Source organism: Bdellovibrio sp. HCB2-146 (assembly GCF_047345725.1).
In the GTDB taxonomy this organism is placed as follows: Bacteria; Bdellovibrionota; Bdellovibrionia; order Bdellovibrionales; family Bdellovibrionaceae; genus Bdellovibrio.
In genome coordinates this window covers 1370652-1427019 of the sequence record NZ_JBLEQP010000002.1, presented here as the reverse complement: position 1 = coordinate 1427019, position 56368 = coordinate 1370652, and the positions used below count along the sequence as shown (strand labels likewise).

54 protein-coding genes (1 of these 54 running past the window's edge) are annotated in these 56368 nt (G+C 44.8%); 30 read left to right on the top strand and 24 right to left on the bottom strand.

From position 1 onward, the window contains the following. Positions 1-19 precede the first annotated feature (19 nt). Entirely contained in the window at positions 20-517 is a 498-nt protein-coding gene (locus ACLWOR_RS17815) for a hypothetical protein (RefSeq protein WP_413942169.1), read from the bottom strand. A gap of 261 nt (positions 518-778) precedes the next feature. On the opposite strand from ACLWOR_RS17815, the gene ACLWOR_RS17810 reads away from it, so the two are divergent. The 5 genes from ACLWOR_RS17810 to ACLWOR_RS17790 all read left to right on the top strand — a co-directional run bounded on the left by ACLWOR_RS17810 (position 779) and on the right by ACLWOR_RS17790 (position 5720). Then, positions 779-1909, top strand: coding sequence for a hypothetical protein (locus ACLWOR_RS17810; protein ID WP_413942168.1), 1131 nt, complete (start codon positions 779-781; stop codon positions 1907-1909). A 282-nt stretch (positions 1910-2191) separates the two neighbouring features. After that, on the top strand, positions 2192-2896 hold the full coding sequence (locus ACLWOR_RS17805; RefSeq protein WP_413942167.1) for a FliG C-terminal domain-containing protein: 705 nt from the start codon (positions 2192-2194) through the stop codon (positions 2894-2896). A 37-nt stretch (positions 2897-2933) separates the two neighbouring features. Further along, positions 2934-3185 carry a hypothetical protein gene (locus ACLWOR_RS17800; protein WP_413942166.1) on the top strand — a complete coding sequence of 84 codons (252 nt, stop codon included), beginning with the start codon at positions 2934-2936 and terminating at the stop codon, positions 3183-3185. Between the two features lie 206 nt (positions 3186-3391). Then, positions 3392-5098: a hypothetical protein gene (locus ACLWOR_RS17795; protein ID WP_413942165.1), complete on the top strand. Its 1707-nt coding sequence runs from the start codon at positions 3392-3394 to the stop codon at positions 5096-5098. Beyond that, the gene (locus ACLWOR_RS17790) at positions 5091-5720 is read left to right on the top strand and encodes a pyroglutamyl-peptidase I (protein WP_413942164.1); all 630 of its coding nucleotides are present in this window, start codon (positions 5091-5093) and stop codon (positions 5718-5720) included. The genes ACLWOR_RS17795 and ACLWOR_RS17790 overlap by 8 nt, the downstream gene beginning before the upstream one ends. A gap of 16 nt (positions 5721-5736) precedes the next feature. Here the strand turns inward: ACLWOR_RS17790 and ACLWOR_RS17785 are convergent, their stop codons facing one another. Then, complete coding sequence (locus ACLWOR_RS17785) at positions 5737-6933, bottom strand: exo-beta-N-acetylmuramidase NamZ domain-containing protein (protein ID WP_413942163.1); 1197 nt, start codon at positions 6931-6933, stop codon at positions 5737-5739. A 192-nt stretch (positions 6934-7125) separates the two neighbouring features. Here ACLWOR_RS17785 and ACLWOR_RS17780 point away from each other — a divergent pair, with 192 nt between their 5' ends. Both ACLWOR_RS17780 and ACLWOR_RS17775 read left to right on the top strand, forming a co-directional pair. Further along, positions 7126-9165, top strand: coding sequence for a hypothetical protein (locus ACLWOR_RS17780; protein WP_413942162.1), 2040 nt, complete (start codon positions 7126-7128; stop codon positions 9163-9165). Positions 9166-9182: 17 nt separating this feature from the next. Further along, the gene (locus ACLWOR_RS17775; RefSeq protein WP_413942161.1) at positions 9183-9746 is read left to right on the top strand and encodes an outer membrane beta-barrel protein; all 564 of its coding nucleotides are present in this window, start codon (positions 9183-9185) and stop codon (positions 9744-9746) included. A 68-nt stretch (positions 9747-9814) separates the two neighbouring features. Here ACLWOR_RS17775 and ACLWOR_RS17770 read toward each other — a convergent pair whose 3' ends face one another. Then, positions 9815-10306, bottom strand: coding sequence for a hypothetical protein (locus tag ACLWOR_RS17770; RefSeq protein WP_413942160.1), 492 nt, complete (start codon positions 10304-10306; stop codon positions 9815-9817). A gap of 203 nt (positions 10307-10509) precedes the next feature. Here ACLWOR_RS17770 and ACLWOR_RS17765 point away from each other — a divergent pair, with 203 nt between their 5' ends. From ACLWOR_RS17765 to ACLWOR_RS17750, 4 genes are all read left to right on the top strand, one after another. Then, positions 10510-11274 carry a TIGR02147 family protein gene (locus ACLWOR_RS17765; RefSeq protein ID WP_413942159.1) on the top strand — a complete coding sequence of 255 codons (765 nt, stop codon included), beginning with the start codon at positions 10510-10512 and terminating at the stop codon, positions 11272-11274. Next, positions 11275-12294 carry a hypothetical protein gene (locus tag ACLWOR_RS17760; protein ID WP_413942158.1) on the top strand — a complete coding sequence of 340 codons (1020 nt, stop codon included), beginning with the start codon at positions 11275-11277 and terminating at the stop codon, positions 12292-12294. It begins immediately after the preceding gene. A gap of 109 nt (positions 12295-12403) precedes the next feature. After that, on the top strand, positions 12404-12931 hold the full coding sequence (locus ACLWOR_RS17755; protein WP_413942157.1) for a peroxiredoxin: 528 nt from the start codon (positions 12404-12406) through the stop codon (positions 12929-12931). A 59-nt stretch (positions 12932-12990) separates the two neighbouring features. Next, positions 12991-13470: a GreA/GreB family elongation factor gene (locus ACLWOR_RS17750; RefSeq protein ID WP_413942156.1), complete on the top strand. Its 480-nt coding sequence runs from the start codon at positions 12991-12993 to the stop codon at positions 13468-13470. On the opposite strand, the gene ACLWOR_RS17745 is transcribed toward ACLWOR_RS17750, so the two are convergent. The 5 genes from ACLWOR_RS17745 to ACLWOR_RS17725 all read right to left on the bottom strand — a co-directional run bounded on the left by ACLWOR_RS17745 (position 13467) and on the right by ACLWOR_RS17725 (position 17310). Next, positions 13467-14036, bottom strand: coding sequence for a TMEM165/GDT1 family protein (locus tag ACLWOR_RS17745; RefSeq protein WP_413942155.1), 570 nt, complete (start codon positions 14034-14036; stop codon positions 13467-13469). The two genes, ACLWOR_RS17750 and ACLWOR_RS17745, sit on opposite strands and share 4 nt — an antisense overlap. A gap of 222 nt (positions 14037-14258) precedes the next feature. Then, positions 14259-14543 (bottom strand): hypothetical protein, encoded by a 285-nt coding sequence (locus ACLWOR_RS17740; RefSeq protein ID WP_413942154.1) that lies wholly within the window; start codon positions 14541-14543, stop codon positions 14259-14261. Positions 14544-14634: 91 nt separating this feature from the next. Continuing rightward, entirely contained in the window at positions 14635-15696 is a 1062-nt protein-coding gene (locus tag ACLWOR_RS17735) for an NAD(P)H-dependent flavin oxidoreductase (protein WP_413942153.1), read from the bottom strand. Positions 15697-15791: 95 nt separating this feature from the next. Beyond that, complete coding sequence (locus tag ACLWOR_RS17730; RefSeq protein WP_413942152.1) at positions 15792-16001, bottom strand: hypothetical protein; 210 nt, start codon at positions 15999-16001, stop codon at positions 15792-15794. Between the two features lie 70 nt (positions 16002-16071). Then, positions 16072-17310, bottom strand: coding sequence for a multidrug effflux MFS transporter (locus tag ACLWOR_RS17725; protein WP_413942151.1), 1239 nt, complete (start codon positions 17308-17310; stop codon positions 16072-16074). Positions 17311-17445: 135 nt separating this feature from the next. On the opposite strand from ACLWOR_RS17725, the gene ACLWOR_RS17720 reads away from it, so the two are divergent. Then, positions 17446-18378: a glycerophosphodiester phosphodiesterase gene (locus ACLWOR_RS17720; protein ID WP_413942150.1), complete on the top strand. Its 933-nt coding sequence runs from the start codon at positions 17446-17448 to the stop codon at positions 18376-18378. Here ACLWOR_RS17720 and ACLWOR_RS17715 read toward each other — a convergent pair. After that, positions 18371-19015, bottom strand: coding sequence for a carbonic anhydrase (locus ACLWOR_RS17715; protein ID WP_413942149.1), 645 nt, complete (start codon positions 19013-19015; stop codon positions 18371-18373). The two genes, ACLWOR_RS17720 and ACLWOR_RS17715, sit on opposite strands and share 8 nt — an antisense overlap. A 532-nt stretch (positions 19016-19547) precedes the next feature. On the opposite strand from ACLWOR_RS17715, the gene ACLWOR_RS17710 reads away from it, so the two are divergent. The 5 genes from ACLWOR_RS17710 to ACLWOR_RS17690 all read left to right on the top strand — a co-directional run bounded on the left by ACLWOR_RS17710 (position 19548) and on the right by ACLWOR_RS17690 (position 24307). After that, complete coding sequence (locus ACLWOR_RS17710) at positions 19548-20684, top strand: hypothetical protein (RefSeq protein ID WP_413942148.1); 1137 nt, start codon at positions 19548-19550, stop codon at positions 20682-20684. Between the two features lie 35 nt (positions 20685-20719). Continuing rightward, positions 20720-22021, top strand: a complete 1302-nt coding sequence (locus tag ACLWOR_RS17705) for a hypothetical protein (protein WP_413942147.1) — start codon at positions 20720-20722, stop codon at positions 22019-22021. 104 nt (positions 22022-22125) lie between these two features. Continuing rightward, complete coding sequence (locus ACLWOR_RS17700; protein ID WP_413942146.1) at positions 22126-22521, top strand: BlaI/MecI/CopY family transcriptional regulator; 396 nt, start codon at positions 22126-22128, stop codon at positions 22519-22521. Continuing rightward, entirely contained in the window at positions 22518-23519 is a 1002-nt protein-coding gene (locus ACLWOR_RS17695) for a M56 family metallopeptidase (RefSeq protein ID WP_413942145.1), read from the top strand. Before ACLWOR_RS17700 ends, ACLWOR_RS17695 begins: the two co-directional genes overlap by 4 nt. Before the next feature lie 26 nt (positions 23520-23545). Beyond that, positions 23546-24307, top strand: coding sequence for a DsbA family protein (locus ACLWOR_RS17690; RefSeq protein WP_413942144.1), 762 nt, complete (start codon positions 23546-23548; stop codon positions 24305-24307). 35 nt (positions 24308-24342) lie between these two features. Here ACLWOR_RS17690 and ACLWOR_RS17685 read toward each other — a convergent pair whose 3' ends face one another. Further along, complete coding sequence (locus ACLWOR_RS17685) at positions 24343-25146, bottom strand: hypothetical protein (protein ID WP_413942143.1); 804 nt, start codon at positions 25144-25146, stop codon at positions 24343-24345. 8 nt (positions 25147-25154) lie between these two features. Further along, positions 25155-27161 carry an alkyl/aryl-sulfatase gene (locus ACLWOR_RS17680; protein ID WP_413942142.1) on the bottom strand — a complete coding sequence of 669 codons (2007 nt, stop codon included), beginning with the start codon at positions 27159-27161 and terminating at the stop codon, positions 25155-25157. A 236-nt stretch (positions 27162-27397) separates the two neighbouring features. Here ACLWOR_RS17680 and ACLWOR_RS17675 point away from each other — a divergent pair, with 236 nt between their 5' ends. Next, complete coding sequence (locus ACLWOR_RS17675; protein WP_413942141.1) at positions 27398-28267, top strand: S1 family peptidase; 870 nt, start codon at positions 27398-27400, stop codon at positions 28265-28267. On the opposite strand, the gene ACLWOR_RS17670 is transcribed toward ACLWOR_RS17675, so the two are convergent. Next, positions 28268-28798 carry a DUF4142 domain-containing protein gene (locus tag ACLWOR_RS17670; RefSeq protein ID WP_413942140.1) on the bottom strand — a complete coding sequence of 177 codons (531 nt, stop codon included), beginning with the start codon at positions 28796-28798 and terminating at the stop codon, positions 28268-28270. It abuts the gene before it with no gap. A gap of 241 nt (positions 28799-29039) precedes the next feature. On the opposite strand from ACLWOR_RS17670, the gene ACLWOR_RS17665 reads away from it, so the two are divergent. Then, positions 29040-29999, top strand: coding sequence for an SDR family oxidoreductase (locus tag ACLWOR_RS17665; RefSeq protein ID WP_413942139.1), 960 nt, complete (start codon positions 29040-29042; stop codon positions 29997-29999). A 3-nt stretch (positions 30000-30002) separates the two neighbouring features. Here the strand turns inward: ACLWOR_RS17665 and ACLWOR_RS17660 are convergent, their stop codons facing one another. Next, positions 30003-31034 (bottom strand): SDR family NAD(P)-dependent oxidoreductase, encoded by a 1032-nt coding sequence (locus tag ACLWOR_RS17660; protein ID WP_413942138.1) that lies wholly within the window; start codon positions 31032-31034, stop codon positions 30003-30005. A 188-nt stretch (positions 31035-31222) separates the two neighbouring features. Between ACLWOR_RS17660 and ACLWOR_RS17655 the strand changes: the two genes are divergently transcribed. After that, complete coding sequence (locus ACLWOR_RS17655; RefSeq protein ID WP_413942137.1) at positions 31223-31786, top strand: SRPBCC family protein; 564 nt, start codon at positions 31223-31225, stop codon at positions 31784-31786. 6 nt (positions 31787-31792) lie between these two features. Here ACLWOR_RS17655 and galE read toward each other — a convergent pair whose 3' ends face one another. From galE to ACLWOR_RS17625, 6 genes are all read right to left on the bottom strand, one after another. Beyond that, the gene (gene galE / locus ACLWOR_RS17650; RefSeq protein ID WP_413942136.1) at positions 31793-32812 is read right to left on the bottom strand and encodes a UDP-glucose 4-epimerase GalE; all 1020 of its coding nucleotides are present in this window, start codon (positions 32810-32812) and stop codon (positions 31793-31795) included. Further along, entirely contained in the window at positions 32809-33972 is a 1164-nt protein-coding gene (gene glf, locus ACLWOR_RS17645; protein WP_413942135.1) for a UDP-galactopyranose mutase, read from the bottom strand. The genes galE and glf overlap by 4 nt, the downstream gene beginning before the upstream one ends. 12 nt (positions 33973-33984) lie before the next feature. Next, complete coding sequence (locus tag ACLWOR_RS17640; RefSeq protein ID WP_413942134.1) at positions 33985-36147, bottom strand: family 1 glycosylhydrolase; 2163 nt, start codon at positions 36145-36147, stop codon at positions 33985-33987. Beyond that, entirely contained in the window at positions 36138-37283 is a 1146-nt protein-coding gene (locus ACLWOR_RS17635; RefSeq protein ID WP_413942133.1) for a glycosyltransferase family 1 protein, read from the bottom strand. Before ACLWOR_RS17635 ends, ACLWOR_RS17640 begins: the two co-directional genes overlap by 10 nt. A 249-nt stretch (positions 37284-37532) precedes the next feature. Continuing rightward, the gene (locus ACLWOR_RS17630; RefSeq protein ID WP_413942132.1) at positions 37533-37862 is read right to left on the bottom strand and encodes a hypothetical protein; all 330 of its coding nucleotides are present in this window, start codon (positions 37860-37862) and stop codon (positions 37533-37535) included. Between the two features lie 215 nt (positions 37863-38077). Next, positions 38078-38755 carry a KGG domain-containing protein gene (locus tag ACLWOR_RS17625; RefSeq protein ID WP_413942131.1) on the bottom strand — a complete coding sequence of 226 codons (678 nt, stop codon included), beginning with the start codon at positions 38753-38755 and terminating at the stop codon, positions 38078-38080. Positions 38756-38989: 234 nt separating this feature from the next. On the opposite strand from ACLWOR_RS17625, the gene ACLWOR_RS17620 reads away from it, so the two are divergent. Beyond that, positions 38990-40819, top strand: a complete 1830-nt coding sequence (locus tag ACLWOR_RS17620; RefSeq protein WP_413942130.1) for a glycoside hydrolase family 2 protein — start codon at positions 38990-38992, stop codon at positions 40817-40819. A gap of 163 nt (positions 40820-40982) precedes the next feature. After that, positions 40983-42152 (top strand): zinc-dependent alcohol dehydrogenase, encoded by a 1170-nt coding sequence (locus ACLWOR_RS17615; protein ID WP_413942129.1) that lies wholly within the window; start codon positions 40983-40985, stop codon positions 42150-42152. 159 nt (positions 42153-42311) lie between these two features. On the opposite strand, the gene ACLWOR_RS17610 is transcribed toward ACLWOR_RS17615, so the two are convergent. The 3 genes from ACLWOR_RS17610 to ACLWOR_RS17600 all read right to left on the bottom strand — a co-directional run bounded on the left by ACLWOR_RS17610 (position 42312) and on the right by ACLWOR_RS17600 (position 44531). Continuing rightward, positions 42312-42512 (bottom strand): hypothetical protein, encoded by a 201-nt coding sequence (locus ACLWOR_RS17610; RefSeq protein ID WP_413942128.1) that lies wholly within the window; start codon positions 42510-42512, stop codon positions 42312-42314. A gap of 14 nt (positions 42513-42526) precedes the next feature. Continuing rightward, positions 42527-43636 (bottom strand): Gfo/Idh/MocA family protein, encoded by a 1110-nt coding sequence (locus ACLWOR_RS17605; protein ID WP_413942127.1) that lies wholly within the window; start codon positions 43634-43636, stop codon positions 42527-42529. 136 nt (positions 43637-43772) lie between these two features. Next, a complete protein-coding gene (locus ACLWOR_RS17600; protein WP_413942126.1) occupies positions 43773-44531 on the bottom strand; it encodes a hypothetical protein in 759 nt (252 codons plus the stop codon). A gap of 309 nt (positions 44532-44840) precedes the next feature. On the opposite strand from ACLWOR_RS17600, the gene ACLWOR_RS17595 reads away from it, so the two are divergent. The 3 genes from ACLWOR_RS17595 to ACLWOR_RS17585 are packed head-to-tail and all read left to right on the top strand — an operon-like array spanning position 44841 to position 47312. Beyond that, positions 44841-45374, top strand: a complete 534-nt coding sequence (locus ACLWOR_RS17595; protein WP_413942124.1) for a hemerythrin domain-containing protein — start codon at positions 44841-44843, stop codon at positions 45372-45374. 11 nt (positions 45375-45385) lie between these two features. Next, a complete protein-coding gene (locus ACLWOR_RS17590; protein WP_413942123.1) occupies positions 45386-46240 on the top strand; it encodes a YihY/virulence factor BrkB family protein in 855 nt (284 codons plus the stop codon). Continuing rightward, positions 46224-47312: a DUF748 domain-containing protein gene (locus ACLWOR_RS17585; RefSeq protein ID WP_413942122.1), complete on the top strand. Its 1089-nt coding sequence runs from the start codon at positions 46224-46226 to the stop codon at positions 47310-47312. The genes ACLWOR_RS17590 and ACLWOR_RS17585 overlap by 17 nt, the downstream gene beginning before the upstream one ends. Here ACLWOR_RS17585 and ACLWOR_RS17580 read toward each other — a convergent pair whose 3' ends face one another. Next, the gene (locus tag ACLWOR_RS17580; RefSeq protein WP_413942121.1) at positions 47313-48383 is read right to left on the bottom strand and encodes a PA0069 family radical SAM protein; all 1071 of its coding nucleotides are present in this window, start codon (positions 48381-48383) and stop codon (positions 47313-47315) included. It lies immediately after the preceding gene. A gap of 158 nt (positions 48384-48541) precedes the next feature. Here ACLWOR_RS17580 and ACLWOR_RS17575 point away from each other — a divergent pair, with 158 nt between their 5' ends. Together ACLWOR_RS17575 and ACLWOR_RS17570 are read left to right on the top strand one after the other, a co-directional pair. After that, a complete protein-coding gene (locus tag ACLWOR_RS17575; protein ID WP_413942120.1) occupies positions 48542-49786 on the top strand; it encodes a hypothetical protein in 1245 nt (414 codons plus the stop codon). Between the two features lie 79 nt (positions 49787-49865). Further along, on the top strand, positions 49866-51050 hold the full coding sequence (locus ACLWOR_RS17570; protein WP_413942119.1) for an RtcB family protein: 1185 nt from the start codon (positions 49866-49868) through the stop codon (positions 51048-51050). On the opposite strand, the gene ACLWOR_RS17565 is transcribed toward ACLWOR_RS17570, so the two are convergent. Then, positions 51047-52441 (bottom strand): S8/S53 family peptidase, encoded by a 1395-nt coding sequence (locus ACLWOR_RS17565; RefSeq protein WP_413942118.1) that lies wholly within the window; start codon positions 52439-52441, stop codon positions 51047-51049. The two genes, ACLWOR_RS17570 and ACLWOR_RS17565, sit on opposite strands and share 4 nt — an antisense overlap. A gap of 223 nt (positions 52442-52664) precedes the next feature. On the opposite strand from ACLWOR_RS17565, the gene ACLWOR_RS17560 reads away from it, so the two are divergent. The 3 genes from ACLWOR_RS17560 to ACLWOR_RS17550 form a co-directional block, all read left to right on the top strand. Then, positions 52665-54401, top strand: coding sequence for a peptidoglycan DD-metalloendopeptidase family protein (locus tag ACLWOR_RS17560; protein WP_413942117.1), 1737 nt, complete (start codon positions 52665-52667; stop codon positions 54399-54401). A gap of 200 nt (positions 54402-54601) precedes the next feature. Beyond that, positions 54602-55399: a TIGR02147 family protein gene (locus ACLWOR_RS17555; protein WP_413942116.1), complete on the top strand. Its 798-nt coding sequence runs from the start codon at positions 54602-54604 to the stop codon at positions 55397-55399. Continuing rightward, a protein-coding gene (locus ACLWOR_RS17550; RefSeq protein ID WP_413942115.1) for a hypothetical protein crosses the window boundary here: on the top strand, positions 55396-56368 show its 5' portion. 89 nt of this gene lie beyond the right edge of the window; the window shows 973 of its 1062 coding nt (coding positions 1-973); the start codon lies at positions 55396-55398; its stop codon lies off the right edge, out of view. The genes ACLWOR_RS17555 and ACLWOR_RS17550 overlap by 4 nt, the downstream gene beginning before the upstream one ends.

The following is a 56368-nucleotide window of genomic DNA, read 5'->3' as shown; positions in this document are numbered from 1 at the left end:
CAGTTAGAGACTGAAGTCGTTATCTATTTTTTGGATTTTTTTCGATTTGGTTTTCTTCGTTGAGGTCGCTCATTAAATAAGTGCGACCGATTTCAAAGATTTTGTTTTTGGATTTAATGTCGAACAAGCTTGCTTGGATGATGATACCTGGATTGCTTTCGTCAGGTAGATCCATGATTTCCATTTCTAGAAATGCTGTTCCTTCTTGAATTCTCTGAACTTGTGGACGACGTTTTCCTAAAATAGCGCGTGCGAGGTCAGAGCCCATTTTATATTCGACCGTCGCAATTGAGTTCCACTGTTTGGGTAATTGATGTTCGCGATCCAGTTGATTAAAGTCTTCGTTGATCATCTCAATCAATTGTTCTGCTGGAGTCTGTTTCTTGGATTGATTGGAGCAAAAGTCCATCGTGGATGGATTCATGCCGAGCGTGAGGTAAGCAACAGTGCCTGCGATTGCCATAAATACCAGTCCGAAAATTTTGTACATCATGTGCTGAACCTCTATATGAATCATATCGGTATATTAAGTTATTTACTTATAAGTTCTTTTTAGAATGGACCATTTTTGCGCCTATCTTTTGGGAAGCAAGATTTGATAAACCTTTGGAATTTCAAAGGAAAAAGAGCCCAGAAGGGGCCTCTGGCTAAAATATATACAGCATTGAGAGATCCTGACCGTCTGGCAATAATTAAAAAAATGACGAAATATCAATAACTTAGAAATTTCGTAAAAACTGGCACTGAGCTTGGAAGTAAAGTTTTGAGAGAGGTGTCTATGACTACACTCACAAGACTAACTGTTATGTCGTTTGCGATCGGATTTTACGTGGGTTGTTCGCCTGTGAACTTCGGTTTAGACACAAGCAAATGTAACGACATGGACACAACGTGTGTTGTGGAAAACGGCAAATTCAAAATTACTGAGACTATTACTGCAGGTAGCGGGAAGGTCGACATTTTGATTGTGAATGACAACTCTGCCTCAATGTCTTTTGAACAAAGAAGATTGGCTCCACGTTTTCAAAACTTCATCAATAATTTAGATGCGAAGAAAATCGACTATCGTATTGCGATGACTACGACAGATATCACATCTCAAGGTGGAAAATTGATTCCATTTGGAAGCAATCCTTATTTAACTCCGAAAGTTGCGGATCGTTTGGCTTTATTCCAAACGACTATTCAACGTCCTGAAACTCGTCAGTGTGAAAACTTTATTGCGAACTGGATTGCTTCAAAAGGAATCGGTTCTATTAATACGACGGCTTATCAACAACAATATGCTGCAAACTGCCCGAGTGGTGATGAACGTGGTGTTTATGCCGCTAATACAGTGATTAAAACAAATCCTTCAAGCTTCCTTCGTCCAGAAGCGCATTTTGCAATTATCTTTCTTTCAGACGAAGATGAGCGCAGTGGTTTGTACTCAAGTGGCGGAAGTGCTCTTGAATCAATGGATCAACCAGCAACTTTGTTGAGTAACGTGAAATCTATTCTTGGTAATGAGAAATATAATTCACTGAGCGTGCATGCGATTGTTGTGCGCGATTCAACTTGCTTGGCTCAACAGAACAATCAAGTTTTGGGTGATACGCCTGTTGAAGCAACTCGTGGGTTGGTTCAAGGAAGTATTGGAACAGTTTACTTGGCATTTACAAAGACATCGCCAGCATGGGGTGTTTCAGCTGATATTTGCTCTGAAAACTACACAGGTCAGTTGGGTGAAATTCAAGCGAGAATTGAAAATCGTTTGAAAGACGTGATTTTAAGATGTGATGGAGCAGAAGGTCTGACAGTTTCTGGAAGCTCGGTTGCATATCATCTTGAAGGTAAGACTTTGAAGTTTGATCAATACTTGGCTCCAGGCACTTCGATCACGCTGAACTATACTTGTACGAATCTTTAATTTTAGCGATTAAAACTTAAAACCATCGACCCCGGCTTTGCGAGAAGTCGGGGTTTTTTTGATTCATTGATTGATTGATTGATTGATTGATTGATTGATTGATTGATTGGGTGGTCTCGAAGTGAGACGTTTTTATTGTGAGTGGGGAAATGTTGGGGAAAATGGAGAACTTTTGGGCGGGGTTTAAAATGAGAAAATTTTCTGGAGACACAAACTTTTTTAATCGCTTTGTTTTCTCAAAGTGTGACTTAAGTACGGGGGCTGAGTTCCGATAATGACAGCATGGGAATGTTAGATCGTTACAAGAAAAAAGGTGGCTTTTATCAACTTCTTCAACTTTTGGAGACATCACCGATTGCTAAGCGCGATCAGTTTTTGGCTCTGATTGCAGGCGAGAGTCCTGCGTGGGAAGAAGCGCTTCGTTGTCGTATATTGACGATCAACCGTATTTACGGTTGGGATCCGCAGTATTTGGCAGAGATTTTCTCTCGTGTTCCGACGCAAACTTCTGGCTATGCATTGCATGGAAGTCCGCAAGAGCATATCGATAAAGTATTGAGTGGTTTGCCTTCAATCAGTAAGCGCAAAATCACAGATGTGATTGCAGAAGTAAATCCAACTCCGGCTGAGAAAAGTACGTGCGTCGCGCGTATTCTGACCGAGGTGCGTGGATATATTAACCAAGGAATTCTGCGTCTGGAAAAAGTAGATCCAGATTTGACTTTCCCTGAAAATATCGAAGAGTTGTTGGCGCACTCTTATGTCAACATTCCTTCTTTTGATTCTGCAGATCCTGCGAAGAAAGATGCGAGGCCATCCGTTGTTGGTGAAGCGGAAGAACCAAGTGCAGCCGCTTCATCAGGATTGAAGGATGAAAATGATTTCTTGAAGAGAAAACTTAATCAGCTTTCTTCGGAATTAAACGCGGTTAAGCACGAGAATACCGTTCTAAAAGATAAGTTGTCCCAAATTAAAAAGATCGCTTAATAAAATTTCAGTTCTAATTTTTAAAGCCCAGGAGACTTTGTCTTCTGGGCTTTTTTATTTTGTGCTTGGAAGGATTAGAAATTTTGAGAACCAAGCAAGAGCGATAGGGATAGGGATAGGGGAGAAGAGAAGAGAAGAGAAGAGAAGAGAAGAGAAGAGAAGAGAAGAGTTCCCTTCCAGAGGAAGGAAGGAAGGAAGGAAGGAAGGAAGGAAGGAAGGAAGGAAGGAAGGAAGGAAGGAAGGAAGGAAGGAAGGAAGGAAGGAAGGAAGGAAGGAAGTTGGAATGTGAGACTGGACTTTTTGTTTTCGCAGGGGGGCGTTTGTCTGGTTTGGAGTGCAAAGATTCTAGTTTGGTAAATCCTTAATCATTTCAGTCCTCTCTGTCCGCTGGACCAGGAAAGAAACAGAATTTGTCGAGACTTTAGACGATGTGAGTTTTTTCTAAAACCTACTTTGGTCGCTCCGATAACGGGAGTGAAGTACGTGAGGTTTAGAATGGCATCGCAAGTTTTGGGTACATTTGTAGTTGTGAGTTGTGCGTTTTCAGTAGCATTTGCTCAAACCGAAGTGGAACAAGATAAAGATCTCATTAAAGAAGTAGCTGTCGCGGCTGAAGCTACGCAGGAAGTGTCGACGCAAAATGTGCTCGATGTTATTCCTGATGCGACAGGTTCACATGCGGTCAGGCCTGAATGTGATCCGCATCGCTTGGAAGACGCTGTCTTTAAGAAAAAGCTCTCGACGCCCGAATATTTTAAAGTCGTTAAACAATACTTTGCAAAGTGTCAGTATGAATTGGCAGAGCAAAAGGGCATGGGTGCTTTGATTCGCAGCGCTCGTTACACTTATCCGTTCTTTCAACATCCGCAGATTCGAAAGTTTCCAGTGAAACTTGATGATGGAACAGTTGTTCCAGGCATTCTCGCTTTAAAGCAAGACCCACGTCCTCGCCCTTTGGTGATCGTACGTTGTGGTGTGTTCTGCTCAGCTGTGCAAACTTCATCCAATAAGAATTATATGATGCACCTTTTTGACCAGAGTCCATTTAACGTTCTATTTATCGCCAACCAAACAGGTATGGACTATTTGGCAGCAAATGGGCAAGTGAGCATGGGTGGATGGTCTGAAGGCTATGAGACATTGCTTGTCGGCAAATGGATGCGTGAAAAATGGGAACATCGTGACCGCATCTCAAGCATTCACATGATGGGTATTAGCTTAGGTGGAAATGCCGCTGTCTTTGGTGCCTCTTACAACGACCGCTTTCCACTCGCAGATGGCAGCAAGGTTTTTAATTCTGTGACTGCTATTTGCCCGGTGATCAGTTTGAAACCGACACTGGATAAACTTTATAATTCTCAATTAGTCGGTCGTGTCTTTGCGAAAGAAACCAAAGATCATTTCGCAGGGGCTCGTCAGTATCTTCGTGATGTGCCAGATCTTTTGGCGCCAGAACTTATTCCGACATCGCGTGCAGACATGCCTGAGTTTATTGGCACATTGCCTTCGACATCGTTACAACGCCGGGGCATCGCAAGTACGACGGAATCCTTTTTTAAGAGCAATAACTTTTGGAATTTGAAAGACCCGGTGAAAACACCGCTATTGGTGTGGGCATCGAAAGATGACTCTGTTGTGAACAACGATATCAATGCGAGAGTTTTAGAAAACGACGATACTTATAAGAAAGTGCCAACAACGGCGGTCTTAAATCTGACTTATGGCGATCACTGTGGCTTCTCTGCCGCTTATGGTTTCCAAGCCGCGGCCGCTGTCTTAAGAACTTACGTCTTGAATCACAGCCCCGAGTTTGTCGATAGCTATGTCGCTAACGAAATGCCTTGGAAGTTTGGCTCGCCAAAATTGGGAGCGAGCTATCAGCATGCTGGACAAAGTTTTGAATTTTCATCTGGATCTTCACAAATTAGAGTAAAATTTAAACTGTTCGATACTCGAGGTGGTCGTGACTGTGATGCTGGCAACATTGAATCTTCTCCTATGTACTGTTTTGTAACTAAGGACTATACAGTCTCTGTCGATTCGTTAAAATCGATTGGGGCACGCATTCCGCGCAACTCGGTTGAGGCACAAGCTCTAACTCGTGAATTCAATACCAAAGTGGAATTCAAGAGCAAAGGTAAAGCTCTGAATGGAACGCGTGGCTCTGACATCACACTGGTATGGAGATCTTTATTTGAGTAAGAAAAGAATTCTCGTCACGGGCTTTGAACCTTTTGGGGGAGAAAGCATCAATCCAAGCCAACTCCTGCTGGAAAAACTTCAGCGGGAGTCTTTGTTTTTAGATGACGTCCAATTTGAGCTTCTCCCAGTTTCTTTCGAAAAAGCAGCGGTCACTTGCCTTCAACTCCTGCGTGAGCATGCTTATGATCATGTGATTCAGTTGGGACAAGCAGGCGGTCGTAAGACAATTTGTTTAGAGCGTGTGGCTTTGAATTGGGTTGAAAGCAAGCTCCAAGATGAAGAGGGTTTCAGCCCAGATGGAGGAACCATCTCGGAAAAGGCGCCTGCAGCTTACCTTAACAATTTGGACCTAAATAAATTACGAGATGAGCTTAAAAATAGAAATCATCAGGTCACTGTTTCTCTTAGTGCAGGCTCATTTGTTTGTAATTATCTTTATTTTAAATCCCAAGAGTTTGTTCAAAACCAAAAGCTTGCAACTTCGGTGTTGTTTATTCATGTTCCCTATTTGCCGGAGCAGGCAAATAGTAAAGCCGAAGCGACACCTTCAATGGAATTTGAAGCCATGTATGCAGGTATTCGCGATCTCATTGTTCTGCTAAAAAAAATCCCGAAGAGATGAGCTTCGGGATTTAAAATTATTTATAAAGCAAGTAGGCTTTTCGCTCTTTGGCCCATGACTTTTCATCTAAGGCCAATTTCTTATCAAGATCTTTTGGAGTGGCTTTGGAATTTTCAATCCAATCTTTTAATTCCGGCCCCCCGTTGATCACATCGAAAGCCAACTTGTTGTGAACATACTCATAGGCGAAATCACGATAGATGGGATAGTCGGGATAAAGATCGCGGATCACTTTAAGCATTAAAGCAGTAATTCGGAATGGTTTAAACTGTTCGTGCTTGTAAGCATCGCAGTCGGTGTGAAATTGGAAGCCGTGGCAGAGCTTACCTTGGTGTTTGTGGAAAGTAGGCTCGAAATAACACTCACGTAAGATGACACCTTTTAACCATTGTGGCGCTTTCTTTTTCATTCCGGCTAAAACTTTTGTGAAATCAATATCAGAAGCGCCAATCACTTCGAGAGCACGAGTTGTGCCTCGACCTTCCGAAAGAGTTGTTCCTTCAATGAGCACAGTTCCTGAATACGCGCGTGCCATATTGAGTGAAGCCGCATTTGGAGAAGGATTGACCCAAGGGCGCTTTATATCCCAACCAAAACCAGGAGCTTTATTAGGACTGTAACCTTTCATTTTTACGACATCGACTTGAACATCGAGATTGTAGAAAGATTTAAAGTACAGAGCGAGTTCTCCCACGGTCAGTCCGTGGCGCATTGGAATTGGAGCGGCCCCGACGAAAGATTCCCAGCCCGGTCTCATGCGAAAACCTTCAATCACGCGGCCCGCTGGATTAGGGCGATCGAGAATCACAATCTTCTTTTGGGTTTTTGCACATTCTTCCATCATATAGAGTAATGTGGTGATGAAGGTATAAATACGACAGCCCAGATCTTGAAGGTCGAAAAGAACGACATCAAAGTGGCTCATCATTTCAGCGGTAGGACGACGAACTTCTCCGTACAAACTGAAAATGGGAATTTTCAAAACCGGGTCCACAAAGTCAGGACTTTCAATCATATTGTCTTGTTTGTCACCACGGACTCCATGTTGAGGTCCAAAAGCACACGAGAGTTTTACTTTTTTAGCTAGGAGATCCAGACTGTGGCGCAATTCAGAATCGACGCTCGCTGGGTGACAGACCAGTCCAACGCGTTTTCCTTGAAGAGATTTAAGTCTTTTTTTGTCTTGCAGTAAAACTTCGATTCCGAGCTTCATAAGATGTCCTTCATGGTGATCATTTAAGTCTATCGTGAAAACTTTTGATGTGAAGCAGTTTTTTGCCGCTAGACAAAGCAACAAAGGCCACCGATAGGGTCGGGTCTAGTCAGAAATTATGGAGATAGGGTTTTTCAACAATTTTGCTAAAGCCGTTTTGTTAATTAGTTTGGCAATCAGTAGCCTTTGACTATGCAAAAACTAATCTTAATCATTTTGTTTGTTTCGCAAATTTCAATTGCTCAAGACAAAGCGCCGGCAGTGTGGCCAAGAGAGTTTGATCTGGGATCTCAAAAAAAGATCACCATTTATCAGCCTCAGGTGGACTCCCTCAAAGGGGATGCCTTGACTGTGCAGTCGGCCTTTAAGCTCAACGAAGACAAAAAAGATGTCTATGGCAGTTTTTCGTTAAAATCGAAAGCTTTGATATCGAAAGATCAAGGTGTGGTCACGATTCGGGATATTGTTGTGACCGATGTGCAACTGCCGCAGGGTAAAACCAGCCCACAAACTTTGAAAGAAGACATTCAAGTGCTTCTTAAAGGCAAAGAATTGCAGGTACCGTATCAGACTTTAGTAAACAATTTGAATATTCAGATCGGGGAGGAAGCGCGCCCGCAATTGAAAAATGAACCACCTCATTTTATCTACACCAAGCGTCCTAGCATTCTCATCATGATTTCGGGTGATCCCGTTTGGGGAGAGTCCAAAGGAGCTAAGGAAGTAAAACGAGTTATGAACACAAGCGCCTTGATCTTGAATGAGAAAGATAAGGACTACTATTTGTGGGCCTTAGGGCAGTGGTTTACCGCTAAACAGTTAATGGGTCCTTACAAGCTTGATAAGGAACCTTCATCGAAGCTTGTGATGATTAAGGATGAGCTGGTTAAAGAAAAAAAGATTGATCCAATTGCCGGAAAGACCGCGGAAGGAAAATCCGTTTATCCACCGGGTGAGGTACCCGACATTATTCTTTCAACGAAACCAGCCGAGCTTCTGCAAAGTTCGGGTGAGCCGAAGTTTCAAGCAGTTCAGGGTACGGGTCTGCTTTACATGTCCAACTCGCCGAATTCTATTTTTATGGACTCAAAGTCCCAGGATTATTTCGTACTCGTGACCGGCCGCTGGTTTTCGTCTCAGAGCTTGGCGGGGCCATGGCGTTTTGTCGAAGGAACAAAGTTACCTGCTGACTTTAAAAAGATTCCCGTGACGAGTCCGGTGGCTGAAGTTCTGGTTTCGGTTCCGGGTACTCCTCAAGCTAAAGAGGGGCAAATTGTTAGTAGCATTCCGCAGATGGCGCAAGTCAAAAAAGATTTAAAGCCAAAGCCTATTGAATGTGACGGAAAACAAAAATGGGAAAGTATCACGGGAACGGATCTTAAGTATGCTCCCAATTGCAACACACCTATTATTCAAGTTACGGACAAACAGTTTTATGCAGTTCAAGACGGGGTTTGGTTTGTTTCCTCTGCGGGTCTGGGACCTTGGAATGTCGCAACCGTCGTGCCTGAGCAAATCTATAAAATTCCATCATCATCACCTTTATACTACGTCACTTACGTTCATATCTATGGCGCGAGTGGAGACTACGTCACTGTTGGATACACTCCTGGATATCACGGAACCTATGTCTCTGCAGATGGCACTATCGTGTATGGGACTGGCTATTTCTATCCATCTTACGTGACGGACGCTTATTGGTATCCGGCTCCATCGACTTATGGATACGGGGCTGGATATGGCTGGGATTACGGCGCTGGATTTTATATGGGATTTGCATGGGGATCTTGGATGTATCCGTGGGGTGGAGGCTACTGCTGTTACGGAGGTATCTATGTCGATATCGATGTCAGAAATACTTATACCAATTGGGGCAGACATACAGTCATCACCGGTTCGGGTGGGCGTGGAGTAACAGTTAATAAAATCGGAGATCAAAAGTTTTATCGTGCTCACGGTAGCGGAGAAATTTATACAGCTCACGATGGACAAGTTTATCGCCGTACCGGAAAGGGTGAGTGGCAGCGTAATGTGGGACCAGGAACCTGGGATCCTGTGCAAAAGCCTGATACGCCACAGCTCGAACAAATGCATCAATCACGTGAAATGGGAAATCGCCAATACGACGCTCAACGAAGCAGACCTCAAGCTGATATCAATCGCAATCTCCATGGTGGTGGAGGAATGAGAGCTGGGGGATTCCGTGGCGGCGGTGGCGGATTTAGAAGATAAAAATTAAAGGAGACTGCATGATAAAAAAATTATTCATTGCGATGGCACTTTTAGGGGGACTTCAAGCGCAGGCTGCACAAGATGCCGGTTTGGAGTTAGGTGTTCGCCAACAAGCAGCTGATGTCGGTGGCCTTAATATCTCAGCGAACTCTCAAACCGGATGGCAAGTCGGGGGCTTTTATCATTTGCCTCTTGAGGGCGGCGTGGCTCATTGGAGAACGGGTCTATTGTACACGAGACGTCCTGTACAATCCGAGAATGACATAACGGGAGAGACAATTGATTTTACGTTTGATTATCTAGATATTCCTTTTGATTTGCTCTTTAAGCCGAAAGAAAACGTGGGCGTCTATTTAGGATTTCATGTTGCCATCAGTGTCGCATCGGATTGCTCAGGCAATTCAAACTGCAAAGTTTCAGATGTGAACACTCCGCTGTTCCCGTTTGTTTTCGGTGTGATGTATAAGTTCACACCAAAGTTTGGATTTAATTTTTATGTTGATGGCGCAAACACATCAGTTGCTCGTGGTATCGGAAACTTCCGAGCCGCAGGTTTAAATCTGACATATTCGTTTGAATAAGGAAAAGCCCTGAATCCTCCTCATAAGAATTCAGGGCCTTTTTTATTTAGGTCGTTAAACGGGGAAGATTAACGATTTTGATCTAAAGCGATTTCCATGCGGTTGATGCCAAGGTTGACACCAAGACCTTTTGCAAATTGCAATGACACTTTCAAAGCCATTTCTGGAAGGTCTACACGAGTTGCTGTGATGATACCAACGCCACCCAAAACTGCGCCTTGAGCTTGAGCTACGTAGTAAGTGCCCAAGATTGATTCTGGATTTGAATCAAACAAAGCGATTTCCGCAGCTTGACCAGAAAGTTCCATGCGACCAAGTGCAACTTGAGCAGACAATGGAGCTGCTTTCATTGTTACTGTCACTGGGTACTGAACTTTTTGACCGCTCAAGCTGATGCAAGTCAAATCACCGTGACCGTTGTATTCATATTTACCTAAGATCACTTTGAAACCGTGAGCGACACCTTTGAATGACAAGTTACATCCCCATGCTGGAGCTGTATAAGCTTGAGCTTGTGCTGCACCCAATACCAACGCGATCGCTACAAATAGTTTTTTCATTTTCATTTCTCCTTATAAAGGTTGTTTTAGTTTGTTGTTTCTTACTTTTCTTTCGTTTCCGCTCATCGCGGTACGAGATAAGAAATATTCCAGAACTTTTTCGCTGTCTACCCCAAGTCGGGACATACTGTCCCGATATGAAAACTCGGGACAAAGTGTCCCGCGAGCTTGCATTTAAATAGATCCTGAGCTATTAATGCGCCATGGAAACAACTGTAAAAAATCTATTAATTGAGGAATTGGCGAAACGTCAGATGCGAAATTCCGCTTATTCCATCAGAGCTTTTGCTCGAGATTTGGGTGTCGGTGTGACGACTCTGTCGGATGTGCTGGCGGGACGACGCTCTCTTTCTAAAACAAATGTGCAAAAAGTGATGGAGAAGTTGTCTGTTTCTCCTCTTGAGAGAGAAGTGCTGTGGGCCCATTATAAAGCAACGGCCGCTCGTACAGAAATAGATGATCGAACAACTTTAGATGAAGACACGTTTCGTTTGATCGCTGATTGGCATTACCTCGCCATTATGAATTTAGCGAAATTGAAAACGAATTCCGCAAAACCTGAATGGATTGCAGAGCGCTTAAATATTCGGGTTGACGATGCTGAGGTGGCACTAGAGCGTTTATTCAGGTTGGAACTGATTAAGAAAACCCGTGGCAATCGCTTAGAGCGAACGGCAAAACCGCTGACCACGTCAAATGAGATTCCGTCGGCTGCAATTAGAAAGCATCATAGCCAAAACCTGCGCTTGGCAGAGGAATCTTTACATAGAGATCCCGTGCCGACACGAGAATTTGGTTCCGTAACCATGGCTATCAACCCGGAAAAATTGCCACAGGCGAAGGAAATCCTACTAAAAACTCGAAAAAAGATAGCCGGTTTGCTAGAAGAGGGGGATCTGTCTGAAGTCTACACGCTCTCTTTTCAGCTTTTTCCTCTTACTAAGCTTCAGACATCATCGGAGGACTAAATGATGAAGTTGAACTGCCTTATTATAAGTCTTGTGGCCACTTTCGTATTCGGAACTGCATTTGCGCGCGGGGGCGACCTTGTGAACAATGGTGGTGGTCTTGCTGAGAAGAATGTGATGTATGCTTTTGAGAAGCTCGATATCTACATTCAGATGTGCTTAAAGTCAGAGTCTTGCAAGCTGAACGATTCACAAAAAGCTTTGTTAGAAACTATTCTTCAAAATTTACCGGCTGAAAAAGCGGCAAAACAATTGTTCTTTGCTTCTGAAAAGAAAGTCCCAGGATCTTTCATTATCGATGGTTTGGTTCGTGTAGCTAAAACCGGCAGCACTGTGGGAAGTCCGATCTATATCAATTCAGACCTTCTTTATACTAAGAATGAAGCCAACGAATATGATCCGATGACAATTCCTGAAGCTGTTGCCGTGTTGATCCACGAACTGGGGCATCACTTTGGTAACTACTCACACGAAGAGTTAGATCTTATTGGAGTGCGTGCCTCTTTGATGTTGCAGCATAAATTTATCTCAACTCCGATGATGCCGTGGAACTCGGAAGTTTCTGCGACCGTATTTAACCCGAACCTGGTGTCTTCTTTTCCTGAAGTTTTGATCAACGTCGGAAATGACATTATCGACATCAGCAAAGAATATCGGGATGAAGTTCAATGCGTCGGTGTTACGATTCCAATTCCGATTCTCCCTGTTCCAGATTTGGAGCTGGCAAATAAAAAACCGGTGGCCTCGATTCTGCACAATGTCCATTGGGCAAAGCTGAAAGAGAAAAATGGTTTTTTTACGGTCACCATCACCGGCAGCGTGTCTAATAACTGCGTTTATAAATCAAACATCTGGATTCGTAATAATGATTCCAAAGTGAACATTACATTCCGCATTCGTAAATCTGAATCAAAGCAAGCTTGGGTTTTTGTTCCTGGTTCGCTTGTTGTTGAGCAGTTTAAAGACCCTTGGTGGAAAATCATTCGCTTGCCATTTAATCCGCTTCAGAATGTATGGTAGCACCCCACGCTCTTCCTAAATGACGGGGAGAGCGATATTAAGAAAAATATTGAACGAAGATTGAAGTCCTCTGCACAATAGAGCGAGATGCTTTTGCGGAGGACATGAGATGATCAATAAATTCTTTTTCTTAATAATGGTGGTTTTAAATTTTATGAATCTTGAATTTGCGCATTCAGCAGAGCTAAAGGTTGGGGACAAAGCTCCTCTTTTTAAATCTAAAACTCAAACCGGTGAAGACTTCGATTTGTCGGCCCGTAAAGGGAAATGGACAGTTCTTTATTTCTATCCAAAAGCGGGAACACCTGGTTGCACGAAACAAGCCTGTGCGTTCCGTGATTCTATCGATAAAATTCGCAATCAAGGTGCTGAGGTCTATGGGATTAGTGCTGATACTGTCGCAGATCAGGCGAAATTTCACAAAGAGCACAGTTTAAACTTCACATTGCTCGCGGATCCTGACGGAAAAGTGATTGAGCAATATGGCGCAAAAATGCCGATGATGAAAGTTTCTAAGCGTTGGACTTTTATCGTTGATCCTGACCTCAGAATCCGCTGGTTTGAGAAAGACGTGGATCCGGCGATGGACGCAGAACGCGTTGCCGGTGAAATTACGAAATTAAAGTCCACCAAGTAGCCTGAAGACGGAGTTCCTTCTTGTTCTTCCTGTCAAATGCCCTTAAGCTTTGAGCAGGTATGGATAAGAAGAAACTCATTGAAACTATTATTTCTCAGCTTGAAAAAGACCTTGTAGCAGCAAAGGAAACCGCAAAGATTTCCAGAGAAGCTGCTACAAACGAGGAAAGCAAACCGGAGAATGAGTATGACACCCGCGCGCTTGAGGCTTCTTATTTGGCGGGCGCGCAATCTAAACGTGTCGTTGAAATTGAAGAACTGATTTCAATTTATCGTTTTGTCCAACCAAAATCCTTTAAAGCCGATGATCCTATTTCTTCGACAGCGCTTGTTGAAGTCGAGTTAGAGGGCCGCCGTAGTTATCTTTTCATTATGTCAAAAGGTGGCGGCTTGAATTTTGAATTTGGTGGCATGTCGATTCAAATCGTCACGCCGAATTCGCCTTTAGGTGAAACTCTTTTAGGGCTTCATGCGGGCGATGTGGCCCTGGTCGAAATCGGCAATACCGAAAAAGAATACGAAATTTTATCCGTTAGTTAAGAAATCACCTTTAGATTTTTTAGTAAGAGGGACAGGGCGAAGAAGAGGAACATTCCGGCTCCTAAGCGACGCATCCAATGCATGGGAATGTATTTGAGAAGTTTGTCACCCCAGAAAACGGCGATTCCGTTCGTAAACATCATTCCCAGTGTTGAGCCAATCGTAACGTACAGGACGCTATCAAACTTCGCTGTCATAGCGACCGTGGCTAATTGAGTTTTATCGCCCATTTCGGCAAGGAAGAAAGTCACCATCGTCATGACGAAAAGACCACCGAGGGACTTAGATCCCAACTCTTCCTCTTTGTCGGGAATTAGAACCCAAATAGCAAATCCAACAAAGATCGCAATCAAGGCCCAGTTGATGGTTTCTTGAGAGAAGTACTGTGAAAGCCAGTATCCAGAAAGAGAGGCGAGATAGTGATTCAAAATCGTCGCGACAAAAATACCGCCAAAGATCACCCAAGGTCGTTTGAATTTATTCGCTAAAACTAATGCCAATAGCTGCGTTTTATCACCCATTTCGGTGATTGCGACGAGAAGAAAAGATTGAAGGATTGCACTCATGGAACCTCACTCCGTAAAAAATTGGCCGTGAGGTTTGCGGAAATAGCAGACGACACGGCATTTGTTAATAAAACACCAGTGTCAGTCTCGCTGATAGTTGACCTACTGTAAGACCGGGCTTTTGATGCCAGTTTGTCGATCTCACACCCAGAAAAAATCTGGTTAGCTACTCCCTAACGAGGCCCAAGTTAAGCGTTAGAATTTATTTGGTCAAGTGAGAATTTACTGAGAAACGAGAGCGCCTTGAACAGAGCTATAGACTTTGTAGTCGCCTTCGACTGTGCCTTGCTCGATCCCATTCATGTAGTTACCAACAGTACTTTGCACGTAATATCCACCAGTGGCTGTACCTGTTTGGCTGGAACCCGAGGTTAATCCTGAAGTTTTGGCAGCGACGAAAGGAGCGGTGATTTCGCTTATTGCCTCGATGCTCGCATCAAGCGAACAAGCAGCTAGAAAACTACTAGAAAGGCCTAACAATAAAAGTACCGATAGAGGCTTCTTCATACCTTACTTATCGGATTGCCAATGAAAGCATAGAGAGCGATTTTGAGAGTTTCCCAAAATGAGATAACTAAATGAGCTATGCTCAGGACCCTTAAGCGTTGTGAAGCTCAGATAAGAGTGTCTCTATCAAATCTGCTGCTTTCATCGGGCGCAGAGAATTGACTCCAGTTCCAGCCCACAGAGAGAGAAAATCAGGAGAGTTTTGTTCGGCACTCGCCTTGCGAAGATCACGCGTGAATACGTTTTGCGCGGGCCACGGAAGAATGGAATCAGAATGTTGCTGCATTTCTAGCATAAATCTGTTTTCAATTCCGCGAGCGAGGCGGCCCGAAAAAGCGCGAGTCAGTCGAGTTATTTTAGGACTGTTTTTCAAAAGAATATCTCGGTAGGGCTTGGACGTTCCCGCTTCTGTGCAGGCGAGAAAAGCCGTCCCTAATTGCGCAGCGGAAGCACCAGCTTTAATCGCATCCGCTATTCCGCGACCATTCATGATGCCGCCGGCAGTAATCAGCGGAAGCTTGATTTTAGCCGCGCACATTTTAGTCAATTCTAAGGCTGAGATGTTGGGATCATCCACATTTGTGTCAAAGATTCCACGATGTCCACCACCTTCAAATCCTTGCAGAACAATGGCATCGACTCCTGAATCTGCAATCATTTGCGCTTCTTCCAGAGTCGTCGCTGTTCCAATCGTATGCAGCTTTTGTTTCTTGCATTCCTGTATGTATTCTTTGGCAAGAAGTCCAAAGGTGAAACTCAATGTTGTCGGCTTGTTTTTTAATACGACTTCAAACTGCTGATCAAAATTTTCTGAATAGGGCGGTTGCGGATGGGGTTCGCCCAGGTGAAGTTCTTGGCGAAATTTTTCTGTTGCATGAACTGCATTTTGGATTTGCTCACGGGTGAGTATTGGATCCGGTGAGGGAATAAAGAGATTCACTCCAAAAGGTCGAGAAGAAAGCGCGCGAAGACGTTGGATGGTTGATTCAATTTCAGAGGGCTTCATGTAAGCGACACCCAAAAAGCCCAGGCCACCTGCTTCATTGACGGCAGCAACTAATTCCGGAGTTGTAGGTCCTCCGGCCATCGGAGCCAGAAACAGGGGAAGGCGTAGTTGAAATTGTTGTGTGAGTGATGTCGCAAACGAACTCATACAGAAAGTATTCTCTGATCTACTGAAAGTTGCAAGTAGAAGCGGTCCACCGTGAATCCGCATTTGCGAGAGTCACAGTGGAGCTTAATTAAGGTTTAGTATTTGCCTTTGTGTTGTTTGTCGTAACCTCGCGTGTCTCTATTGGTAAAACCGAGATCTTCGCGTTTGAAATTATGTGTGTTGGTGTTTGTAGACTGGCGAAGGTTTTGTCGATCACGGGTTGTTTGATAGCTTCGCTCTTTGTGAGCACGATCCGTATCTAAAATATGACCTTCAGGAGTTTGGGGATTTTTCTTGGCTTTCATAAAAACCTCCTCTTCCTATTTTCATGCAAACATCTATTTTTGTCCTTCGCATTTAGGGTTCAGCTGGGCTTTAGTGGGCTATCGCAGCGCTCGTTTCGTCTGAGCTGACTTCTACCTTTTCTGTCATTCGACGATTGCCAAATATCAGGATACCTAAGGCGAGAAGTGCAGAGCTAGCGAACACGGCGGCGATAGGAAAAATCTGCTGTGCTTTTAAAACTCCCACGGCCACCGAGGCCAGAGCGCCCGTTCCCATTTGCAGCGATCCCATTAAAGCCGAAGCTTTGCCAGCGTCTTTTGCAAATGGAGCAAGGGCGAGGGCCGCGCCGTTAGGATTTGCCAGTCCCACGCATGATAAGAATAAGAAAAGAGTCCCAATTGTTCCGCCAATACCGTACCAGTTGTTGAAAGCCCCAATAAAGAAGCTGAGCCCCGTGATAACTAAAATCATAAGCGAGCCGAGGAGGATTTGTTCATTGCTGAATTTTTTAAGCAGAACAAGATTGAGCTGGCTTGCACCAACGAAGCCCACCGCAAGTCCTGCGAAGATCCAACCGTACGTACGTTCGCTGACCTGGAATATCTCCATAAATATGATGGGTGAACCGGCAACATAAACGAACAAACCAGAGAAAGCCAAAGCGCCTGCGAATGTGTAAGTGTAGAACTGCGGATTTTTCAGAATTTCAAGATAGTCTTTAATGATGGGCCCTGGTCGCAGAGATTGTGAGGCATCGGGCTTGTGACTTTCTGGGAGATAAGTAAAAGACACGACAAGCATCAAAGCGCCAATAATTCCAAGCGAGATGAATACCGCTTGCCAGCCGAAGACAGAAGCTAAATACCCACCAGCTGTCGGCGCTACGAGTGGAGAGACACCTAGAATCAGCATGAGAAGTGAAAAGACCTTCGCGCTTTCTTTGGCAGTGAAAAGATCTCGAACCATGGCAACAGATGCGACGTTAGCAGCACAGCCCCCAATGGCTTGCAAAAAGCGAAAGGCGATCAAACCTTCGATGGAAGTTGACATCAAACAACCAATCGTCGCCAGTATGTAAAGCACAAGACCCACATAGAGTGGCTTTTTGCGCCCGAAGCGATCAAGCAGAGGACCGTAGAATAATTGTCCCACAGCGAGACCGACAAAGTAGCTTGATAAAGAGAGAGAAACTTCGGAAACACCTGTGCCGAAGGCGGTTGCCATTTTTTGAAATGCGGGAAGGTACATATCAATAGAAAATGGGCTGAGAGCTGTCAAAGCTCCTAAAATAAGGATCAACAAAGCATTTTTATTTTGGTTTGATTTCAAGAGAGCCTTCGAATCTGTCACGAGAGTGACTTAATGTAACTATAATAAGCACATAAAGAGTTTTATTGTCAAGTCATGTGCTAGCCTGAGTAAAAAGTCGTTTAGTTTTGACGCAAACGTGGCGATAAGCTTCTTATGTTTAAATCGGCGATCTCCTCATTTTGCGTCACGGCTTTAGTCGGGTTGTTCGGCTTCACCTTTGATTGTGAAGAACCGCAGCAAGCGACTTTGAGTTCAGAAGCACCTCTTAAGAAGGTGTTTGTCGTGGCCCATCGGGGAGATGAGCAGGTCTATCCAGAAAACTCCATGGACGCTTTTTTGGGGGGTTCAAAAGCCGGTGCAGATTTTGTCGAGATGGATGTACGCCGTACGCGCGACGGGTCCTTCGTCATTCATCATGATGAGAATACAGGTCGCAGCGTTCACTGTCCTCAAGGTGAAGTTGCAATTGCAACAACAACTTTTTCCTATCTCCGTAACGAATGTCGCTATTTAAATCTTCCCGTCGATCGCGGAATGGTGCTCACTCTCGCTGAAACTTTAAGTTTGATGCGTTGGACACGCACGGGCCTTGTTTTGGATGTGAAACCTGTTATCAAGGAACATGAAATTCTCGAGTTCGCGGAAGAACTGCTGCGTTTAGATCCTCAAGGTCATTGTGCGCGCGGGATTGATCTGGGAGGTACTTTCAATTGCTTCTCGAATTTGATTATCTACGTGAATGATCTAAATGCACACAACAAGCTTTGGAGAGTTGCTAAGGGTTTGCAGCCTGCAGATCCTCGCTTCCGCGTTTTAAGTGCGATGAAGTATTTAAAGATCACCTACGAGGCTAAGACGGCATTGGCCGCTCCAGAGGCGTGGCTCGATAATGATGGTTTAGCATTCAATTTAATGGCATCTTCCGTTGAGGATATTCAACGAATGAGAGCGCTTTATCCACATAAGATTTTTGCTGTGTGGACTTTGTCGCAGGCTTCGGAATTTGCTCTCGCCAAATCCTTGAACATGGATGGAATTATCACCAGCCTGCTTCATGACTATATTAAATACGAGAAGACTAAGTAACTTGAATATCTTGGAACGAATCTGATGCGTTGTCGTAAGCAGACAAGTGCCCATCTTCCAAATCAAAATATACGCCCAATAATTGGAGATTTCTGTCGCGGATTGCCGTTTCAATAAACGGGAATGAACGAAGATTTTTGAGAGAAATCACGATGGAAGCGCGTTCGCACTCTCGGCAAAGAGTATCAACATCCTGAGTTTTTGCCGTTGCAAGAACCGCTTTTTTTGCTTCATCAGCAATCGTCATCCATTGAGCAACGAATCCACCAGCCTTGATATTTTCAGGTTGGAAGAGAGATCTGATGCCGCCGCATTGGCGATGTCCCAGAACCACGATGTTTTCAACTTGTAGGTTCACGACTGCAAATTCAATAGCCGCACTGACCCCGTGGAAGCCAATAGAAGATTCAAACGGTGGAACCAGGTTTGCAACGTTACGAACAACGAAGATATCGCCGGGCGAAGTTGAAAAAAGAATAGCGGGATCGACGCGGGAGTCACTGCAGGCAATCATCAAAGTTTTCGGACTTTGACCGCTGCTTGCAAGGCGGGTGTAGACGGAGTTTTCTTCTGCAAAGAAGCGCTCGCGGAAGCGTCTAAAACCCACTACCATTCGCAAAAGTTCTTTGTTGATCATTGGTGTCCTCGTCTAAGAAATGGACCTCTTTTTTAAATCTTTCTGGGGCAGAGTCCAACAAAAATCTGAATCCTATAATGCGATTGGACGGGTCTTTTGGGCTTATTAGGAAAAATTTATCGGGTGCAGACGGGCTCGGGGGCTCACCTAAGTTACTGCAATAAAAGAACTTTTAAGTCGGAAAGGGCGAGGGTTGGCCACGGGGTGCAAGAGTTCAGAGAAGTTCAAGGTCCATTCTGCGACGGGCCGTTAAAACTTGCTGGTAACTCAAACAACTGGGAGCCTTTATGAAAAAGATGGTTTTATTTAGGCCCGCAAGTTTCATCTCATTTTTCAGATGCCAAGTTAAGGCTGCTCATAACGCCAAGGACGATGCGTACCTTTATTACGCGACAGAAGGTGAAGTAAACCCATCAAGCGTCAGAGATTCAGACAGAGTCGTGACGCTTTTTGCGCGAGGCCTGCCTGATCTATCTTAAGAATGAATAAACGGCGTTTGGATTGGAAAGGCCTTTGCATTTGCAATCAAAGAATGAAGAACTTTATCTGTCTCATTTTGGGACTTTCATTTTTTGCCTGTCATGCCCAAGCTCATTTAGCCAATGAGTTTATGGATCGCTATCAAATTTATCAATTAAGCGAGGATAGTGAGTTTTTTCGTGAGATCGAAGACTTGACTGAAGATCTCCTTATCAACACTCAATTTTCACAATTTTGCGAACTGATGTGGTCTCCAGCTATCACTTATATGATGACGGGGGTCAGCGCGAATCGTTCCGTTGAAATCTTTAATGCCTGTGCCAAATATCGAGGTGAAAATCGATTCCAGGGAACTGTACCGAAAATTTTTAAGCGCGAGTTTTACGTGGCCTATGACTCTGAAGGGAAAAGCCCGATTCAAAGCTGGACCACTTTCGATAATAAAACGGTGATTTTCGTTGATGAGAATTTTTCGCGTGAAAAACTCCGTCATGTTCTCGCTCATGAACTCGCAATTAGTGTCGATGGCAAAACCAATATGGTGTATTCGACATATCTCCTTTACCAAAACAAAGGATACGATGTGGGTCGAACTCGCATCATTGATATCGGAAATTTATCATCCGAAGAAAAACGAATTCAAAAGCGTTTCAACATTGCGACTCATCGTCAGATTAGTTTTGCTTTCGCGGCTCTACGTGCAACGATGGCAGAACGGTTGTTTATTGGAGGCGATCAGGATAAGCCTTTTGAGCTTCGCTATCATGAAAACTGCAAGCAAGCCTTCTTATCGATTTATGAATCCTTGCGCAGAAACCCAGAACTGACAGTTCAAAACGAAAATATGGGTTTTATGGACATGATGGCGTCCATGGTAGCAAAGAATGCTGAGGATATGGGAATGGACAACGCCATTGCCGAAGTCTTGGATGACAAACTGAAGTTCAAGGATGGAAATCAAACCGTTACCTTCTGTACTTATATGGCGCGCCCCTTGTTTTCTCCGAAATCTGTGTACAGTCTGTTCGCAGCAGGTCCTCGTCCAAAAGTGACGGGCGGTTGGAGTCCAGAAATGCGCGAGCGCCTTTCGCGTGATCCCCGCAATACTAAAAATATTTATGACAGTATTAAAAGAGATGTGAAAACCAACAAAGCAGTCAAACTTGACAAGTTGAGATCGCAGATATGACGTCACATCCTTTGGAAATCCTTTTTCAAACAGGTATGAAACGGTTGACCGAAGGTCAGCTGGAGTTGTTTCTTTTTGAACGAGAAAAGGAAGCCGTGTCGCACTCTGAAAAACGCGTGCTGGTGCATCTGCGTATCAAAGAGATGTTGCAAAAAGGTGAATACTACAGCGCCATTGAAGCCATTCAGCTTTGCTTTCATGAAAAAGGTGAGCACTTGGGCCTGTGGTGTGATCTAGCGGCTTGTTATTACCTGACTCAGCAGTACGGTTTATGGGCTTTAACTCTACAAAAAATTGAAAACCTCTTACGTGAATTTCAAAAGCAAATCAGCGATGTGAGTCTAACGAAGACTCGCATGATGTTAGCAAAGTTTTTTGAAGAAACAGGCGATCTGCAAAAATCTTTGAGCTATTGGATGGAATGCCTCGAAGGTTCAGATATCGAGTTGATTCTAAGAGCTCGCATCAACATCGTTCGACTTTTAGCCCTCTATCCATTGGGGCCAGAGCTTACGACATATTATCGAGATTTGAAACCTGCCTTACGAAGCAAGCTCGCGCCCACTTTAGAAATTGAAATCTTGCATGCATTATCGTTAGCCGAAGTCAGTTTGTTGGGGCCAGCAACTTGGTCGCAACTAAAAGAGCTTATTGACCGTTATGAGATAGGGAAAGAAGATCAAGCTCTTCTTTATTTTGATATTTGCGACCTCATCATGCGAACGGGAGAGGCTTTACCCGAGTCCTTGGTGCACGCCCTCGCCCAACTCACTCCGGTAGGACCTTACGAGGCTTGTTTAAAGAATCTTGCGCTAAAAACCAGAGTCGATCAGGTTCCGTGGCTTTCATTGGCGACAGAAATGCCGGTTGGAAATTTTCTTCGTCTCGCGAGTTTGGCACTTACTATGAATTTGGTTTCAAATGAGGAAGCTGTGGTTTTGAAAAGACAAATTGAGCTGACTCTTCTTGGGTTCACGCCTAAAGATCGTCAAGTATGGCAGGGTCTTTTGCCGTCAACGTCGTCACATTTACTCTCTGCAGTTTTAACTGAGGATATGAAACTGGTGATCAATGATCGTTTTCACTTGAATCTCACTAGTAAAAAGAAAATCTATGAACTTCTTAGCCATCTTTCATCCCAGAAATCAATGAGCTTGGAAGAGCTGACGGAAAAGATTTACGAAGCTGAATACAACGAATCTTACTTCCATCGCCTGCGTCGTTTGGCAAAACGATTTAATGATGAAGTTCTCGCGGTGGGTGCTCCAGCTCTTTTGGAAGTGAAGGATGGTCAGATCAACTTGTTAGCTGACCTTAAAAACCTCAGCCGCTCATAAACTGTTTCCCAACATTGTGACCGTCTCAGTTCTGGACTGGACTTGAGGAAAAGTTGACTACAGCCGTAGTTAAAGTAGACTACATTTGTAGTTACGGGGGTCTGATGAAGTCTTTGCCAAGCCTGGGTGAACAAGAAATTGAAATTCTTCGCTTTGTTTCAAGCCAAGGACAAGTCTCTGTACGAGAGGCTGCCGCGCACTTTGAACAAGAAAAGGGCTTGGCTCGAACAACAATCCTCACTGTTCTGGAACGACTTCGTAACAAGGGATTTTTGTCGCGTGAAAAGGTCGATGGAGTTTTTCGTTACTCCGAGAAAATCGATACCGGTCTTGTCATGAAAGGCAAGGTCGCTGAGTTTGTTGAGCGCACTCTGGGTGGTTCAGTTTCTCCATTACTCAATTATTTTGCTGGCGGGAAAAATTTGTCGGCGGACGAAATTGAAAAACTTCGCGATATAATCGCGGACTTTGACAAGTCTAACAGAGGGAAGGGCCGATGAGTTTTTCAAGCAGCCTGGATTTTTCCTGGAAGATGTTTGTTTTTGTGGCTTTGTCTTCAACCTTTGTATTTGGTGCATTCTTGCTTGCTCAGATTTTTTTGAAGCGAGTCTCTGGAAAGTACTTTCGAAATTGGGCGCAGGCCACGGTGGCAACTTTTTTAGTGTCGATTGTAGCAACTGCGCTATTGCTTTTGACAGTCGATCAAGAACTGCAGAGGAGATGTTTCGCTCTTTTTGCTGAGCACGCCGGAAGTTATGCGGTGACCCGTGTGGCGGCTGGGGCCTGGCTATTGGGTGTCGCTGCGTTTCTCCTTAAAGATGTCATTCAAGTCGCACTTTTTCAAAAGCAAGTTCGCGCGCAATCTTTGCGATCTGAGGGCGATATTCTTGTGATGAAGAGTGGATTTGCACCATCCACGTTCGGATTTATTAAACAGATTGTTTTAATTCCAGAGAACTTCATGAAAATGCCAGAGCAACTGAAATATGTACTGGCTCACGAACGCATGCACGTCGAAATGCGGGATGGGTTTTGGAATCTCCTCGCTCTTGTCGCACTCCGCTTGGCATGGTTTAATCCAATCGCCTATCTATTTTCCCGTTCTCGTGTTTTGGCGGTTGAAATGGCAACGGATGAAGCAGTCGTAAAGCTTCATGGCTTTGATATCCGAGGTTACTGTGAGTCTTTAGTAAATGCGCATCGTGAAAGCATCATCAAGGGGCCAACCTTAGTAACTTTAGGCGCATCTGCCGAATACCGACAGATGCATGCGCGTATTCAAAACCTGTACAACCAACATTCATCCAGCAAGCTACAGCTAGTAGGTTCGGTCATCGCGTTGCTATTGATGTGGGGATTCGGCATGGGGCAGGCATTTGCTTCCATTCAAACCGAGGTTTTAGCAAATGAAGAAATGATGTGCTATCAAGTGCAACATGAAAAAATAATTGAGAGTTTGTTCAAGGCGCCTCCTGAAACAAGCAATAAGTGTGAGTAATTAACAATTTTGAAAAGGAGATTTTTATGAAGAAGCTTTTGCTTCTAGGGCCTCTTTTTGTCTTCACGGCCTGTGCAACGAAAGAAAGTCAGATTGCCGATTACCTTAAAAAGAATCCAAAGCTTGTCTTTGACGTGATCGAAGAAAATCCGGAGCAATTTATCGAAGTAGTGAATCGGGCTGCACGAAAGGCTCAGGAGGGAATGCAACAAAAGCAACTTTCCGAAATGCGCCAACAACAACAGGAGCAAATAAAAAATCCGTTGAAGCCTGATTTAGAAAAAGGTCGTCAGTTAGTGGGCGACGCAAATTCTAAAATCACAATTGTTGAGTATGCCGACTTTCAATGTCCAGCCTGCGGAGCTGCGTTCGGAAGTCTGAAGCAGATCAAAGAGAAATATAAAGGACAAGTTCAGTTCTATTACAAGAACATGCCACTTAGCTTTCATAAACAAGCAGAGCCCGCAGCCCGTTATTACGAAGCCGTATTTTTGCAGGACAAAACCAAAGCTTTAAAATATTACGAATATATTTTTGAGAATCAAAGTCGCATGCGAGACGATGCTTTTCTTAAAGACGCCGCTAAGAAATTGGGCGTCGATATGAAAAGATTGGCGACTGATTTAAATTCAGAAAAGGTCACGGCGCGTATCGAGAGTGATATGGCCGAATTTGAAAAGTTTGGTTTTACAGGAACACCCGTAATCCTGGTGAATGGGGTGGCTTTGCACGGAGCTCAGCCATTTGAAGAAATTGAACGGGTTATTGGCGAAACTCTTAAAAACTAAAAAGGGGGACGAGGCTGCCGGAATTTCTTGAGCTCTTAAGGCCCATTCATTGGAAATTGCATATTCAGACCCACAAAGGTTTGATAGTTTGGAGCGCCATCGCCCTCATGTGCAATGGTCCATTGAGGTTCCGCAAAAAGATTGATGGCAGTACCTCCTTCTGTCTTCCAAATTTTCCCAAGGCCCGCACCCACCGGCATATTGTAGTCGCCGGTTTCCCAATTAAAAAACCAGATTCCCGCAGAGCGAAAGTAAAATGCATTTGGCAAGTTGTGAATAAAGAACGGCTGCAGAGTCGCAATATTCTGAGTAGGACGATCGGCATCTCCACCTATATCATGTTGATATGTTAAGAGAGCCCCGACCATACCTGAAGGACTTGGTTTGATAGCTGTTGCAGAAAGACCAATTTGCCATTTACCAGCGCCGGTTTCATCTTTGGAGGCTGTTGGGAACACAAAGTAGGGACCGACTCCCAATTCAAATTCACCGCCATGACCTGGAAGTAAAAATATATCGAACAAATTCATATCCCCCATTCCCGTGACTTTGTCACCATCAGGACCGGGTACAGATTGATAGGGAATCGAGAGGCGGGCCAATTGCGGCGCACCTCCCAATTTATGAGGAAGTGCTCCGCGCAGATAGAAGGTATTCGCCTCTTCATCTGTTCCAAAAATGGAAGAGGTGATATAGTCATGAAAATTCAAACCAAACATCGGCGTGAGTGGATTGTTGGATTTATTCATGTCTTCTGTACTGACTTCGGCCTGAGCCGTGAGCGGCAGCAGTATCGCAATCAGTAAGCGGCTTATCCATTTTTCAGGCAGAGTTCTCATGTGTTCTCCTAATCTTTGCTGCTGAGCTCAGCAATCGGTTTTTCGCTTGGAACTTTTCTTTCTTCAACCGGCGTTACCAAGTTAAAGCGATTGTCAAATGTATCAAGCATTGCGACCAATTCGTTGATGGATTGGGTTTTACCTGAAATTTTCAGAAGCCCTGCTTTTTGAATTTGTTCAGGGGTTTCCATGCCTGAGAGAAGTTTACCGACCGCTGACGATTTTACTTCAAGAACGCTATCAAATTTTTCGTTTGGAAGTGCCTTTGAGGAAACCAGAACGGAATTATTCAAGACCAAGCTGTATTTCTCATTGGTATCTGTCGTATTCAGACCGAGACGAATGGTTTTACCATTGGCTTTTTCGGGATTGATGCGAAGGCTCGTATAATCAAACAACATCGCAAGGGGCAACGATCCCGGATCCACGACTGGCGGAGCCATATTCGTTTTGCCATCGCGAAGTTCTTTGGCAGCTGTAAGATAAAAATCTCTCCATGGACCTGATTCAGCCTGGAAACCCAGTTGCTCAAGAGCTGCGGCTTGGAGCTGAATGGCATCTTTGTTGGTTGGACTTGCGTAAACCAAATGATTCACGACTTCAGCAGTCCAGCGATAGTCGCCCTTGTTGAAAGCTTCTCTTCCGATTTTCAGAACCTTTGCGGGGCCACCCATTGCCTGAACATAGCGTTTCGCAGCTTCCACTCTTGGATGTTGATGAAGAGTCGCTGGATTTCCATTAAAGAAGCCAAGGTAGAGCTGATAGGTTGCTTTGACGTTGTGATTCAAAGAACCGTAGTATCCCCGGTTGTAGAATTTTTTGCCCAATGAATCTGGAAGTTTGATTCTCTCGGCGATCTCTTCTGCGTCATAACCTTGGTTGGCAAGTCGAAGCGTTTGATCATTGATAAATTTGTACATGTCGCGCTGATCGGTAATGTATTGGCGAATTTTTGCATTACCCCAACGTGGCCAGTGGTGAGACGCGAAAGCAACTTCGGCTTGATCGCCAAACATTTCAAGCGTTTTTGAGAGCGCGCTAGACCAAACCAGGGGACTGCGAACTTTGGCTCCGCGAAGAGTGTACAAGTTATGCATGGTCGCGACGGTGTCTTCGGAGAGGCAGAGAGCTTTGAGTTGCGGAAAATAGAAGAGCATTTCAGAAGGCGCTTCCGTTCCAGGTGCCATTTGGAAAACGACATCAATTCCATCGATAGTCATTTTCTCTCCGGTTTTCGTGATGAGTTTCGTTGGTACGGCTATGGAGTGGGTTCCGTCAGATACCCCAGGTCCCAGACCTGTTCCTAAATTTCCGATTGGACTGTTGGGTAGAAAGTTTCCGTACATAAATGTGGCGCGACGACTCATGATATTGCCTGCAAAAAGATTTTCGCTCACGGCTTCTTCTATAAAGTGCTCAGGTGCAATGATCGGAATTTTTTTTGCTTTGATATCTTCAGCAGTGAGGATTCCCAAAACGCCACCGAAATGGTCAGCATGACTGTGAGTGAAAATGACGGCTGAGATTGGGCGTTTTCCGAGTTTTTCGTTTACTAGATTCATTCCTGCCGCAGCTGTTTCAACAGAGCTCAGGGGATCGATGACGATCCAACCACTTTTTCCTTCGATCAAAGTCATATTTGAAATATCAAGCCCACGGATTTGATAGATTTTATCTGAGACCTTAAAAAGACCACTTTGAGATGTCAGTTGGGACTGGCGCCAGAGGCTCGGATTTGCGGTATCTGGTGCAGGTTTGTTTGCTAAGAAACTAAATGCCTCGGTGTCATAGGGCGTCCTTGAAGTTTTAATTATTGGGTTGGCCAATTTTGCAATGAGTCCTCGGGTGGCAAGATCAAAATCTTCGCGGTCAGAAAAATTCAGCTCGTTTAGAACGGCCTGATTTGCTTTTTTAGTAAATGAAGTGGCCGTACCAGGCGCGGGAAGTTTTTCGACTGCGTAAGCCGACATTGAGAGGGCTGTGATAAAAGCCACTGGTAAACAAAAAAGATTCATTCATTCCTCCTTGAATGCCACATCTTTTCACATGCGGCAAAAGAGAGGAAATGCGGTGACAGCGGAATGCAACAATGCAGATTTTGTTTAATGGTCCAGTGTTATTTGTTAGGCTGCGAGAGCTCAGAATGAATCCGCGGGTTCGGGGGGGGCCCCTGAAATTATTACTTTCCGGAATCCTCTCTTGTTCTTGGGGGCGAGCTGGTTTTATAGTGCCGATCCGTAGGGGATTTGGGATGCGTTTGCAATTCAGTTTGGTCATTGTGAGTTTCGCTCTGCTGGTTTCTTGCCAACCGCAACGTCGTGTTGACACTGTTGCGGGCGGGGACGCGCAAACTGAATCATCCGGCATTATTGGCGGAGTTGTTGCGGCCGAAAACCAATTTCCCTTCGCGGTCAATATCTGGTTCGATAGCCCCCAAGACAACTATGTAGCTCATCTTTGTGGTGCGAGTTTAATAAATAAAAATTGGGTTCTTACAGCTGCTCATTGTGTCTTAGAAGATGAATCTGAAAGCAGTATGCGAGTTGTTAAGCCCAGCAAACTCAAAATGTACATCGCCAGCAATCAGCATAGCGGTGATGGCGGAAAGCTATTAAAAATAAAATCGATCTTCGTTCATCCTGAATTTTCTTGGCCTCGTTTTGATGTGGCACTCATTGAACTGACGGAAAGCGTGACGGATGTTCTTCCCGTCGCGTTGGGATCTGAAGACTTGGGAAATTCGAGTGAGACGGTCACTGTGATCGGCTGGGGCCTAATGGACTCGATTGGGAAAAATGAAAGTTCTCTTTTAAGAAGTGTTTCCGTGAATTTACTTCCTCGATCAACCTGTGCACTCGATGCATTCGCTGTCGAGAGAGGTATTGAAGTCGGTCGCGATATGCTCTGTATCGAAACAAACAATCATAAAACGAGTTCCTGCCCTGGAGACAGTGGCGGCCCGCTGTTAAAAAAGACGGCTTCCGGGTATCAGCAAATTGGCATTGTAAGCTGGGGTTCTGCTTGCGGTGGTTCTCGCCAAAAACTGACGTCAAGTGCCGCAGGATATTCGGATGTCTCTGCAGCACTTCCGTGGATCGAAAAATTAATATTTAAAAAATAATTACTGTGTCGTCGTCGTATCAGTCATGGACGATTGGATCTCTTTGGCTTTGCTCAAGTGTTGTTCGACGTGGGTCTTTGTTTCGTTTAAAAAATTCTTAAATTGAGGGTTTTGGGCTTGCGGAATAAGTTTTGTCTCTAAGTCCGTCAGAAGCTGTTGGTGCATTGCCACTTGGGTGCCTATATAAGCTCTATCGAAGTCAGCACCCTTTTTCTTTTTTAGTTCTGCGAGCTGGTCCTTGGCAGTTGCTTTTAAATTTTTGGCTTCTTCATTAGACTTGGCTTTGATTTTTTCGTCCTTAGTAATTTTCTTACCTTGCTTCATATTATTCGTGTGCTCATTGATCATATGTTCTGCAAAGTCTTTTACGGCACTGGATGAGGCTCTGGATTTTGCAAGTTTAGCAGCATCAATTTCAGCATCATTAGCTGTCATCATGATTTCGGCGATTTCTTGATCTGCTAGGGCCCAAGCGGATGAAGCAAAAGACATACACAACATTATAACAAGAAATAAATTTGGTATTTTCATTTTATTCTCCTTTATGAGTTTATGGAGGTATCATTTGAAAAAACCAATTCCTGGGTCAATTGCGAAAGATTGAGTGGCACACTTGTAAGTGAGAGACTGCTGTTTGCGTGCTTCATGCAAAATGCCAGAAAATACAGAGTGAATCTTCACAAAGCTCCAAACATTTCTAGTCAAGATTTAATAGAACTGTAAGGTCAAATAAGATGCGGAGAAGAGATGCTTAGAATCAAAGGGAGGTGTCATGGCTGAAAATAAAATCAAACTTCGCCCATTGGCGGAGCAAGTCATTGTTATTACTGGCGCGACCAGTGGAATCGGATTGGCAACGGCGGAAATGGCGGCGGAGAGAGGTGCGTCCGTTGTCTTAAGCTCGAGAAACGAAGAGGATCTGGAGCAGATCATTCAGCGTCTTCAAAGTGCAGGGTACAAGGCTCGAGGGGTCAACGCTGATGTGTGTAAAATGACTGATTTAGAAAATCTCGCACAAGTAGCCATAGAGACTTTCGGTCGTATCGATACTTGGGTTAACAATGCCGGTGGCTCGATATATGGTCCTCTTCTTGAAATTCCTGAAGAAGAAGAGCGAGCGTTGTTCGATGTAAACTTTTGGGGTGTGCGCAATGGTTGTCGTGTGGCTTTTCAACACATGAAAGAAAATGGCGGTGCTATCATCAACTTGGGAAGTGAAGTTTCTGTCCGCTCTCTACCATTGCAAGGGATGTACTCTGCAACCAAACACGCAGTGAAAGCTTATACGGATGCTTTGCGGATGGAACTGGAGCATGATGGGTATCCGATCTCGGTTTCCTTGATTCGTCCCACTGCCATCAATACCCCCTTTGCCGAACATGCTGTAAACCATTTGCGTTCGGGAGAGCCCTCATTACCGGATCCGATTTATCACCCTGACTATGTAGCAGAGGCAATTTTAAAATGTGCAACTGATGTGATTCGCGATGTGTTTGTTGGTGGACCTTCGAAAATGAGTGCTGTTATGGAATTTATCATGCCGGGGATGACCGATAAACATATGGAGAAAAGCAGCTACAAGGATCAAAGTGCTGGCGAAAGTATTCCTCATGAAGAAGGGCAAGAAGGCCTACATCATGCCCCCGCACATGAGGGAAATGTATTCGGTCATCACAAAGGTAAAAAAACCAAACAGCGTTCTGATATGAAGACCCCTGAAGCGAAGCACTGATATTTAAACAATAGGACCTTCATTGTTTCTCTCAGCAGCATTTTGAGAACTGCGAGTGAGGATAGACGGAGAGATGCGGGAATGCGCATCTTTCCCTTCCACTGCCGACATTTTTCCGTCTAGAGGCGTGGGGAGGAATGAGTTTGCTAAAAACATCAGGTCGGCAAATACATTTGGAAAATACCCTTGAAGGGCCGCGGCGATTCTTGTGGATAGCGAAACTAGAACTTCCGCTTTTCCGTATTCGCTTGCTTGAACGATTTTTCGCGCGACCTTATCGGCATTCTTGCTTAAGAATGGCATTGATGAAAGCACCGAAAACCAAGCGTATTCTTTTTTGACTTGTCCTTTGAAATTCGCATGGTCGATAGAACCGGTGCGCATGACACTCGGGCTGACAGTTGTAACATAAATTTTGCGGGCTGCAAGTTCAGCACGCAAAGTGCGAGAGTAACCGACCAAGGCGTGTTTCCCTGCGCAATAGGCAGAAAGATGCGGGAACGGAACCAATCCTCCAATCGAGGCAATGTTCACGATACGACAGCCCGCTTGAAGGTGCGGGAGAGCCGTTTCAATCATGTAGTAGGGACCCCAGAAATGTGTTGATATAGAATCGGTAAAATCAGTTTCGGTTGTGTTTTCAATGGGGGCAGTCGATATCACGCCGGCGTTGTTGACGACAATATCAATTTGCCCAAAATCTTGGATGACTTGAGCAATGCATTTTTCAACTTGTTCTCGTTGTTTAGAATCGCAGACATAGTATTGAACCCAGGATTCAGGAGAATCAAACTGAATAATATTTTTTGCTCTTTTGAGCTCAGCTTCATCCCTTGCGAAAAGAGCGACGCTGGCGCCTTTTTGTGCGTAACATTGAGCAATTAAAAGTCCCAATCCTCTAGAACCGCCATTTATAACAACGACCTTTCCATGCGAGGAGCGAAAGCGAAACTCGCCGCGCAAGCGAGCCAAAATCCATGTCGAGAAAAGTCCAACACCGAGAAGAGAAAATATTTTTTTCGCTGGGCGGTTCATAGATCACCTCTTTTATTTTTTTATCTTATCTTGCCGGAGGACGCTCTTGTAGTTGTCAATTTACCGGTAGGGCTGTGTATTTTAAATTTTTTGTTCATAATCAAGCTGCCTCGACTAGGGCTTCTCTCGAAATCCGATAAAATGAAGTGAGAAATGAAGTGAGAAATGAAGAGGAAAAGGAGAGTCACATGGATCCCACAGAAACAGTTCCTCCCGAGGAACAGCAAGAACGTTTGCAAAAAAAAGGAATTTTTACGACGGAAGCTATCACTATTTTAGCCCCGCCGGAAACTTTGTATCACCTTTGGATGAACCCTCAAAATTTTCAAAACTTATCCGATCAACTTGAGTCGGTAACAAAGATTTCTGAGACTAAAACTCATTGGGTGTGGAGAGCTTTGAAAGATCGAACTCGCATCGAGTGGGACAGCGAAATTGTAGAAAAGAAAGAGAATCAATATATCGCTTGGCGCTCGACTCTTCATGAAAATCTTCTTATCTCCGGTCGGGTCGAGTTTGATCTTTTGCCCTATGGCCGCGGCACAGTCGTAAGAGTGAAGCTGGGATACGATGTTCCTATTGGAAAGATGGCGGTGCTGCTCGAGAAAGTACTCGGTGAGTCGCCGCATCGAAATTTAAAACTGTTTTTGGTTCGACTTCGTCAATTTATGGAAACCGGCGAACTGGCGAGGGTTGAGGGGCAGTCCGCCGGCAATGATAGAGACAAAGAAACCAATACAGCTTTGCACTAGGACATATCAGAAAAAGTACCACGCAGGTTTTTGTTGCGTGGTGCTTTTATAGCCGATGGGATGAAGGCGATGCCAATCCCAAGCATGTTGTATGATATCACCTAAATCAGAATAACGTCTGGTCCAACCCAGATCTTTAAAGATTTTCTCACTAGAAGCGATCAAAACTGCGGGATCACCGGCGCGACGTTCTTCTTTGATGACGGAAAAATTGATTCCGGTTACTTTCTGGCACTCCATGATGACTTCATGGACTGAAAATCCTTTTTCGCTGCCAAGGTTATAGACATTGCCAGACATTTCTTCGATTTTTTCGAGGGCAAGGGTGTGGGCTTTGGCGAGATCACTCACATGGATATAGTCACGGACACAGGTTCCATCTGACGTTTCATAATCAGTGCCAAAAACTCGAACCTCAGGTTTTCCCGTGAGTGCCGATTTAAGTATTCTTGGAATCAAATGAGTTTCGTGCGGATGGTCTTCACCGATTGTAGAATCGGGGTGAGCACCTGCTGCATTAAAGTAACGAAGAACAATATAGGATATTTCGTAAGCTTGAGCGAAATCCGATAAAATATTTTCCACCATCAGTTTGGATCGACCGTAAGGATTTTTCGGCTGCAAACGATGCGACTCTGTTATCGGTAAGAACTCGGGTTCACCATAGACCGCTGCCGTGGATGAGAAAACTATTTTTCGAATGTGGCAGTTTTTCATCGCCTCAAGCAAAATAAGAGTCTGGGAAAAGTTATTTTGATAGTACTTAGCCGGATCAGCGACACTTTCGCTCACTTCGATAAATCCTGCGAGGTGAGCCACGGCCTCTATATCTTCTTCGGTGAAAAGTGACTCTAATAGGTAGTAATCACTGATACTGCCTTTGACAAACTGGGCTCGTGGATCGACGGCGACAAGATGACCATGAGAAAGATTATCTAAGACAACAACTTCATGTCCTGACCCAATAAGATCCCGTACGACATGACTCCCGATATAACCTGCGCCACCGGTAACTAGAACTTTCATTTGAGGCTCCTTTGCAGTGGATCTTGACTAAATTTTCGCCAATGTTTCTGTTCTGTGGTCAGACAATGAAGAGCAAGGTCAAGGGATTCACCGATCACGACATGCATGTCGAGATATCGATAAGTTCCCAGACGTCCAATAAAAGTAACATTGCTTGTTTGTTCCGCAGCTTCAACATAACGCTCTAGAATTTGCAGATCCTCTTTTAAACGAAGTGGGTAAAATGGCGTATCACCGGGCTTGGCCAGATCGCTGTATTCTTTAAAGCAAATGGTCTGAGCGTGGTGCTCCCACGGAGCAAAGTGTTTATGTTCTGAAATACGCGTGTAAGGCACACCTTCCTCGCAATAGTTCATAACTGCATTTCCTTGGAAATCACCCTCTTGAACAAATCTCTCAAAGTGCAAGGTGCGATAGCGCAACCGGCCTAAGGAATATTTAAAATAGGCATCAATAGGGCCACTCCAAAAGAGATGATCAAATTCCTGACTTTCACCTTGACGATATTCTTTGCCGAGATGAACGTGAATGGCCGGATGGTCCAAAATTCTTTCCACCAAGACGGAGTATCCTTCAGTGGGAATGCCTTGATATTTTTGATTGTAGTAGTTGTCGTCGTAATTAAAACGCACGGGAAGTCTTTTAAGGATCGAGGCGGGAAGTTCTTTTGGATCCACGCCCCATTGTTTTTTTGTGTAGCCACGGAAAAAATTTTGGTACAAATCACGTCCCAAAAATTTAAGAGCCTGATCTTCAAATGATTCAACGGGATCAATGCTTGTGTCAGCTTGCTGTTGCAAATAGAGTTCTGCTTCTTGGGGATTGAAGCGCTTACCGAAGAACTGATTGATGGTATGAAGATTGACTGGAAGCGAGAAAACACCTTTCTCTGTGACTGCCTTTACTCTGTTTGTGAATGGCCTGAATTCCCCCCAAGAGTTAATATAATTCCAAACATCTTCACGACTGGTGTTAAAAATGTGCGGTCCATATTCATGGACCATAATATCGGTTCCTTTATCTCGCTGCGTGTGACAATTGCCTGCCACGTGTTTTCGCTTCTCATAGATCGTGATGTCATAGTTTTCTGTTTCCGCAAGTTCTCGTGCTAAGACGGCCCCTGCGAAACCAGCTCCGACGATTGCAACGCGTTTTTTCATTTTGTATCTCCTTTATGCGAACTCAGCAGTTTTGAGATAATTGAATATAGCGGATTCAAGCCCTGGCAGAATCTTGACCTTTTCACTCGTCAAGCTGCTATTAGTTGGCCGGGTCGCGCGGAAATTAAACGTTTCTTGCGAGCACGAAACTAGAAATGAATATTTGCTGAGGCCGGACAAGCGATGAGCATAGGAGGCAAATTCGTACCACGAAACTTTTCCCTCATTTACGAGATGAATAATTCCCGACTCTTTATCGATCAAAAGATCTAAGCTTGCATGTACCAAGTCTGGTAAATAAGTGGGCGATACAGAAATGTCGCGAGGAGCGTAGAACACCTGATTGCTGCGCAGAGTTCGAAAGCATTTGGCAAGAAAGTTGTTCTGATCCCAAGGGCCAAAAAATGCGGAACTACGAATAATCAGCGCTTGCGGATAAGAGGACAAAATAAAGCTTTCTGCTGCAGCTTTGGACCGCCCATAAGCATTGACTGGTTTTGTTTTATCACTTTCGGTGTAGCTGCGACTTTGATTTCCATCGAAAACAAATCCTGATGAAAAAGTCAGAAATTGAATTTTTCTTTTTTTACACTCTTCGGCAAGAACTTGGGGGCCAACCACGTTGGATCGGAAACAGAGAGTTGTTTCGGTTTCGGCTTTGTCGATGTGTCGATAACCAGCAGTATTGATTACGGCCCATGGTGAAATTTGATCAAAAACCTTCTTTACGGCCGAGGCATCGGCAATATCTAGGTTTGCTTTCGACAAAACATAAAATGGAATATTTCTTTCTGAACAAATCCGCGCAAACGCATTGGCAAGGCTTCCGCCTCCACCGGTGATTAAAATGGGTTTTGCAGAACTTCTCAATAGCGGACATGACATATGCTCCTGCGTAGGAGCATATCGAACTCGCAAATGATGTTTTTTCCATTTCTCTTCTTGAATGAGAGGATGGGTGTATGTTTTTTCTTGCGCTAGCGATTTAACCATTTCAGCGATGAGTGTTTTGCGTGGTTTTTTGGAAGCGGTGTTTAGGTCGAATACACCGGATTCGTAGAAATTGACGTCGTGTTTACAGAGTACATTCCAGTTAAAGCTTCCAAGTAAACTCCATGCGGTGACGGCACGAATGTCGGCTCCTTCTTCGTTGAGCTGACGTGCGCTCTCCCAGGCTTCCATCAACCATCGAATTTGGGTTTCCCGATGTCCACGGATATGGACCTCTGTAATCGCCATGGGGCAGTGATAGCGATCCCAGGCTTCGCGCAAAATTTCTTTCATAGATGGAGATTCTGCCTGACCCGTATCAGCCGCACTGACATCGGCGTAGGCATCACGACCATTTCCACCCCAATAGTGTTGGGGATATAGTTCAAGACGGTGATCTAAAAAGCGATTGGATAAGTTATAATGATTAACTCCCAAAATGTCGGGCGTAGTTGCGTTGTCTTTAATCCATTGAATTTCTTCGCGAGTCAGATGTGTTAGTAAATAATTATAAAGAGTGTGAGTCGCATCAACCCGACCAAATAGAAAATCAAATGAAAGCCAGCGGCGTTCGTTTTCAAAGTGCATTTGATATTCCAAGGGCTTGGTGCTTTGCGTGCGACCCAGGTCGTCTGTCACGATGATTTCAGCGTCGGGTGTTACAGAACGAATCGCACGAACCGCGAGAATATGTGCGCGGCACTGATTGTACAAGGCTCGAACAAAATCCGCATCCGTACTTTTATGCGGATACCAATGTCCATAAAGACAGCTGAAACGAGCTGTCGTCAGTATTTCATTGATCGGTGTGAAGTCTTTGATCCAAGGATATCGTTGAGCAAACGCCTTTGCGTAGGCAGCGAACTTTTCCGGGAACTCAGGATCTAAAAGATTGGTATCAATGGGACCACTCCCATGATGAAGAAGCCCGGCAATCGGGCGGAGTCCTGCATGTTTCAGTGCCGCCATTTTTTCATCAAGACATTGCCAATCATAGACTTCTGAAGAAACCGGGCACGCGATTTCCCATAGGCACGGATAACGAATGCGCTCTGCCTTCAAAGAGGCAAATGATTTTATTTCTTCAGTTCGCTGAAGGTGAAGGCTTTTTTCAAGCTGGCTGTGGAACGTGTCTTGGATCCGATTGTGTGTGCACTCTAATCCGATCCACATTTTCAGAGGCATAGGTCACCTCTTTGTTGAAGTGCTTTAGCCTCGAGGGCTGACATTTCCTCCCAGGTATAATCCCATGAAATTGTTTTTAAAAATGAATCGATGGCATCGAGCTGTTGCGGATCGCGATCGTTGCGGAGAATTTTTTCCGCTGCAGCCACAAATTCTTCTGCCGTATCAGCTATTGCGACTAGAGAGCGTTCTCCATAAGTACTGACAACATCGCGGATGGAAGTTGAAATAACCGGCAAACCAGCTGACAGATATTCAGGAGTTTTCGTTGGGCTGATAAAATGGGTGCTTTCATTTTTAGCAAACGGCATCAGGGCGCAGTCCCACGAGCTCATATAAGAAGGAAGATCCGTGTAGCGCTTCATGCCCAGATAATGAATATTATCAAGCTTGGGTAGTGACTCGGGCGAAATTTTGACGATCGGTCCCAGTAAGACGAAGTGCCAATCGGGACGCAGGCGGGCCATTTTTTCTAAAAGAGAAATATCCATTCGCTCATCAATAACGCCCGCAAATCCAAGTCGGGGATGAGGAATGCATTCTTGGTCTTCAGGTTCAATCAGTTTGGACCGCGCATTCCAAAAATGTTCGCGATCGATCGCGCTTGGAAAAGCGTGAACGTTATCATGTTTTTTACGTTTCTCTTCGTATAGGGAATGTCCTCCGGTGAACACCACGTCTGCTCGCTCAAGCAAAGATCTTTCTTTCTCGATAATTTCTTTAGGTGCGGCTTTGAAATTTGCAAGCTCATCCATGCAATCATAAATCACCACGTCTGCGGTGAGGTGATCCGAGTAGTGTAAGGCCATGGGAGTGTAATACCAACAATTGTAGCGATCGATATTTTCTCCTTGAATCATCTCATCGAGGAGTTTGCGAACAATCGCCGATTGTTGAGTGTGAGATAAGTGAGGAGGAACGTGAGGAACCGCGACGAAGAGATCAGGAGCTTCTTCTTCTAAACTTAGATAAGCTTCATAGATGTTTTCTACGAGACATTCCTCAATAAAATACACGCGACGATGTTGCGCAAAACGAGTCATGAGATGTTGCGGACGCTGAAATACAAAGTTCCAGCGAAGATGAGAAAACACAAGGAGATCGTGCTTGAGACAAACGGCATCGTTCTTTTTCATAGTTCAGTCCTATCTATTTGTGCTGTTGATTTTGAAAACCAGGATTGAACAAACTAAAAGAAAAACTGTTCTTTGCAAGACCACGAATGCGCAGTCATCAAAAAACAAAAAATGAATGATGAACCTTATCATGTTTGAAGGGCTTGTGATGAAATCATCACAAAGATTTCTTTTATGAATTATATGAAGAGAGGGCAAAAATTTTCAGTGTATTTTTTTGCCCTCAAGATTTCTTAAAAAGAAAAAATATTACTCTGTATCTGTGTTGTCTTGAGTGGTGCCACTACCACGATTTGTGCCACTGTTTCGAGTTCCGCCGGAGCCCTTACCATATTCCTCAGTGGTATTTCCTTTGCCGATTCGTTTTTTCTTTTGATTTCGATGATCGGGATTTTGCAATCTTTCCTGTTCGGCAGTTCGCGGCGTGTTCGAGTCGGTGGTGCTTCTATCAATTGTGCCGGATGTGGAGTCGTCATATGTTCCTGACGTGCCGCTTGAACCACTTGTTCCGCCGGTTCGAGCTTCTGTTAAACTTGTCGTGGCAAAGATGACAAGTATTATAGATATCGCAAATTTCATAAAACCTCCTTGATGGCTCAGGTAGCTGAGCATCTGCCCACAGGGTGAACTCATCAAAAGTATTTGCAAATTTTCGTGAGGATCTTGGATATTTACAAAAAGCGAACGTGTTAAAGGAATTTTTTATGATGGATTGTGGGAATTTTTGAGACGAGACATATTCGAATGACAGTCAGGCGGGAAGCCTGCGTAAAGCAGACTTCCCAGAGGTGGTCTTAGTGACGACCTTGACGGTAGTCACTTTCCTCGTAATCTTCGTCCGTATCATAATCTGATTCGTCTTCGTCGAAATCTTCTTCGTCCTCATCCTCGTCATAGCGAGAGCGAGCACTCATTCTTTCATCATCATTATAGTCTTCTTCTTCATTCCAACGTCCGCGACGTTGCCCACCTTCTTCATAGTCATATTGACCTTGTCCGCCTCTTGAGCGGCGACCCTGGCGAGAATAGCTCTCTTCGCTTTCACCATCTCCGCCTCTCCCGCCGTGGCTGGCTCTACCGCCCATTGCTGCAATTTCGCGGCGTTCTTCAGGCGACATTGCTGCGAAGCCTCTTCGTGACGAAGTGCTGCGACCTTGTGAGCCACTGCGGCCTTGTGTAGAGTATGAGCTGCGACCTTGCGATGATCGGCCTTGGCGTGAAGATCCGCGGCCTGATTCTTCTTCACTTTGTCGTCCGCCACCATGGCTGGCACGGCCACCCATTGCTGAAATACGACGATGTTCTTCAGGTGACATCGCTGCAAACCCGCGCCCTCCGCCCCGAGATGATGAGGATCGGGAAGAGGAACTGCGAGAAGAAGAGCTGCGTCCTCCGCCTCTGCTGCTTGCTGAGCGTCCCCCTTGCGAGCGTGAAGAACTTCGTCCTGATTCTTGTGTCTGTCTTGATGGCATGGAAACCCCCTAAAAAAGCCTTTCGGCAATGATGTTAATGAGTCATCACAAAAAATAATTGCGTGCTCTTGTTTCGTGGAAGCCATAAAAAAGTTGAACGAAATATTTTTCAAGTGGCGTTGGTGAAATTGAAGAAATACAAAAATGATGTTGTGTATTTTTTCGGAAGCGATGAATAAAGAGCCTCAGAATTTTTCTCAGTCTTATTCTTAAAAAGATGAAAGACGGTGAATCATGTCAGAAAAGTTTGAAACATATCCAAGAAAAAATATTAGGCGCGAGCAATGGATGACATTGAACGGCACGTGGCAGTTCACTTTCGATGATGACGAAGAGTTTAGTCATCCATCGCAAGTTAAAAGTTGGGATCGGACGATTCAAGTTCCTTTTTCGCCAGAGTCACCTGCAAGTGGAATCAACGATCCTGGTTTTCATAATAGATGCTGGTATCGAAGGGAATTTCACGTGCAGAAATCAGACAAAAGAATTCTTCTGCATTTTGGTGCGGTCGATTACACAGCTCATGTCTGGTTGAACTCGACGTTCTTGGGATTTCACCAAGGGGGACATACACCTTTTTCATTCGATATCACTGATGTTTTAAATACCGATGGCACGCAGGAGCTTGTGGTGTGTGCTGATGACGATCCTTTGGATTTAGCTAAACCTCGAGGTAAACAAGATTGGCAAAAGAATCCACACAGTATTTGGTATCCGCGTACGACGGGAATCTGGCAAACCGTGTGGTGGGAAGAAGTCGCTCCAACTTATATAGAGAAAGTGCGACTTGTACCACAAGTGGAAAGATGGGAAGTCGGCTGTGAAGTCTTTGTCGGCGGGGCGTGCTCGAAGGGAATGCGACTGCGTGTGCAGTTAAAATGCGAGGGAAGGCTTTTAGCTGATGATTCGTACGAAGTCATGCACAAGGAAGTGCATCGACGGATTGCCTTGTCGGACCCAGGTATCGATGATTCTCGAAATGAATTATTATGGAGTCCCGAGAAGCCGACACTGATAGAAGTGAGATTAGAACTTATCTTAGGCGATACGGTCATCGATCGAATTGAGTCTTACACCGCTTTACGAAGTGTTGCATTCAGTGGGGATCGATTTTTACTAAATGGTCGCCCTTACTACTTGCGAATGCTATTGGATCAAGGGTACTGGCCCGAGACTTATCTGACACCTCCTTCGTCACAAGCTCTTCGTTATGATGTTGAATTAATCAAGGCCGCAGGATTCAACGGCGTTCGCAAGCATCAAAAGATCGAAGACCCGGATTTTCTCTACTGGGCGGATGTCTTAGGTTTGGTTGTTTGGGAGGAGATGCCCAGTGCCTACCGATTTACACACGAGTCTGTTGAACGGATCATTCAAGAGTGGATTGAAGTGATTGACCGCGATATGAATCATCCCTGCATTGTGATGTGGGTGCCATTTAACGAATCTTGGGGCGTACCGGACTTAGCAGAGAAAGAAAGTCATCAACATTGCGTTCAAGCTCTTTATCATACTACAAAAACATTAGACCCCACTCGTCCTTGTATTGGAAACGATGGTTGGGAAAGCACGGCAACGGATCTTTTGGGGATTCATGATTATGATGATCAACCCGAGCGCTTGCTTCGCAAATACAATAGCCAAACCAATGTAGCTGACATGTTAAGCCGCTATCGCCCTGGGGGACGGGTTCTGACAGTGGAAGGATATCCTCACGGAGGATTGCCGATCATGATCACCGAGTTTGGTGGAATTTCATTTGTGAGCCCAAGCGAGGGCGGCGTGACCTGGGGTTATTCGTCGGCGCAATCTTCTCGGGATTTTCGGAAGCGCTATGAGAAATTATTAGAAGCAGTTCATCGCATCGAAATCTTCTGTGGCTTTTGCTATACGCAGTTCACCGATACATTTCAAGAAGCCAACGGATTATTTCGCGCCGATCGAACACCGAAATTTTCGATTCGAGCTATGGCGCGAGCGACTCGTGCTGCGGGATATTCACGCGGAGAGCTGACTTCGACTCCTCAGCCGCCGCCATTGCCAGAGCCCGAACCAGAAGAGTGAAATATGTGTCTTGAATGTGCCTGAGGACAATAGTGTGAAGTTGACAGAAAGAATTCCTGACGTTCATCGGGAAGAATAAAATGAATGTTCGCAAGGTCGCAGGAGGTAGTTGAGTTTCCCAGGTGCCGCTTTAATTTGGAAATATATGAGACAAGGAGGTCTTATGAAAGCCGTGTGTTGGCAAGGAACAAAAAGAGTGGAAGTACAAAATGTTCCTGATCCGCGACTGTTAAACCCGCGAGATATTATTGTGAAAATCACCTCAACGGCTATCTGCGGGTCAGATCTCCATCTCTACGATGGCGTTATTCCCACCATGCAAAAAGGCGATATCTTAGGACACGAGTTCATGGGCGAGGTTGTTGAAGTCGGTAAAGCGATTAAGAATCTCAAAGTAGGCAGTAAAGTTGTTGTTCCATTTAATATTTCATGTGGCTCGTGCTCACATTGTGGCAGGCAGGAATATTCTCTTTGTGACAATAGCAATCCGAAGCCTGAAGTAGCTGACAAAGTCTATGGTCATGGTGGAGCTGCCTTGTTTGGCTATTCTCATATGTATGGTGGCTACGCCGGTGGACAAGCAGAATATGTTCGTGTTCCCTACGGCGATGTTGGGCCTCTTGAAGTACCGGCCGATATTGATGACGACAAGGTCCTCTTTCTTAGTGATATTTTTCCGACCGGCTATATGGGTGCGGTGAATTGCGATATTCAACGCGGCGATGTGGTGGCGATTTGGGGTTGCGGCCCCGTGGGACTATTTTCGATTCAAAGTGCTTTCTTGTTGGGCGCGGAGCGTGTGATCGCCATCGATTGTGTACCCGAACGATTGGCCATGGCTAAAAATGTATGTGGCGCCGAAGTTTTGAATTATGAGGAAGTCGATGTGGTCGAAGAATTGAATTTAATGACGGGAGGCCGAGGACCTGACTCTTGCATTGATGCCGTCGGTATGGAAGCACATGGTACCGATTTCTATAGTAAATACGAAGTCGCAAAAATGACGGTTAAATTAACAACGGATCGCCCCATCGCTCTTCGTCAAGCGATCCAGGCCTGTCGTAAGGGCGGGAATATTTCCGTCAGCGGCGTTTATGGCGGATTTTTAGATAAAGTGCCATTTGGAGCAGCTTTCGCCAAAGGTTTAACATTTAAGATGGGGCAAACTCATGTGCGTAAGTATATGGAGACCTTGCTTCAATATGTTGTTGATGGACGTATCGATCCATCTTTTTTGATTACTCATAAAATCAACCTGCAAGAAGCTCCTGATGCTTATAAAAATTTTCGCGATAAAAAAGATGGCTGCATTAAAGTGGTGATAAAAAACTAGGACGATTATGAAAAATCAAAGACTCTACCAAAAGGATGAAACAAAGAAGGCCAGTAAAGTGGGCCGAATCAGTCATAGAACCCCCAAGAAACGAGGAGAGAAGGATGTGCTCGCGGATAATCCGCGCAGAAATGCGAATTATCCGGAGCGAGAGCAAGATTAGATACGGTACGGTTGACGGGGATAGCTCTGCTGGGCGCGACCGCTATGACGATAAGGAGACTCAAAGTCATAATCTTCTTCGTGGTACGGAGGTAAATCACCTGCATTGCGAGGTGATGCCCGTCGGGCTCCTGCCTTCTTTGTTTTGTCTTTTTTGGTAGAACGAGTTTTTTTAGTATTTGTAGATTTAGTTGCCATGGTGATTTGCCTTCCTATTCGTGAGCTGGAGGTGCGTGGATTGTTTCAGGTTTTGCATGGCCCGGTTTTCGAATCATTTGTTTTGCCGTTGGACGACGTGCCTTGCTTGCGTACTCAAGCTTAACAGAACGCTTTGTGCGAGCTGATTCAAAAATAGCGTCGATAATTCGCAGATCATAAAGTCCTTCAATCGCAGAAGGCTCGGGTTCTTGGTTTTTCAAGATGCAGTTTGAGAAGTATTCCAGTTCCGGCGCAAATTGATCATGCTTTTTAAATTTTTTGACCTTTTCTTTTTCATTAATACTGGTCGTTAAAGTCATATCATCTGCATATTCGTAGGCTCCTTCCAAAGTGAGACAACCTTCCGAGCCGATTAAAGTGTACATTGCACTTGCTTCAGCACCAAAGCTCACGACGAAATTAGCAAGACGGGCTCCTTTAAAGCGAAGGGTCACGGCGGCCATTTCTTCCACTTCTGTGAAACGCGTGTCTTTCGGATTGCTCAGAAGTGTGGCCGATACTTCCACTGGTTCATCTTGGAAAAGGTAACGAGCAGCATTAATGCAATACGTGCCGATATCAAAAATAGGACCGCCGCCCATTTCGTATTTCAAACGAATATTATTGGGGTCTGTGACCTGATAGGTGAAAGTGGAGTTGAAGATACGGAGATCTCCGAGCTTACCGCTTTTGGCAATTTCGACCGCTTCTAGGTTTGCTGGATCAAAGTGAAGGCGATAAGCCACCATCATTTTAATATCGTTGTTTCGTGCAGAGCGAAGCATGCTCATACAGTCTTGAGCATTCAGAGCCATTGGTTTTTCGACGAGGACATGAATTCCATGTTGAGCGGCTTCTTCGGCGAAAGCTCGATGGTTGACATTGGGAGTGGCGATGTAAACGGCGTCGATCATGCCACTGCTGAGAAGTTTGTCGTAGTCGCGGTAGTTAAATAGATTTTTGACTTTATACTTGCGCCCCAGAGTTTTTAATTTTTCGTCGTCGCTTGACACGAGAGCGACGAGTTCAGAATTTTCAGATGCGTTCTTAAAAGCCGGTAATACGGCGACTTGTGCAATATTGCCAAGCCCTACCACAGCATAGCGAATTTTTTTATTTTTCATTCTTGTTTCCTCCGAAGTAAATGCATGCCAAAGGTTTTTGCTCTTTTCAAAAGCTCGTCTGTTTGGCTGCGGAAAAACAAGAGCTCGGAGAAAAAGATGACAGTCCTCGAATGTTCAGAGGACTGTCGAGTGTGATCTATCGATAGTTTTGTTGTTGACGATAAGGTCTGTCCTCAAAGTCTTCATCTGAATCGTAATCTTCATCCGTGTCGCGAGATCTTGTACTCATCGACTCGTTTTCGTCATAATCATTTTCATCATACATGTCTTCATTCTCATACCAAGGTTGTGATTGAGATTGAGATTGGTATCCACGCGAAGATGAGCTGCCTTGAGATCCGCTGCGACCGCCACCACGCTGACTGCCATAACCTTCGTTTTGATAGCCGCCGCCTTGATATCCGCCTTGTGACATACGCCCTTGGCTTGAACGACGGCCACCACGACCTCCGCTACTCATGCCTTCGTATTCACCGTATGATTCTCCTTCGTAACTTCCGCCTCCTCGACGTGAAGTCTCATAGCCTTGGTTCCAGTCATCATACTGGCCACCGCCTTGGGACATGCCACGAGAGCTTCCACCACGGCCACTTTCATAACCCCCACCATATTGTGAGCTGCCGCCGTATTGTGAGCCACTGCTCCCATATTGAGAACCGCTGCTTCCATATTGAGAGCCTCCGCCGTAACTTCCTGATTCACCGCCTCGACCTTGCCACTGTTGTTCCCCGCGGTTGCTACCACCGTATTCGTTTCGACCTTCGCCACGAGAACCGCCTCGGCCTGATGTCGAATACCCTCTACTGCCAGCGTTTGAACTGCTTTCGCGACTGCTTTGTCCGCGAGATTGATTACGTGATGATCCTCCACCACGAGAGCCAGATCGTGTTGCCATAGTTCCTCCTTTAAGCCGGGAATAACCCGGGAATGTGAAACTAATATAAAGAGAAATTTTTTCGAATCAGTATTACTCCGGCGGGGATGAGGAAATACAATTCAACGAACTTTTAAAATGCAAATTACTTTTTGTTTCTTTTAAAAAATTGATCAGCGGCAGATTCCAATAAAATTGGGAGGAGCAATTTAACAAATAAAAAAGTTGTTTTTATTCGTCCACTCTCTTTTTTATCAAACAATTGAATTCGATCATTGAGAATTTATAGAGAGGCAAACCTATCGCATCTTCTAAGATAAAGGAGACTATATGCTTATCTATGAATTGTTAAAAAAAGATCACAAAGAAGTGAAAGAACTTTTTGAAGAAATAGAAGAGGCTTTGGAAGGTGAGGACTTTGATCGAGTGGAGCCATTGTTCGTCGAAGCTCGGGATAAACTGACGGCGCATTCAAAAGCGGAAGCCGAGATATTTTATCAACCTCTTAAAGCAGTCGCTGAAGACAATGGAAGCGAGATCGTATGGGAGGGAGAAGAAGAACATCATTTGATTGCTCTTCTTTTGAATGAACTTTCTCGTCTTAATATTTCCGATGAATCTTGGAAAGCAAAATTCAAAGTTTTAACAGAGCTTGTTGAACATCACGTGGAAGAAGAAGAGGGAGAAATTTTTAAAACTGCCAAAAAATATATAAAGGATGATGAAGCCGCGGACATGTGTGAGGATATGGAAAAACTAAAGTCCACATACATGGAAATGGTGGAGAGCGCACTTGAAGAAGACTTAGCCGTGTTCTCATTGCCGTATCATGTGTCGTCTGAAGGTCCTTTCCTAAATCGATAGAGTGGACATTTATGAATATTAAGCTTCCGGATATAAGTTGGCGGCATCTCGCATCGAAGGTATCACAAGATGATATTCTGGATATGTCCGCCTCTCTTGCTTTTTATACGGCGCTGTCGTTAGCACCCTTACTTGTACTGCTTTTGACTTTTCTTTCTTTTATTGGCGAAGGCTTTCGTGAAGAGTTGCTGACACAAATTCAAGGTCTTATTGGTAGCGAAGCAGCGAAAATAACTCGGGACATTGCAGAAAATGCCAGTCAGAAGACCGAAATCCGGGGGCTTGCGGGAATTGCCGGGTTGATTACATTGCTTTTCTCAGCGGGCGCGATCTTTGGCGATCTGAGGCAGTCACTCAATCGGATTTTCGAAGTCAGGGAGGAGGAACCGAAAGATAAAAGTCGAGGCTTTTTCCGTAGCAGCTGGGATCTTGCTAAGGCCAAACTATTTAACATGGGAATGGTTTTAACATTTGTCTTTATATCTATTATTTCCCTGGTTATTTCGTCAGCTCTCGCGCTTTTTCTTAAAGGTAATGAGCAGCTTTTGGGACAAATCTTAAATTTTGCCGTTTCTTTTTTTGTCTTTTGGATTCTTTTTTCTGCTATTTTCTTTTTTTTACCGAGAATCAAAGTCCGAAGGAAAGTAGCCGTTGTTTCGGGTTTTGTGACGGCGATCTTTTTCTCGTTGGGAAAGAGTTTGATCGGACTATATTTAGGACAAAGTGCGGTGGCTTCGCTTTACGGCGCTGCAGGTTCTTTTATCGTTTTATTGCTGTGGGTTTATTATTCTTCGGCGGTGATCTATTTTAGCGCTGAGCTGTCGTATGAAATGAATCGAGAGGTGTTAGGTGAAAAGGCTCGTTGAATATCCCCGTCACATCCTAATGACGATTCTGATTTTTATTTTGTTCTTAATTCTTCTGAGGATTTTTCTTCCGGTGGGAGCAAAGTACGGCATCAACTGGTATTTGGATAATAAGCTCAAAAATTATCAAGGACATATCGAAGATTTCGATCTCGCACTGTATCGAGGGGCCTATCAGGTCGAGGGGCTCAAAATATGGAAGCGAACATCGAGTGCCAAAAATCCATTTCTGTCGGTCAAGCAGATCGATCTTTCGCTCGCATGGAGAGCTCTTTTCAGTGGCAAGCTCCTGGGAGATTTAAGCATAGATGAAATGAAGCTTGTTATGCTTGATAGCGATAAAAAGGACAAAAAGGAATTTGGCGAAGGAGAAGATTGGAAAACCATGGCTGGTAAAATTGTACCCATCGAATTGGAGTCTTTGCAGATAAGAAACAGTGAAGTGCATATGATGAATCGCGACTTCAAAGTTCCTATCGATGTGGTATTGGACAAAGTTATGTTAGAAGCTTCTAATATAAAAAATACGAATGATAGTAAGGAGTTGTTGCCAAGTACCGTGAGCGCTACGGCTCGCTTTCAAAAGAGCGCCGCACTTAAGGCCAAGGCAAGAATGAATTTGATTTCAAAAATTCCAGCATTTGAAGCGAAGGCGCAATTGGAAAAGCTCGATATCACAAAGTTGAATCAATTTTTTAAGGCCTATGGACCTTTTACTTTTACCTCGGGACGTTTTTCCGTTTACACCGAAGTCAGTACCAAAAACAATCGAGTCGTAGGATACGTTAAACCTTTTTTTGAGAATTTGGACGTCATCAGCGAGAATGAGAATTTTGGGTCTCCCAAACGATTTTTTAATGAGGTCGGTCTAGCCATGGGGAACTTACTTATCAGAAATCGCAAAGAGAAAACTGTGGCCACGAAAATCGAATTCGTCGGCGCCGCGATGTCTCCAGATGTCGACAAGTGGGGAGCGTTCTGGAGTTCTTTACGAAATGGGTTTGTAGAAGCCCTAAAGCGCAGTCTTGAAAACACAATCTCAATCAAAGACGTGCCCGACACCAAAAAATAGTCACAGATCAAAACTTAATTGATCGCCTGGGCGCTGGAAGTTTGCCGTGGAAAGTTCCAAGCGTTCTTTATTAAGACCGTACTTTTTTGAATAGAGCTGAAACATCTGAGCCATATGATCTGCTCGGGGCCCTTCTCCTCGCATGCGCGAACCGAAATTAGCGTCATTGAGTTTTCCACCGCGAATATCTCGGACCGCATTTAAAACTTTTTGTTTTTTTAAAGGCTGATGCACTTCCAACCACTCTTCAAATATGGGCAGAACGGAGGAAGGCAAGCGCAATGGTGTGTATCCCGCAAATCGAGCGCCGGCGTCGCTGGCCGCTTTTAAAATCGCGGGCATTTCGTGATCTGTGAGCCCCGGAATGCAGGGGGCGACGTTTACGCCGACTGGAATTCCAGCAGAGGCCAGAGTTTCAATGGCCTTCATGCGTGCCAAAGGATGTGATGTGCGGGGCTCTAAAATTCTCTGAAGTTCCGGATCCAAAGATGTTACAGAAATAAAAAGCAAAACGCCATTATAGGCAGCCATTTCTTTAAAAATATCCAGATCACGCAAAATCAAATGATTTTTTGTGATCATCGAAACCGGATTTTTAAATTTTGCTAAAACTTGCAAACAGCTGCGGGTGATTTCCATTTTCCGTTCAAGCGGCTGATAACAATCCGTGATTCCGCTGATATTGATGACTTCTGGTTGCCAAGATTTTTTCATCAAGGCCTCATGTAAAAGCTCAGCAGCATTTTCCTTTACGAAAATTTTGGATTCGAAATCCAGTCCGGCAGAATATCCCAAATACTCGTGTGTAGGGCGAGCATAGCAGTAAGCACAACCATGTTCGCATCCACGATAAGGATTTATTGAAAAACGAAAACCGATATCAGGACTCTTATTTTCAGACAGAATACTGCGTGAAGAATCTTTGAGAACTTCGGTGCGTAAAAGAGGTTGTTCCTCGGCGTAGTTGTCGAAGTCTTCTTCCGTGGCTTCATATTTCAGAGAGTCATAGCGGTTTGTAGCATTGCTACTAGCTCCACGACCTGTGATGTTTTTGCGGAATTCGCGGCTCATGGGCGGACTATCTCACAAGTTCGTGCGAATCAGAAATAAAACTTCTTCTCATGTGTAAGTCTGTTTAGGCGTCCCGCAGTGAGCAGAATATCGACATTGTTTTCAAGACTTAATATAAAATGTGAGTCGGCCGAAGACCTCTTTCAGAGAGGTTTTCTATGGAAATATCCAAACAATTTATTTTTCTTTTTTTGATTGTTGGAAGCTTGGCGGCTTGCGCCCCCTCTGAAAATTGGCCTGCGCTTGATGAATCTGGAAACGAATCGGCGTCGCTCGTTGAGCCTCCGGTGGTCACAGATCCTGCAAGCCCGGTCATTCCTGAGACGGGGTCACAAAAGTTGATATTAAGCCAAGCCATGACAATTCGTTACGAAAAAGCGGGAATTCTAGAAGCAAAGGTGGAATTACCTGAGGGAACTCAGATTGAAGTTCCCGAAAATTATGATGTGAAGCATTTGGACTATCGCAATTCTAGTGGTGGACTCGAAAGATCGAGCACAGGATTTTTATATCCGATTAAAGTCATATCTGTGCTTAGCCAATACCAGCCTCAATTTCCGCAAAGTAAAATTGACGAAATTAACAACACCAGTGGAGGACTTTTTATTTTCGCCTCCATTGTCGGAAACATTGAAGGTGGGGAAGGGAGTTTTGCTGTCGTCAATGGCGCAACTCCGGGAAGCGGCTTTACCAAATATTATCTAGCATCGGGAAAGCCAAAATTCACGTACACAAAATCAGTCACAAAGCGCTTTGGTGCCAAGTTAAATGTCGGTGTTCCAATGAGCAGTTTGACTTCTGCCGAGCAAACCAAATGGACGCGTATTTACGAAGAACTCAAAAAAGCTGTGAACAGAACTGTCGCGACTCCAAAATCATATTTGATGATGGACAAGGCGAAGGCCGTTGAGTGGTCGATCAAATTTGAAAAAACAGGAGCGATTGCAACCGGTGGAGCCTGGTCAATAGCGACCCAGGGAACGGCGGTTCGCCATGGTTTCGCCAATGTACCTTGTGCAGAAACTCAATCCGAAATTTTACGTCAGGCTTATCAACGTGCAGGTTATCGCGTGACTGACGACTTTAGTAAGGCCAAGGGCAATCAGTTGATTTGGTCGAACACGGCAGCTGTCGTGAATTTTTCTATGGCTCTTTATAAAGCCGGATGGGTTGCGTGGGATTCAACAAAATATCGCGCGCCTATTGGGGCTTTTTTGATGAATGGTTCAGGCTTAACCCCGGGGCACACTTACATTGCGGCTGGCGATGATGGGATGATTATCGTCGACAACGGAGCGCCCCAAGGGAGAGATCTTCGCAAGACGGCAGAGAAAACCATTTCCATCATGTACCAAACCGGAGTTTTTTTTCTTCCGCCGGGAATAACTCCGGCGACATGGTAGGAAACAGATTATTTTTAAATAGCTGGGCTTCCAGCTAGCTAAAAAGTTTTCGCCTGGCTAATATGTTAAGATCATCATTATGCCAGTATTAACGAATTTATCGACATCACACGCGCCTGTAAAAATTTGGGCTCCCGAAGGGGAGCTTGAAGTGCAGGCTATGCAACAGCTGAAAAACGTAGCTTCGTTGCCATTTGTTTTTAAACACGTGGCTGCCATGCCCGATGTCCATCTTGGAATCGGCGCTACCGTTGGTAGCGTAATCGCCACAAAGGGCGCTGTGATTCCGGCTGCGGTCGGAGTCGATATCGGCTGTGGGATGATTGCTGCAAGACTGAATATTGAGCCTGACAAAATTCTTCATGATTTGGATCGTCTGCGCGCTGGTATCGAAGCGGCAATTCCTGTTGGAACGGAGTCAAACAAATCACTGACATCGCGAGTGGAAAACTGGTCAGGTTGGAAATCCACACCAGAACTAGTTTCCCTTTTGCGTTTAAAAGACAAAGCGGCATTACAGCTTGGAACCTTAGGCGGCGGAAATCATTTTATTGAAATATGCACCGACATCGAGGGCAGTGTTTGGGTGATGCTTCACTCTGGATCTCGTCACATTGGTAAAAGTTTAGCAGAAGAACACATTCGAAATGCTAAAGGCGAAATGAAAAGACTTGCGACGAAGCTGCCGGATCCAGATCTGGCCTATTACGTCGAAGGCACATCAGAGTATTCCAATTACATGCGGGATTTAGAATGGGCGCAAAGCTATGCTCTGGAAAATCGTGAAGAAATGTTGCAAAAAGTTTTGCAGGCGATTTCAGTTCATGCGGGATTCAAAGGTGCTCCAGTTCCTTATTCGATGAAAGTGAACTGTCACCACAACTATGCGACTCGTGAAGTGCACTATGGGGAAAATGTCTTGGTCACTCGCAAGGGTGCCGTTCGGGCCCAAAAAGGGGATATGGGAATTATTCCGGGTTCTATGGGGGCACGCTCTTATATTGTACGTGGTAAAGGAAATCCCGAGTCCTTTCATTCCTGTGCGCACGGGGCGGGTCGGCGCATGTCGCGCTCGGAGGCTAAACGTCGTTTTTCAGTAAAAGATTTGATCGAGCAAACAGCTGGAGTCGAATGCCGCAAGGACCTGCATGTGGTCGATGAAATTCCATCGGCGTACAAAAATATTGATCAGGTCATGCAAAACCAACAAGACTTAGTCGAAGTTGTGGCGGTCCTGAAGCAAGTTCTTTGCGTCAAAGGTTAGAGTTCTATTTTTGGGGTGGCTTCGTAAATCTTGAGCAGTTCCTTCGCTCTATAAGCTCCAATACCCTGATCATTTGCGATGACTTTTAGTAAAGCGTCTTGGTAAGACTCATCAAGAAGTTCCGCATCACGGAGAGCAGCACTCTCATTATATCCTTTTTCTACGGCTTCGATCGCTTGCTGGCGAATCTTTTTTTGCAGAGAGGCTGGATTCGTGTAGATAAATGCCAAATTCTCATAGTAATCAGCGTTGATAAGATACTTCTCGTTTCTATAAGCACAAGACAAGAGTTTCGCTGAAGGAGCAGGGTTTGTCGCGAGCAGCACATTTTTTCGTAGAGTTTCCATTTCCTGTTGTGACAGGGATTCAGACGTCTCGCAGATATTCGAAGTTTTAGCGCTTAAAACTTCTTCTGAGAACAAGTAGTTCTTTTTCGTGCCAATTTCTTGTTCAAGGCAGGCGTTACTCTCTCCGCAGATATTTTTTAAACGAAGAGCTACATGAAACATCTTATAGGCATTAAAGAGACCTGCTTTATTTGTTTTTGAATAAAAGCGATGCAAGGATTGATAGGCGGTTCTTTTAATAAGTTTTTCAACCTGCTTTCGAGTCAGAGATGGAAGGAGAGCTTTGATATTGGCGATAGATCCGGAAACTAGGGGAGTTGCGCCGCTCGTTTCACCAAAAAGAATGACCTGACCATTGCCATCGATCGAAGCTTGATACTCATCGGCCGGAGCTAGCACATCCAGCTGATCCGATTCTTGCGAAGAAATTGTTTGCAAGCCACGAGGCGATGAGGATCCGACACTGATAACTGGCGCTGTCCGCTCGTGTTCCACAATTGCTTGCGGATGATCATTTCCAGAAGCCATGACCCAGATAATTCCTTCTTGATCCACTTTTTGCGCGAGAGATTTCACCTCTGGCGATGACCAACCCATCGAGTTTGAAATAATCATCGGTCGTACCGGAAGCTTCAGCATGTCTTCTACAGCGCCGAAATAAAACAAGGCGGGGGAGACTCTTCTGAGCTGGACGAAATCCACCACTTCAGAAACCGACATCATGCCAGGGCCGTTAATTAAATTAGCAACACTGGTTCCGTGATGAGCTTTGATAAAGCGTGATCCATTCATCGCGCGGTCTACGACGAGCTGAGGAGAATGGCGCACGAAATTTTGTTCGAACCCAATATCGTAAACTGCGAAGGGAATGGTTTTTAGGTCCGTCAGTTTTTGCATTTCTTTTTTTACAAGATCGGCACCGATATATTCTTGGGACCAAAATGGAGTCAGCAGTTCGCCTTCGACTTCAACGGGCTGTCTGTTTTCTAATTCCACAAAGGCTTGCGCAGGAATCAGTTGCAGAAAACTCAGAGTCAGAAGCATGACCTGATTGAAAAAACTGCGCTTATGAAATTTCCCATTTTGAGACATATGCAGAGCACCTCGTTATCGTCAAAAAAAGTGCAAAGTTTGCTCCTCCTCAGGGCTAATTTACAAATATCTGACACAGGATTTCGCGTGAATTGCCAAATATTGTTGTTCACTTACACTGGCTCTTGCAGATGAAAAAGTCGGCTGCTGAGATGGAAGGAACGGGAGGTCTTAAGTGGGTAAGGCAGGGGCTGCTCTTCTTCTGACGTTTACTTTTTCAGCGCAAACTCTTTTTGCCGCTTGCAAAGACAGTGAATTAAAATTGAATTGGCCCCTCTCGGGTGCCGACGGCGTGAACTGGGTGATTAATAATTATGTCGATCTTGATCCGGGTGCGGGGCTCAAAGACTACAAAGGAAATACGGGAGCTAACGCCAAAACCTACAACGGCCATAACGGCATTGATGTCGATTTACCGAATTTTCGTGCCATGGAATATGGAGCCTGGACAGCTCAAGCCGCGGCTGATGGTGTGGTCATTGATGTGCAAGAAGACCTCTATGATCGCAATATGGAAGCAGCCCCGGGATGTGGCCCTTGGAATCACGTCTATGTGAAGCACGCGAATGGATTTGTCACCTGGTACGGGCATCTGAAGTGGAATGGCGCTATTGTTAAAAAGGATGATGTGGTGACAGCAGGTCAAGCGCTTGGCTATATCGGAAGTTCCGGTTGTTCTTCCACGGCTCATCTCCATTTTGAAGTGCGTGATTGCGATAACAAGCCTGTAGATCCTTTTTTAAAGAACATGTGGATCAGTCCTCCGGTCTACGACACACCTCTAAAAATTATGGATATCACTCTTCGTCACGGGGCTTTTCCCGAACCTGCAAGCAACAGTCCGCCTGATGCTCTTTTGAAAGATCCACCGACAAATATTCAAACCGCTCCAGCGGGGAGCCGAGTGGGAATTGGACTTTCGATGGCAGGAGGTGCTCCCAATGATCGTCTGGAAATGATTGTTCGCCGTCCTAACGGCACTGTCTATTTTCAGCCCGCCGCCATAGTTTTAAGTGCGCCGGCTCGGCACTGGTGGCCGCGATGGTGGGTGAATTTGCCGGCGTCAATGGACACCGGATATTGGAAGGTGGAATTTCGTACCAACAATAATTTAGTTAAGGAGCAATATTTTAGGAGTAAAGTCACGCGCGATATGGTGGTCACAGCAAACGCAGATGTGACATATCAACAAACTTTTCTGTCGCTTTCAGGTGATCAGTTCACTCCGATATTCGTTGATGGTTCCGCCTCGCCAGAGGGCGGAGCACGTATAAGTGCGGTCTACCGTCGGCTCGGGGGCGCCTTTCGTGCCATTCACAATGCGGATGGAGCTACTTATCAAAACTTTTTTAATCAATCTGTAGCAGCAGGGTTGCAGCTTACAAGCCTTGATAACTATGTTCGCAATGGTCAACCTCTGATTGCAGCGGTCTTTTCCTCACCCGTGATTAACGATTGGCGCGCATATCATTTTTTAAATCCTGAACAGCATCAGCAGAAATTCGATGAGTTAAGAAACTTGGGGTATCGGCCCTATTTGATGTCAGCGACCATCGCCAACAATCGCGTTTATTTATCGGCAGCCTACACCAAAGCACCTTCGCGTGGTTGGTGGGCTGTGTGGGGAATGACGGCTCAACAATATCAAAGTACGATGAATCAGCAAATCGCCTTGGGGAGGGCGCCGATCTATGTTGACACCTATGATGATGGTGGCATCCCTCGCTTTTCGGCAATTTGGACGGCTGAAGCCAACGGTTGGGCATGGGAGGCTCGGCACGGCTTAAACGAAGCTCAAATGCATCTGGTTCACGAAGAGCGCACACAGGCCGGGATGAGAGCGCGGGCGATCACCAGCTACATGTCCAATGGCCAGCGGCTTTTTGCTGCCATATGGTCGACGGCCCCCTAGGAAACCAAATATCCTAAATCAGGGGGCTTTTCCGGATAATATTTACCGTCGGAAGGACTTTTCCGGGCTAATTTTTGACTCTCCAAAATAAATTGGTTATCGCTCCAACTCATGGATTCTGGCGGACCGCAATTACGTTCGATAGGGTCTTAATCAAGTGACAGTCAGGTCTGGGAAAGTTTACTTGAAAGCCATTTGAGGTGGGTGACATTGTGGACTATCGACGTTTTCTAAAAGATGAATTGTTGAAAAGACAAAAGAAGAATCGCGCTTACTCTTTGCGCGCTTTTGCCCGTGATCTGGGTATGTCGTCTTCTCGCTTAAGTGAAATCTTAAATGCAAAAGTCGGGCTTTCTGAAACACGTGCCGCTGTGCTGGCGGATCGCTTGCAGTTAAATCCAGAAGACAAAGAACTTTTTGTCGACATGGTTGAAAGTGAACACGCGCGCAGTTCGGTTTTAAGAGCGGCGGCAACAGAGCGTGTGAAAAATCGCTACATTGATGTGCCGGTTCTTGACGAGGAAGAAATGAATTTGATGTCAGACTGGCATCATATGGCTTTGTTAGAGCTCATTGGGCTTGAGAAAACCGATCACTCTCCAGAAAGCTACGCAAAGAAATTAAATTTAGAAGTTGAAGCCATTCATGAAAGCTTCGCGCTTCTGGAAAAGCTAGGCTATGTGCAAAAGGTGAACGGCCGCTGGGTTGCGACGGATCCGGTCACGACGACGACCAACAATATCCCTTCTTCGTCTATCAAGCACTATCACAATCAAATGCTGGAAAAAGCCCGAACGGCTTTATATGAACAAAACGTGGCAACACGCGATTTTACTTCTATTGTTTTCGCCATGAATTCAGAGCAAATGGAACACGCGAAAAAACGAATTCGTGATTTTCGTCGCAGTCTCGTTCAAGAGTTAGAAGCGATTCCCGGAAAAGATCAGGTGTTTTATCTTTCTATGAATATGTTTTCACTGACAGAGGACGCTCAATGATGAAATTGATCACAGTCTTAGGACTTCTTTTTTCATTCAATGCACACGCTTCGATTTTCCCGGGTACGGATGCGCGTGAAGTTCAAAACGGCGGAAGTGGTTTGCGTGTTAACGGTGGTTATCTGACTTATTACTCGGCGATGGGAACATTCCGCCAATCCGTTGAGAATGCGGACCGAGTACCGGGTTTGGATCTTTTGGTTCGTGAAATTATTGAACTTCCGATTCTGTCGTCATTTAAGCTTCTAACGCTGAAGTATTTCGATATTTCGACGGAGCGTAAGTACTTTAGTTTGTCGGCAAAATCCTTGGATCCTCGCTTACATCAGAAAATCGTAGATGATTATGCGCGACTCATGGATGTGTCTCCAGATAAAGTGGTCATTTTTGCTGTGACGACTCCGGCAGATCTTAACACAGTTTTGTTGCCAGAGTTTTTTCAACTGAATCCCAATGAACAAGCGGCCATTGTTATGCACGAAGCGCTATGGCTTCTTCCGGAAGCAGACTACGCTAAAGTTCTGACCGGGGAACAAGTAACTCAGGCTTACCTGGAAGACAAAACGTCGCCGGAAAAGTTCGTGAAATTTGTCGAGCTGGTCAATGATTTTGCTGGTGATCCTGGATTGAAGATTCGTGCCGGATATTATTTTGATCTCAAGAACCAACGCTTACCAGCTGACGTTTTGAAATCACAAAAAATGTTGTTCAAAGACTTCGTAGGTGAAAAGTATGTTCGCGCGACGATGTGTCCTGATCCACGTGATTTGGATCCATCAGGCAAAGCCTCAAGAGACCTTTATTTTGAGTCTCGTTTTAATTATGACTTGCGTGCTCAATCTCTTCTCTATACGGGGCTCTTTGATTTTTTAAGAGACGGTGGAAAGCTGTACTTTGAAAACAGGCATGCAAGCTGTCTGGATAATAAGCGTATTGAGAAGCTGGTTCAGACTCTGGTCGTTGATTTTT

Coding starts and splice junctions, on each gene's coding strand:
- ACLWOR_RS17735 (WP_413942153.1), bottom strand. CDS start 15,696: ATGAGTTCGTTTGCGACATCACTCACACAACAATTTCAACTACGCCTT.
- ACLWOR_RS17655 (WP_413942137.1), top strand. CDS start 31,223: ATGGATCCCACAGAAACAGTTCCTCCCGAGGAACAGCAAGAACGTTTG.
- ACLWOR_RS17635 (WP_413942133.1), bottom strand. CDS start 37,283: ATGAAAAAGAACGATGCCGTTTGTCTCAAGCACGATCTCCTTGTGTTT.
- ACLWOR_RS17640 (WP_413942134.1), bottom strand. CDS start 36,147: ATGCCTCTGAAAATGTGGATCGGATTAGAGTGCACACACAATCGGATC.
- ACLWOR_RS17745 (WP_413942155.1), bottom strand. CDS start 14,036: ATGAGTGCAATCCTTCAATCTTTTCTTCTCGTCGCAATCACCGAAATG.
- ACLWOR_RS17565 (WP_413942118.1), bottom strand. CDS start 52,441: ATGCTTCTGACTCTGAGTTTTCTGCAACTGATTCCTGCGCAAGCCTTT.
- ACLWOR_RS17630 (WP_413942132.1), bottom strand. CDS start 37,862: ATGAAATTTGCGATATCTATAATACTTGTCATCTTTGCCACGACAAGT.
- ACLWOR_RS17755 (WP_413942157.1), top strand. CDS start 12,404: ATGATCAATAAATTCTTTTTCTTAATAATGGTGGTTTTAAATTTTATG.
- ACLWOR_RS17775 (WP_413942161.1), top strand. CDS start 9,183: ATGATAAAAAAATTATTCATTGCGATGGCACTTTTAGGGGGACTTCAA.
- ACLWOR_RS17740 (WP_413942154.1), bottom strand. CDS start 14,543: ATGAAGAAGCCTCTATCGGTACTTTTATTGTTAGGCCTTTCTAGTAGT.
- ACLWOR_RS17590 (WP_413942123.1), top strand. CDS start 45,386: ATGAATATTAAGCTTCCGGATATAAGTTGGCGGCATCTCGCATCGAAG.
- ACLWOR_RS17710 (WP_413942148.1), top strand. CDS start 19,548: ATGAAGAACTTTATCTGTCTCATTTTGGGACTTTCATTTTTTGCCTGT.
- ACLWOR_RS17730 (WP_413942152.1), bottom strand. CDS start 16,001: ATGAAAGCCAAGAAAAATCCCCAAACTCCTGAAGGTCATATTTTAGAT.
- ACLWOR_RS17815 (WP_413942169.1), bottom strand. CDS start 517: ATGATTCATATAGAGGTTCAGCACATGATGTACAAAATTTTCGGACTG.
- ACLWOR_RS17625 (WP_413942131.1), bottom strand. CDS start 38,755: ATGCCATCAAGACAGACACAAGAATCAGGACGAAGTTCTTCACGCTCG.
- ACLWOR_RS17570 (WP_413942119.1), top strand. CDS start 49,866: ATGCCAGTATTAACGAATTTATCGACATCACACGCGCCTGTAAAAATT.
- ACLWOR_RS17680 (WP_413942142.1), bottom strand. CDS start 27,161: ATGAATCTTTTTTGTTTACCAGTGGCTTTTATCACAGCCCTCTCAATG.
- ACLWOR_RS17715 (WP_413942149.1), bottom strand. CDS start 19,015: ATGATCAACAAAGAACTTTTGCGAATGGTAGTGGGTTTTAGACGCTTC.
- glf (WP_413942135.1), bottom strand. CDS start 33,972: ATGAAAAAACGCGTTGCAATCGTCGGAGCTGGTTTCGCAGGGGCCGTC.
- ACLWOR_RS17770 (WP_413942160.1), bottom strand. CDS start 10,306: ATGAAAAAACTATTTGTAGCGATCGCGTTGGTATTGGGTGCAGCACAA.
- ACLWOR_RS17720 (WP_413942150.1), top strand. CDS start 17,446: ATGTTTAAATCGGCGATCTCCTCATTTTGCGTCACGGCTTTAGTCGGG.
- ACLWOR_RS17575 (WP_413942120.1), top strand. CDS start 48,542: ATGGAAATATCCAAACAATTTATTTTTCTTTTTTTGATTGTTGGAAGC.
- ACLWOR_RS17675 (WP_413942141.1), top strand. CDS start 27,398: ATGCGTTTGCAATTCAGTTTGGTCATTGTGAGTTTCGCTCTGCTGGTT.
- ACLWOR_RS17760 (WP_413942158.1), top strand. CDS start 11,275: ATGATGAAGTTGAACTGCCTTATTATAAGTCTTGTGGCCACTTTCGTA.
- ACLWOR_RS17685 (WP_413942143.1), bottom strand. CDS start 25,146: ATGAGAACTCTGCCTGAAAAATGGATAAGCCGCTTACTGATTGCGATA.
- ACLWOR_RS17695 (WP_413942145.1), top strand. CDS start 22,518: ATGAGTTTTTCAAGCAGCCTGGATTTTTCCTGGAAGATGTTTGTTTTT.
- ACLWOR_RS17765 (WP_413942159.1), top strand. CDS start 10,510: ATGGAAACAACTGTAAAAAATCTATTAATTGAGGAATTGGCGAAACGT.
- ACLWOR_RS17795 (WP_413942165.1), top strand. CDS start 3,392: ATGGCATCGCAAGTTTTGGGTACATTTGTAGTTGTGAGTTGTGCGTTT.
- ACLWOR_RS17780 (WP_413942162.1), top strand. CDS start 7,126: ATGCAAAAACTAATCTTAATCATTTTGTTTGTTTCGCAAATTTCAATT.
- ACLWOR_RS17595 (WP_413942124.1), top strand. CDS start 44,841: ATGCTTATCTATGAATTGTTAAAAAAAGATCACAAAGAAGTGAAAGAA.
- galE (WP_413942136.1), bottom strand. CDS start 32,812: ATGAAAGTTCTAGTTACCGGTGGCGCAGGTTATATCGGGAGTCATGTC.
- ACLWOR_RS17810 (WP_413942168.1), top strand. CDS start 779: ATGACTACACTCACAAGACTAACTGTTATGTCGTTTGCGATCGGATTT.
- ACLWOR_RS17690 (WP_413942144.1), top strand. CDS start 23,546: ATGAAGAAGCTTTTGCTTCTAGGGCCTCTTTTTGTCTTCACGGCCTGT.
- ACLWOR_RS17665 (WP_413942139.1), top strand. CDS start 29,040: ATGGCTGAAAATAAAATCAAACTTCGCCCATTGGCGGAGCAAGTCATT.
- ACLWOR_RS17700 (WP_413942146.1), top strand. CDS start 22,126: ATGAAGTCTTTGCCAAGCCTGGGTGAACAAGAAATTGAAATTCTTCGC.
- ACLWOR_RS17600 (WP_413942126.1), bottom strand. CDS start 44,531: ATGGCAACACGATCTGGCTCTCGTGGTGGAGGATCATCACGTAATCAA.
- ACLWOR_RS17620 (WP_413942130.1), top strand. CDS start 38,990: ATGTCAGAAAAGTTTGAAACATATCCAAGAAAAAATATTAGGCGCGAG.
- ACLWOR_RS17670 (WP_413942140.1), bottom strand. CDS start 28,798: ATGAAAATACCAAATTTATTTCTTGTTATAATGTTGTGTATGTCTTTT.
- ACLWOR_RS17805 (WP_413942167.1), top strand. CDS start 2,192: ATGGGAATGTTAGATCGTTACAAGAAAAAAGGTGGCTTTTATCAACTT.
- ACLWOR_RS17610 (WP_413942128.1), bottom strand. CDS start 42,512: ATGGCAACTAAATCTACAAATACTAAAAAAACTCGTTCTACCAAAAAA.
- ACLWOR_RS17705 (WP_413942147.1), top strand. CDS start 20,720: ATGAAACGGTTGACCGAAGGTCAGCTGGAGTTGTTTCTTTTTGAACGA.
- ACLWOR_RS17660 (WP_413942138.1), bottom strand. CDS start 31,034: ATGAACCGCCCAGCGAAAAAAATATTTTCTCTTCTCGGTGTTGGACTT.
- ACLWOR_RS17750 (WP_413942156.1), top strand. CDS start 12,991: ATGGATAAGAAGAAACTCATTGAAACTATTATTTCTCAGCTTGAAAAA.
- ACLWOR_RS17605 (WP_413942127.1), bottom strand. CDS start 43,636: ATGAAAAATAAAAAAATTCGCTATGCTGTGGTAGGGCTTGGCAATATT.
- ACLWOR_RS17785 (WP_413942163.1), bottom strand. CDS start 6,933: ATGAAGCTCGGAATCGAAGTTTTACTGCAAGACAAAAAAAGACTTAAA.
- ACLWOR_RS17580 (WP_413942121.1), bottom strand. CDS start 48,383: ATGAGCCGCGAATTCCGCAAAAACATCACAGGTCGTGGAGCTAGTAGC.
- ACLWOR_RS17615 (WP_413942129.1), top strand. CDS start 40,983: ATGAAAGCCGTGTGTTGGCAAGGAACAAAAAGAGTGGAAGTACAAAAT.